General features: G+C 36.1%; 53 protein-coding genes and 1 riboswitch (2 of these 54 cut by a window edge). Of the genes, 49 read left to right on the forward strand and 4 right to left on the reverse strand.

Translation table 11 applies throughout. From position 1 onward, the window contains the following. From LY60_RS12435 to rbsK, 3 genes are all read left to right on the forward strand, one after another. Positions 1–153: the 3' portion of an ABC transporter permease gene (locus LY60_RS12435; RefSeq protein WP_246145443.1), read on the forward strand. 768 nt of this gene lie to the left of the window's left edge; the window shows 153 of its 921 coding nt (coding positions 769–921); the start codon falls outside the window, past its left edge; its stop codon occupies positions 151–153. 97 nt (positions 154–250) lie between these two features. Beyond that, entirely contained in the window at positions 251–1,195 is a 945-nt protein-coding gene (locus LY60_RS12440) for a nucleoside hydrolase (protein WP_145084288.1), read from the forward strand. Between the two features lie 15 nt (positions 1,196–1,210). Then, positions 1,211–2,098, forward strand: coding sequence for a ribokinase (gene rbsK, locus LY60_RS12445; protein ID WP_145084291.1), 888 nt, complete (start codon positions 1,211–1,213; stop codon positions 2,096–2,098). A gap of 41 nt (positions 2,099–2,139) precedes the next feature. Here rbsK and LY60_RS12450 read toward each other — a convergent pair whose 3' ends face one another. Beyond that, entirely contained in the window at positions 2,140–2,343 is a 204-nt protein-coding gene (locus LY60_RS12450) for a cold-shock protein (RefSeq protein ID WP_145084294.1), read from the reverse strand. Between the two features lie 143 nt (positions 2,344–2,486). After that, the gene (locus LY60_RS12455; RefSeq protein WP_019230445.1) at positions 2,487–2,687 is read right to left on the reverse strand and encodes a cold-shock protein; all 201 of its coding nucleotides are present in this window, start codon (positions 2,685–2,687) and stop codon (positions 2,487–2,489) included. Positions 2,688–2,987: 300 nt separating this feature from the next. Here LY60_RS12455 and LY60_RS12460 point away from each other — a divergent pair, with 300 nt between their 5' ends. The 14 genes from LY60_RS12460 to LY60_RS12525 all read left to right on the forward strand — a co-directional run bounded on the left by LY60_RS12460 (position 2,988) and on the right by LY60_RS12525 (position 17,885). Continuing rightward, positions 2,988–3,992: an LCP family protein gene (locus tag LY60_RS12460; RefSeq protein ID WP_145084297.1), complete on the forward strand. Its 1,005-nt coding sequence runs from the start codon at positions 2,988–2,990 to the stop codon at positions 3,990–3,992. Positions 3,993–4,021: 29 nt separating this feature from the next. Continuing rightward, positions 4,022–5,023, forward strand: a complete 1,002-nt coding sequence (locus LY60_RS12465; RefSeq protein WP_145084299.1) for an LCP family protein — start codon at positions 4,022–4,024, stop codon at positions 5,021–5,023. A gap of 77 nt (positions 5,024–5,100) precedes the next feature. Beyond that, positions 5,101–6,060, forward strand: a complete 960-nt coding sequence (locus LY60_RS12470) for a S66 peptidase family protein (RefSeq protein ID WP_145084302.1) — start codon at positions 5,101–5,103, stop codon at positions 6,058–6,060. A 140-nt stretch (positions 6,061–6,200) separates the two neighbouring features. Next, on the forward strand, positions 6,201–7,355 hold the full coding sequence (gene alr, locus LY60_RS12475) for an alanine racemase (protein WP_145084305.1): 1,155 nt from the start codon (positions 6,201–6,203) through the stop codon (positions 7,353–7,355). A 2-nt stretch (positions 7,356–7,357) separates the two neighbouring features. Further along, entirely contained in the window at positions 7,358–8,539 is a 1,182-nt protein-coding gene (locus LY60_RS12480) for a M20 metallopeptidase family protein (protein WP_145084308.1), read from the forward strand. Positions 8,540–8,585: 46 nt separating this feature from the next. After that, complete coding sequence (locus tag LY60_RS12485) at positions 8,586–9,380, forward strand: M55 family metallopeptidase (RefSeq protein ID WP_145084312.1); 795 nt, start codon at positions 8,586–8,588, stop codon at positions 9,378–9,380. A gap of 91 nt (positions 9,381–9,471) precedes the next feature. Further along, positions 9,472–10,833: a 23S rRNA (uracil(1939)-C(5))-methyltransferase RlmD gene (gene rlmD, locus LY60_RS12490; protein WP_145084316.1), complete on the forward strand. Its 1,362-nt coding sequence runs from the start codon at positions 9,472–9,474 to the stop codon at positions 10,831–10,833. Between the two features lie 271 nt (positions 10,834–11,104). Then, positions 11,105–12,112 carry a DUF2971 domain-containing protein gene (locus LY60_RS12495; protein ID WP_145084319.1) on the forward strand — a complete coding sequence of 336 codons (1,008 nt, stop codon included), beginning with the start codon at positions 11,105–11,107 and terminating at the stop codon, positions 12,110–12,112. 146 nt (positions 12,113–12,258) lie between these two features. Further along, positions 12,259–13,119 carry a hypothetical protein gene (locus LY60_RS12500; RefSeq protein ID WP_145084321.1) on the forward strand — a complete coding sequence of 287 codons (861 nt, stop codon included), beginning with the start codon at positions 12,259–12,261 and terminating at the stop codon, positions 13,117–13,119. Positions 13,120–13,223: 104 nt separating this feature from the next. Further along, positions 13,224–13,982, forward strand: a complete 759-nt coding sequence (locus LY60_RS12505) for an HNH endonuclease (protein WP_145084324.1) — start codon at positions 13,224–13,226, stop codon at positions 13,980–13,982. Between the two features lie 203 nt (positions 13,983–14,185). Further along, the gene (locus tag LY60_RS12510) at positions 14,186–14,788 is read left to right on the forward strand and encodes a hypothetical protein (RefSeq protein ID WP_145084325.1); all 603 of its coding nucleotides are present in this window, start codon (positions 14,186–14,188) and stop codon (positions 14,786–14,788) included. Positions 14,789–15,034: 246 nt separating this feature from the next. Further along, positions 15,035–15,952: a homocysteine S-methyltransferase family protein gene (locus tag LY60_RS12515; protein WP_145084328.1), complete on the forward strand. Its 918-nt coding sequence runs from the start codon at positions 15,035–15,037 to the stop codon at positions 15,950–15,952. 63 nt (positions 15,953–16,015) lie between these two features. After that, positions 16,016–17,359: a magnesium transporter gene (gene mgtE, locus LY60_RS12520; protein ID WP_145084330.1), complete on the forward strand. Its 1,344-nt coding sequence runs from the start codon at positions 16,016–16,018 to the stop codon at positions 17,357–17,359. A gap of 115 nt (positions 17,360–17,474) precedes the next feature. Further along, a complete protein-coding gene (locus tag LY60_RS12525) occupies positions 17,475–17,885 on the forward strand; it encodes an iron chaperone (RefSeq protein WP_145084333.1) in 411 nt (136 codons plus the stop codon). Positions 17,886–18,127: 242 nt separating this feature from the next. On the opposite strand, the gene LY60_RS12530 is transcribed toward LY60_RS12525, so the two are convergent. Beyond that, positions 18,128–18,799, reverse strand: a complete 672-nt coding sequence (locus LY60_RS12530) for a class I SAM-dependent methyltransferase (RefSeq protein WP_145084336.1) — start codon at positions 18,797–18,799, stop codon at positions 18,128–18,130. Positions 18,800–19,097: 298 nt separating this feature from the next. On the opposite strand from LY60_RS12530, the gene LY60_RS12535 reads away from it, so the two are divergent. After that, positions 19,098–19,640 carry a GNAT family N-acetyltransferase gene (locus tag LY60_RS12535; RefSeq protein WP_170226212.1) on the forward strand — a complete coding sequence of 181 codons (543 nt, stop codon included), beginning with the start codon at positions 19,098–19,100 and terminating at the stop codon, positions 19,638–19,640. A 16-nt stretch (positions 19,641–19,656) separates the two neighbouring features. Here the strand turns inward: LY60_RS12535 and LY60_RS12540 are convergent, their stop codons facing one another. Next, on the reverse strand, positions 19,657–20,283 hold the full coding sequence (locus LY60_RS12540; RefSeq protein WP_145084342.1) for a YczE/YyaS/YitT family protein: 627 nt from the start codon (positions 20,281–20,283) through the stop codon (positions 19,657–19,659). 95 nt (positions 20,284–20,378) lie between these two features. Between LY60_RS12540 and LY60_RS12545 the strand changes: the two genes are divergently transcribed. The 31 genes from LY60_RS12545 to amrS form a co-directional block, all read left to right on the forward strand. Beyond that, complete coding sequence (locus LY60_RS12545; RefSeq protein ID WP_145084344.1) at positions 20,379–20,993, forward strand: cyclic nucleotide-binding domain-containing protein; 615 nt, start codon at positions 20,379–20,381, stop codon at positions 20,991–20,993. Positions 20,994–21,101: 108 nt separating this feature from the next. Then, a complete protein-coding gene (locus LY60_RS12550; RefSeq protein ID WP_145084347.1) occupies positions 21,102–21,743 on the forward strand; it encodes a lactate utilization protein in 642 nt (213 codons plus the stop codon). Positions 21,744–21,799: 56 nt separating this feature from the next. After that, positions 21,800–22,345 (forward strand): CDP-alcohol phosphatidyltransferase family protein, encoded by a 546-nt coding sequence (locus tag LY60_RS12555; protein WP_145084350.1) that lies wholly within the window; start codon positions 21,800–21,802, stop codon positions 22,343–22,345. Positions 22,346–22,393: 48 nt separating this feature from the next. Further along, positions 22,394–22,816 carry a GNAT family N-acetyltransferase gene (locus tag LY60_RS12560; protein ID WP_145084353.1) on the forward strand — a complete coding sequence of 141 codons (423 nt, stop codon included), beginning with the start codon at positions 22,394–22,396 and terminating at the stop codon, positions 22,814–22,816. 361 nt (positions 22,817–23,177) lie between these two features. Continuing rightward, positions 23,178–23,504, forward strand: a complete 327-nt coding sequence (locus LY60_RS12565) for a PadR family transcriptional regulator (RefSeq protein ID WP_246145446.1) — start codon at positions 23,178–23,180, stop codon at positions 23,502–23,504. A 3-nt stretch (positions 23,505–23,507) separates the two neighbouring features. Continuing rightward, entirely contained in the window at positions 23,508–24,161 is a 654-nt protein-coding gene (locus tag LY60_RS12570) for a DUF2812 domain-containing protein (protein ID WP_246145448.1), read from the forward strand. Positions 24,162–24,514: 353 nt separating this feature from the next. Next, positions 24,515–26,674 (forward strand): S-layer homology domain-containing protein, encoded by a 2,160-nt coding sequence (locus LY60_RS12575; RefSeq protein WP_145084356.1) that lies wholly within the window; start codon positions 24,515–24,517, stop codon positions 26,672–26,674. A gap of 161 nt (positions 26,675–26,835) precedes the next feature. Beyond that, positions 26,836–28,062: an NAD/NADP octopine/nopaline dehydrogenase family protein gene (locus LY60_RS12580; RefSeq protein ID WP_145084359.1), complete on the forward strand. Its 1,227-nt coding sequence runs from the start codon at positions 26,836–26,838 to the stop codon at positions 28,060–28,062. A 9-nt stretch (positions 28,063–28,071) separates the two neighbouring features. Next, positions 28,072–28,833, forward strand: a complete 762-nt coding sequence (locus LY60_RS12585; protein ID WP_145084362.1) for an aspartate/glutamate racemase family protein — start codon at positions 28,072–28,074, stop codon at positions 28,831–28,833. 154 nt (positions 28,834–28,987) lie between these two features. Beyond that, positions 28,988–29,896 carry a LysR family transcriptional regulator gene (locus LY60_RS12590; protein ID WP_145084365.1) on the forward strand — a complete coding sequence of 303 codons (909 nt, stop codon included), beginning with the start codon at positions 28,988–28,990 and terminating at the stop codon, positions 29,894–29,896. 389 nt (positions 29,897–30,285) lie between these two features. Beyond that, positions 30,286–31,329 (forward strand): methionine ABC transporter ATP-binding protein, encoded by a 1,044-nt coding sequence (locus tag LY60_RS12595; RefSeq protein WP_145084368.1) that lies wholly within the window; start codon positions 30,286–30,288, stop codon positions 31,327–31,329. Next, positions 31,313–31,993: a methionine ABC transporter permease gene (locus LY60_RS12600; protein WP_145084371.1), complete on the forward strand. Its 681-nt coding sequence runs from the start codon at positions 31,313–31,315 to the stop codon at positions 31,991–31,993. The genes LY60_RS12595 and LY60_RS12600 overlap by 17 nt, the downstream gene beginning before the upstream one ends. A 15-nt stretch (positions 31,994–32,008) precedes the next feature. Then, positions 32,009–32,968, forward strand: coding sequence for an L-lactate dehydrogenase (locus LY60_RS12605; RefSeq protein ID WP_145084374.1), 960 nt, complete (start codon positions 32,009–32,011; stop codon positions 32,966–32,968). A 222-nt stretch (positions 32,969–33,190) separates the two neighbouring features. Next, positions 33,191–34,024: a MetQ/NlpA family ABC transporter substrate-binding protein gene (locus LY60_RS12610; protein WP_145084377.1), complete on the forward strand. Its 834-nt coding sequence runs from the start codon at positions 33,191–33,193 to the stop codon at positions 34,022–34,024. A 17-nt stretch (positions 34,025–34,041) separates the two neighbouring features. Continuing rightward, positions 34,042–35,208 (forward strand): pyridoxal phosphate-dependent aminotransferase, encoded by a 1,167-nt coding sequence (locus LY60_RS12615; RefSeq protein ID WP_145084380.1) that lies wholly within the window; start codon positions 34,042–34,044, stop codon positions 35,206–35,208. Between the two features lie 275 nt (positions 35,209–35,483). Further along, positions 35,484–36,254 (forward strand): glutamate racemase, encoded by a 771-nt coding sequence (murI, locus tag LY60_RS12620; RefSeq protein WP_145084383.1) that lies wholly within the window; start codon positions 35,484–35,486, stop codon positions 36,252–36,254. A gap of 166 nt (positions 36,255–36,420) precedes the next feature. Then, positions 36,421–36,504: riboswitch (cyclic di-GMP riboswitch) on the forward strand. 137 nt (positions 36,505–36,641) lie between these two features. Beyond that, a complete protein-coding gene (locus LY60_RS12625) occupies positions 36,642–37,625 on the forward strand; it encodes a pilus assembly protein TadG-related protein (protein WP_145084385.1) in 984 nt (327 codons plus the stop codon). A 183-nt stretch (positions 37,626–37,808) separates the two neighbouring features. Beyond that, the gene (locus LY60_RS12630) at positions 37,809–38,105 is read left to right on the forward strand and encodes a CC/Se motif family (seleno)protein (protein ID WP_145084388.1); all 297 of its coding nucleotides are present in this window, start codon (positions 37,809–37,811) and stop codon (positions 38,103–38,105) included. A 279-nt stretch (positions 38,106–38,384) separates the two neighbouring features. Continuing rightward, positions 38,385–38,789, forward strand: coding sequence for a response regulator (locus LY60_RS12635; RefSeq protein ID WP_145084391.1), 405 nt, complete (start codon positions 38,385–38,387; stop codon positions 38,787–38,789). A gap of 417 nt (positions 38,790–39,206) precedes the next feature. Further along, positions 39,207–43,811 (forward strand): glutamate synthase large subunit, encoded by a 4,605-nt coding sequence (gene gltB / locus LY60_RS12640; RefSeq protein WP_145084394.1) that lies wholly within the window; start codon positions 39,207–39,209, stop codon positions 43,809–43,811. 11 nt (positions 43,812–43,822) lie between these two features. Beyond that, the gene (locus tag LY60_RS12645) at positions 43,823–45,307 is read left to right on the forward strand and encodes a glutamate synthase subunit beta (RefSeq protein WP_145084396.1); all 1,485 of its coding nucleotides are present in this window, start codon (positions 43,823–43,825) and stop codon (positions 45,305–45,307) included. A gap of 156 nt (positions 45,308–45,463) precedes the next feature. Continuing rightward, positions 45,464–46,672 (forward strand): NAD(P)-dependent oxidoreductase, encoded by a 1,209-nt coding sequence (locus LY60_RS12650; protein WP_145084399.1) that lies wholly within the window; start codon positions 45,464–45,466, stop codon positions 46,670–46,672. Between the two features lie 40 nt (positions 46,673–46,712). Beyond that, the gene (gene ade / locus LY60_RS12655) at positions 46,713–48,470 is read left to right on the forward strand and encodes an adenine deaminase (RefSeq protein ID WP_145084402.1); all 1,758 of its coding nucleotides are present in this window, start codon (positions 46,713–46,715) and stop codon (positions 48,468–48,470) included. Between the two features lie 440 nt (positions 48,471–48,910). Then, positions 48,911–49,921: a sensor histidine kinase gene (locus LY60_RS12660; protein ID WP_145084404.1), complete on the forward strand. Its 1,011-nt coding sequence runs from the start codon at positions 48,911–48,913 to the stop codon at positions 49,919–49,921. 85 nt (positions 49,922–50,006) lie between these two features. Beyond that, positions 50,007–50,582, forward strand: a complete 576-nt coding sequence (locus LY60_RS12665) for a xanthine phosphoribosyltransferase (protein ID WP_145084407.1) — start codon at positions 50,007–50,009, stop codon at positions 50,580–50,582. A 6-nt stretch (positions 50,583–50,588) separates the two neighbouring features. Beyond that, a complete protein-coding gene (locus LY60_RS12670) occupies positions 50,589–51,053 on the forward strand; it encodes a methylated-DNA--[protein]-cysteine S-methyltransferase (protein WP_145084410.1) in 465 nt (154 codons plus the stop codon). A gap of 163 nt (positions 51,054–51,216) precedes the next feature. Further along, a complete protein-coding gene (locus LY60_RS12675) occupies positions 51,217–53,655 on the forward strand; it encodes an ABC transporter substrate binding protein (protein WP_145084413.1) in 2,439 nt (812 codons plus the stop codon). A gap of 3 nt (positions 53,656–53,658) precedes the next feature. Further along, positions 53,659–54,444, forward strand: coding sequence for a zinc dependent phospholipase C family protein (locus LY60_RS12680; protein WP_145084416.1), 786 nt, complete (start codon positions 53,659–53,661; stop codon positions 54,442–54,444). A 215-nt stretch (positions 54,445–54,659) separates the two neighbouring features. Then, positions 54,660–55,907, forward strand: coding sequence for an MFS transporter (locus LY60_RS12685; protein WP_145084418.1), 1,248 nt, complete (start codon positions 54,660–54,662; stop codon positions 55,905–55,907). A 351-nt stretch (positions 55,908–56,258) separates the two neighbouring features. Continuing rightward, entirely contained in the window at positions 56,259–57,644 is a 1,386-nt protein-coding gene (amrA, locus tag LY60_RS12690; protein ID WP_145084421.1) for an AmmeMemoRadiSam system protein A, read from the forward strand. Next, on the forward strand, positions 57,641–57,671 hold the start of the coding sequence (gene amrS, locus LY60_RS12695) for an AmmeMemoRadiSam system radical SAM enzyme (RefSeq protein WP_145084424.1). It continues 797 nt past the right edge of the window; the window shows 31 of its 828 coding nt (coding positions 1–31); it begins with the start codon at positions 57,641–57,643; the stop codon falls past the right edge of the window. Before amrA ends, amrS begins: the two co-directional genes overlap by 4 nt.

Consider the following 57,671-nt stretch of genomic DNA (forward strand, 5'->3'; position numbering starts at 1 on the left):
TTCGGAGCTGCACAGGCTTTTGCAAACATTCTGCAGCTAGGGTCATGGCCTTATGAACTCATACAAATGCTTCCATATTTCGCAACATTGCTGGGACTTGGAATTTACAGCTATATAAGAATGAAGAAAAGACAAAGACTCACAGGAAAGTAATTTCAATTAAGAGTTAAGAATGAAGAATTAAGAATTATTGAAGATTTGTGCTTAAGCACAAATCTTTAAATTTAGTTTATGTACAATCGGAGGAATAATGAAAAAGAGAAATATTATAATAGACTGCGATCCGGGAATCGATGATGTGGTAGCTCTTTGCTTTGCAGCAGCAAACACTGACAAATTTAATATCCTTGGAATAACAACCGTGGCAGGAAATCAGACTATAGATAAGGTTACAGACAATGCACTTGGACTCATGTCATTTTTAAACAGCGACATAAAGGTTGCAAGGGGAGCAAAAGGACCTCTTATAAGAGAAAAAAGACCGGCTATTAACGTCCATGGAGAAAACGGAGTTGGAGATTATCAGTTCCCCAAATCTAAAGAACTTTATTCCAACAATGCAGTAACATTTTTAAGAGATACAATAATGGCTTCAGAAGAAAAGGTGACTTTAGTTCCTGTCGGACCGCTTACTAACATAGCTCTTCTTATAAAGACATTCCCTGAAGTAATGGACAAAATAGAAATGCTTTCAATAATGGGAGGAGCCGTTTGGGGAGGAAACACTTCAGGTACTGCAGAATTCAATGTGTGGGCTGACCCTGAGGCAGCAAGAATTGTTTTTGATTCAAAGCTTCCAATAATCATGAGCGGACTTGACGTTACACACAGCTGCGGACTTTTCAGGGAAGATGTCAACAACTTGTTGAAAAGTGAAGGCAAAGTTACTCGCATGTGTGGAGAAATTCTTAATTTTTACTTTAAAGGCGACCATGTGAAGAAAGGAACATTCACTCCCATACATGATGCTTGTGCCCTTATGTGCCTCATTTATCCTGAACTTTACAAATCAAGACATATGCCTGTTCAAGTTGATTGCTCAGAGAGTCTGAACAGAGGAAATACAGCTTGTGATGTAAGAGAATGGATTGATTACGACGAAACATACCCTGAGGTTTTGCTGGATGTTGATATGGAAAAATGCAGGGAGATTTTGCTGGAAAGTTTATATAATCTTGATAAAATGGTAAAATAACAGGGAGGAATAGTAATGGGAAAAACAGTAGTTGTGGGCAGCATAAATGTGGACCTGGTATTCACTTCTGAAATAAGACCTAAGGCCGGAGAAACTGTAATGGGCAGCACATTTTCAACCATACCGGGAGGCAAGGGTGCTAATCAGGCTGTTGCAGCTAGCAAGCTAGGGGCTTCAAGCTGCATGGTGGGCTGCATTGGAAACGATCAAAACGGTGAATTTTCAATTAATAATTTAAACCTCATGAATGTTGACACTTCCTGCATCAAAAAAACTGACAATGCTCCAACAGGAGTTGCAAACATTGTTGTTGCTGAACATGACAACAGCATTATAGTAATTGCAGGAGCTAATTATGAAATTACAAAAGAGGACATAGACAAATGCAAGGATGTTATTCTTTCTGCAGACATAGTCCTTCTGCAGCTGGAAATTCCACTGGATGTTGTTGAATATACTGCAGATATGTGCAGGAAAAACAATGTGAGAGTTTTATTAAACCCTGCTCCGGCAGTTGAGCTTCCAAAAACACTCATAGAAAATGCAACATATATAACTCCAAATGAGCATGAGCTCAACATAATTTTAGGAAAACAAAACAATGTTGATGAAACCATAAAAATGTACCCAAATAAAATTATTGTTACAATGGGTTCAAGAGGAGTTAAATATTTTGATGGAAGTGAAATGAAGATTGTTCCTTCATACAATGTTGAAGTAGTAGACACCACAGGAGCTGGAGACACATTCTGCGGAGGACTGGCTGCAGCTTTAGTACGAGGAGACAATCTTGAAGATGCTATTATGTTTGCCAACAAGGCAGCAGCAATTTCCATAACAAAGCTTGGTGCACAAAGCGGCATGCCTACACTGGAAGAATTCAATAATTTTAAATTTAAATAAAATTAAAAGCGCATACTTGTATGCGCTTTGACTTTCATAAATTATTTTATAACTGTTACGTTTGCAGCTTGTGGACCTCTTTGTCCTTCCACAACTTCAAATTGAACGCTCTGGCCTTCTTCTAAAGTTTTAAATCCGTTAGAAGCAATAGCTGAAAAATGAACAAATACATCATTTCCATCTTCACAAGAAATAAATCCGAATCCCTTTGCTGAATCAAACCATTTAACTTTACCTGTTTTCATTAAATCCTCCGTGTTTTTAAATTAAATTTAATTATTAATGAAAAAGAACTACATTGTAGTTCTTATCATGTTTCATTGAAATACCAATATTAATATAAGTAATTGCTATATCTATATTAATTATTATTTCTAAAAAACAAATACTACGCTACAGTAACGTTGCTAGCTTGTGGACCTTTTTGTCCATCAACTATATCAAAGTTTACCTTTTGTCCTTCTTCTAATGTTTTGAATCCATCAGATACGATTGCAGAGAAGTGTACGAATACATCTTTGCCGTCATCGCAAGAAATAAATCCAAAACCTTTCTTAGAATCAAACCATTTAACTGTGCCTGTTTTCATTAAAAAAATCCTCCGATATTAAAAAAGATACATGTATTATAACAATTTTTTTTGTAAATTGCAATACATATTTATGAAAAAAATCCGAAAAAATTCGACTGTGCAAAAGAACTAGAATTTAAACTATAGTAAAAATTATTGCCTGTCATGAAAATGTTTTTACATAACGAATAGAAAGTGCATATTACGCATATTTATTTATATAATTTTTGTAGAATACCAATTGAAATAAATGTAAAGCTTTGATATAATTATTTGGTATAATAAATCACAGATACCGTAAAAATATAAGGTGAACTAATGATAAGACATTTCTTAAAGATTTTTTTTGCTTCACTTGTTTTAATTGCAGTAATTTTAAGTGTAACAGCTTTGGGATATATAATTATAATCGACAAGGACATGGTTATAGGTTCAATTAAGGGCGCAGAATCATCTGGCAAAGAAGAAGCAGCAGCTTTTTATGAGTCAAGCACATTTAATTATGAAAGCGAAATAGGAAGGGCTGCAAGAAACAGCAAAAGATTCAATGTTCTTCTTGTAGGGCTTGAAAATTCAAGATCAGACACCATAATGCTTGCCAGTTATGATACAGAGAACAAGACTGCTGATTTGATTTCAATTCCAAGGGATACATACTGCCCGAGAAATGCAGATGACAGTCCTGATTTGAAAAAGATAAATGCGGTATACGGTCAGGAAGGAATAGAAGGACTTACATCAACCGTACAGGATTTATTGGGAGTACCGCTGGAAAAGTATATTATAATTGATTATGAGGCTTTAGTTGCCTGCGTGGACCTATTAGGAGGCGTAGAAGTGAATGTGCCGTTTCATATGCAATATTCCGACCCATATGATGACCCGCCGTTACACATAGACATACCTGAAGGAACACAGGTTTTAAACGGAGAACAAGCTTTAAAATATGTAAGGTTCAGAAAAGGATACAGCAATCAGGATTTAGGAAGAATTCAGGCTCAACAGGATTTTTTGAAATCCGCTTTAAAAAAAGCGCTGGGACTGAAACTCCCATCTTTAATAAAGGAAGCTTATTCATATATTGAAACAAATGTAACAGTTACGGATTTAATGAGTCTTTCTGGTGATGTAATAGGATTTTCAGCAGACAAAATAAGCATGAATACATTGCCTGGAATGGAGACACCTTTAGAAGGACTGTCATTTTACATACCTGATGAAGATGGTATAGCAAGTATGGTTAAAGATATGTACAAATCTAAAAATAATACAGATGATACATTGGAAGGCACAACGGGGGACACAGGAACAAAGACAAATTAATATGCAATCAACTGAAAGGCGGATAATAAATGAAACAATTTATAAAGATATTTTCCTTATGGCTGGTTATATTTACAGCTGTAATTTCAACCGGAATTTTTACTTACGCTAAATTTGCTTATCCCGATGGTGAAGGAGAAAATCTTCCCGGTGAAGAAGAACAAACTGCTGAAGAGGATGAAAGCACGGAATTTGATACACCGTTGGAAAAAGCAATACATGAAAGCAATCGCATAAACGTGTTGGTTGTTGGGCTTGAAGGAACAAGATCAGACACTATAATGCTTGCAAGCTTTGACAGAAAAACTAAGGAAGCTGATATTATTTCTATCCCCAGAGATACATATTATTTCAGAGAAGGATACTCAAAATATGCTGACACACAAAAAATAAATGCAGTATACGGCATGGAAGAAGAAGGCATAAAAGCACTTGTAAAAGCCATAGAAGAACTTACCGGGCTTCCCATAGACAATTATGCCACAGTTGACTATGACGGAGTAAGGGCTGCAGTAAACGCCATAGGCGGCGTGGAAGTGAACGTGCCGTTTCATATGAGATATACAGATCCTTACGCTAAACCTCCTCTTGACATCAACATAAAGCCGGGAAAACAAATAATATATGGAGACAATGCCATAGAATTTTTGAGGTTTAGAAAATCAAACTATGAAGGATATTACGGTTACGCTAACGGTGATTTGGGAAGAATTGAAGCCCAGCAGAATTTTGTGAAATCAGCCGTTAAAAAAGCCATGAGCTTGAAAATCATAAACGTGATCACTGCAGTATATCCGTATGTTGAAACAGACTTGACACTTACAAATCTTCTTGCTCTTGGAAAAGATGCCATAGGTTTTTCTATAGAAAATCTGGAAGCCACAACATTGCCGGGCACAGACAAAATGGCAGGCGGACTGTCATTTTACTTTCCTAACGGCGAAGAAATGACAAGGCTTGTATATGACCTGTACGATGTAAATTTATCTGCATATGCAGACAAAGAAAATATAGCAGATGCTAATCAATGAAAAATTTAAGGTTCCTCGCCAAAAACAGAGCGGAGAATCTTTTATCTTTTTATTGTTTTATTAAGGGGGAATAAAAATTGATAAAACCGATACATCTTAAAAGAGGCGACAAGGTTGCCGTTGTTGCTCCTTCTTCTGCAACTGATTTGAAATCAGTTCAAAATGGAGAATTAAAAGTAAGGGCGCTTGGTCTGGAGCCTGTAATGTTTCCAACATGCTATACAAATTATGGACATCTTTCGGCACGAGATGAAGAACGGGCAAGAGACATAAACAATGCTTTCAGGGATGAAGACATAAAAGGAATAATATGCTTAAGAGGCGGCTATGGAACTCCCAGAATATTAGACATGCTTGATTATGACATGATATCAGAAAACCCCAAGGTTTTCGTAGGCTTTTCAGATATTACTGCTCTTCATGTTGCATTCAATCAATTATGCGGACTGACAACGTTCCACGGCCCCATGGCAACATCAAACTATGCAAAAATTCAAGGCGAAAGAGTTGATTTTGAATCTTATACATATGAAAGTCTTGTAAAAAACCTGTTTTCTGATGAACCTATGGGAATACATAAAAATCCCAATGGAGAGCAATTAAAAAGTTATTGCAGAGGCTTGGGTGAGGGAATTCTCATTGGAGGAAACCTTACGCTTCTTACTGCCTGCATGGGAACAAAGTATGAGGTGGATACAAGAGACAAAATATTGTTCATTGAAGAAGTAAGCGAACCAATTTACAAAATAGACCGAATGCTTACTACGCTTGCCTTGGCAGGGAAGTTCAACCATTGCAGAGGAGTGATTCTCGGCACATTCACAGGGTGTGAAAGAGAGAAAAAAGCTTATGAGGGAGGATTTGACCTTCCGTTGGAAGACGTGATTGAAAACACAATTGTTCCGTTCGGCAAGCCTGTCATTTACAACTTCAAGGCAGGACACAGCTTCCCGCAGCCAACTCTTCCGCTTGGAACACAGGTTAAAATAGATGCGGATTTAAAACAGGTTGTTTTTATGGAAAGCGGAGCTATATAAATTAAGAGTTAAGAATTAAGAATTAAGAATTATTAGTCATATATGGCGTTGTCATCCTGAGCTAGCGAAGGATCTCATCATTGCGCATTAAAAATTACTTAATAACATGAATACAATATTATAGAAATACAGGGGGAAATATGGAACCATTGTTAAGGGACACTTATGTTGAAATCAACCTGGACAACATTGCGTACAACATGAGAAAAATCAAGGAAATAGTAGGAAGCGATGTTTCAATTGCTGCTGTTGTAAAGGCTGATGGTTACGGCCACGGTGCAGCTGATATTGCAGAGACGATTATGGAAAACGGCGGCGATTTTCTTGCAGTAGCCACACTCACAGAAGCGCTGCAGCTAAGAAAAAGATTTAAGGATTACAAAATATTCATCATGGGATATACTCCGGATGAATATCTTGAATATGTTGTAATAAACAACATTGTACAGACCATTTTTTCAATGAGGCAGGCAAAAATTCTCAGTGAGCTTGGAATGAAGCACAATAAAAATGCTCATGTACAAATAAAGTATGACACAGGATTTAACCGCCTTGGGTACAAGGACTGCCAGGAAAGCATCGAAGAAATTGATAACATATTTGATTTGAAAAACTTAGAAGTTGATGGAATTTTTTCACACTTTGCCCTGGCCGGAAAAAAAGAAGACGAAGAACAATATGAAAAGTTCATGAATGCTGTAGAGAAACTTGAAGCAATGGGAAGGAAATTTAAATTTAAGCACATTTGCGACAGCATTTCAGGCATTGATTATCCCCAGTACAGGCTCAACATGATAAGACCCGGAGCAATTGTCTACGGGCTTAAATCATACAAGGATGATTCAGTTAAACTTAAGCAGGCAATGACTTTCAAAACAAGAATTTATCACATTAAAACACTGGAAAAAGGGGAAGGCTTAAGCTACGACTATTTGTGGAAAGCTGAAAGAAAATCTTTGGTTGGAACTCTTCCCTTTGGATATGCAGACGGCTACCCCAGAAACCTTCGTGACAAGGGTTATGTTACAATAAACGGAAAGAAGGCACCAATAATAGGTGTTATATGCATGGATCAGTGCATGGTTGACCTGACTGACATACCGGAAGCAAAAGTTGGAGATGAAGCTGTAATATACGGGGACGGAACTTATAACACAATGGATATCAATGAAGCATCAAGACTGGCCGGAACAAACAAAAATGAAATAGTGTGCCGCATTACAAGAAGGACACCAAGGGTATACATTAAGGACAATAAATTTTATAAGTTGTCAAACTATTTGTTGCAGGAGTGATTATGGACATTCAAAACAGAATAAGTGAAATATATGAAGAAATTGTTGATATAAGAAGAGATTTTCATAAAAATCCGGAATTGAGCCAGCAGGAATTCAGGACTCAGAAAAAAATTGAGGAGTATTTAAACCTTTGGGGAATCGAAAACTTCAGATGTGCTGAAACAGGAGTTGTAGGGATAATAAGAGGACGACAGGCCGGAACAACAGTTGGGCTTCGAGGGGACATTGACGCACTTCCCATCAATGAAAAAAGCAACGCATCATACTGCTCCATAAATCCAGGAGCAATGCATGCCTGCGGACACGATGCCCACACGTCCATACTTCTTGGAGTTGGAAAAATCATGAAGGAAGTAGCAGATAGTGATGAAAGCTTCTTCGGAAATGTGAAGCTGTTCTTCCAGCCGGCTGAAGAAACAATAGGCGGCGGCAAACGCATGGTTGAGGAAGGATGCATGATTAATCCTGATGTGGACTATATGCTGGGGCTTCATGTTATGCCTTACATAGATGCAGGAAAGGTAGAACTTAAGTATGGAAAACTCAATGCATCCACAGATACAATAAAAATAAAGATAAACGGAAAATCAGCCCATGGCGCTTACCCGGACAAGGGAACAGATGCCATAGTTATTGCAGGAAACATAATTACTTCGCTTCAGACAATTGTTAGCAGAAATATTTCACCGCTTAATTCAGTTGTAATATCCCTTGGAAAAATTACCGGGGGAGTAAAAGACAATGTGATAAGTGATGAAGTTGAAATGTCAGGAACATTGAGAGCTCTTGATGATGACACAAGAAACTTTGTGAAAAAAAGAATAGAAGACATGGTTACAAACACAGCTGCCGCCTACGGGGGAACAGCATACGTCAATTTTTCAGAAGGTTACCAGGCACTCATAAACAATGATGAAGTTGTTGACGTGATTAAAGAAAATGCAGAAAAGATTCTTGGAAGAGAAAACATCGTGTTCAAGGAATTTCCAAGCCTTGGAGCAGAAGATTTTTCATATTTCTCAGATGTTGCTAAGGGTGCGTTTTTCCACCTGGGCTGCGGCGACAGCAAAAACGGCATTGATTCTCCCATTCACACTGAGTGTTTTGACATTGACGAGAAATGCCTTAAAATAGGAATACAACTTCAAGTTGAAAACATACTGACGTTATTGAACAAGTAAATATCATCCTGAAAAGGGATGAAAAATATATTTATGGAGGGGAAAGATGAAAGTATTTATAAGTGTTGATATTGAAGGAATTACCGGAGTTACAGACTGGAGCGAAACTGAGCTTGGCAACCATGATTACAAGCAGTTTGCAGAGCAAATGACAAAAGAAACTGTTGCTGCATGTGAAGGTGCAATTGCCATGGGAGCTAAGGAAATTTTCATAAAAGATGCTCATGATTCTGCAAGAAACATAGATATCACCAAGCTTCCAAGATGTGCAAAATTAAGCCGCGGCTGGACCAGCAGCCCAGATTCAATGGTTGCAGGACTTGATGAAACATTTGATGCGGCTATTTTCATAGGATATCATTCCGCTGCAGGAACAGACGGAAGCCCATTGGCTCACACCATGAATTCAGGAAACAACTACATGATGGTTAATGGAGAAAAAGCTTCAGAATTCACAATTAATTCATACCTGGCTGCCAACTATGGAGTGCCGGTTGTATTTTTAAGCGGAGACAAAGCGTTGTGCGACACAGCTAAGAAGTTTAACAAGGGAATTGAAACCGTTGCTGTAAAAGAAGGCTCGGCAGGAGCAACAATTAGCATAAATCCTGACTATGCATGTGACCTAATAAAAGAAGGTGTTAAAAACGGCCTAAAACATATAAATGAATGCAAAATTGCCATACCTGAAAAGTTTGAAGTTGAAATAAACTACAAGGAACACAAAAATGCAAGAAGAGCTTCATTTTTCCCTGGAGTTACACAGACTGGGTCACACACCATAAAATACACAGCAAACAATGTTAAGGATTTTTCTGTAACAAGGATGTTCATATTATAAGAGTTCTAAACCAAGTAAATAGTTAATTGACAAGACTCCTGTTAATAGTATAATTGTAATTAGATTATAAAATAAATTAACAGGAGTTTTTATGTTTGAAAACGGTCAGATAAAGGAAGTTGAAATAATAGACATTAATCATACAGGCCAAGGTGTTGCCAAGGTTGATAATTTTGTTGTGTTTGTTGACAATGCAGTTACAGGGGACATTGTTGAAATCGAAATAACAGAAAAGAAGAAAAACTTTGCAGTGGGAAATCTAAAAAGAATCATAAAAGAATCCCCAAAAAGGATAAAACCTCAATGCAGCTATTATTATGACTGCGGAGGATGCCAGCTCATGCACCTGGATTATGCTGCAAATCTTTTGTATAAGAAAAACAGAGTTATAAATGAATTAAGAAGGGCTTCTGTAAACATGGATGAAGTGAATATTCATGAAACCATGGGAATGGAAGAACCGTTCAGATACAGAAACAAGACTGCTTTTTCAGTTGCAGAAAAAAACAAGGAAATAATCATAGGACCATATGAACAGGGAACATACAATACAGTCAACATATCAGGCTGTCTGCTTCAGACCACTGAAGCTGACAGGGCAGTGGAGCTTTTTAAAAATCTAATGATAAAGCACAATATAAAGGCCTATGATAAAAGAACAGGAAATGGATCAGTTAAAAATGTAGTAGTGAGAAGCAGCAGAAAAAATGAATTGATGTTTATAGTAGTAACTTCATCTGAAAATTTCCCGGCTAAAGAAAAACTAGTTCAGGAGCTCACGATAGCTATAAAAGAAATAAAGACTGTTGTACAAAATATAAATCCCAAAAACACAAACCTTGTAATGGGACATAAAAACATAACATTGTATGGTAAAGGAACAATAACAGACACCATAGGAAATCTTACATTCACAATTTCTCCGGAAACATTTTTTCAAATAAATCCACAGCAAACCGAGAAACTTTATGAAAAGGCAATCCAGTATGCGGATTTAAAAAAAGATCAGGTTTGTTTTGACATTTACTGCGGCATAGGAACAATATCCCTTATGGCTGCAAGAAATGCAAAAAAAGTATACGGCGTTGAAATAGTAGAACAGTCAATAATAAATGCAAAAGAAAACGCAGCTGCAAACAACATTAATAATGCAGAGTTTTTTGCAGGAAAGGCAGAAGTTGTTCTGCCTAAGCTCTACAAAAAAAACATAAAAGCTGACGTTGTAATTGTTGACCCCCCAAGAAAGGGATGCGAAAAAGAAGTTATAGACACAATAATAAGCATGAGGTCAAACAGGGTTGTGTATGTTTCATGCAATCCTTCAACTCTTGCAAGAGACATAAAGCTGCTTGAAGAAGGCGGCTATAGATTGTTAGAAGTACAGCCCGTAGACCAGTTCCCATGGACACATCACGTGGAGACGGTCGTGTTGCTGGAGAGGAAAGTTCAGTAAATCAATGGTTTTAGGGTTTTGCAAGTGATATGTAAGTGTCCTTTTGTGGGTATTTGGCGTGAAATATGTTTCCAGTTACCGTGGAGGGGCAAGGAAAATGAACATTTTGGCAAAAGGCAATTTAGAAAAAAATGAGACGCTTTATTTCGACATCCCATATCGCTATTTGCGCAACTAGATTCAAAGAAATATTCAGGGCAGTATCTTATTTGCCTGAGATAAAGTAGCTAAATTTACTTAAGAAAATACTTAACTATATAGGGAGATACATATGCCGGTACTTACAAATGAGTATTTAAATTTTTATCCAGAATTACCATTAGTTTTTTATCACTACTGTTCAGTAAATACTTTTTTAAGCATTATTGAAAATAATAATATCTGGCTTTCGGATGCTGAAAAAACAAATGATTATACTGAAATGAAGTGGCTATTTTCAAAAATACATGAAGTAATTGAAAAATCATTATTGTCATATGGACAAATTTATAGTGAAGATGTGATACTAAAAAGTAAAAGGTTTATATATCAAATGGCTGAAAATTTATTAAATAAAAAGGCTCCAATAATACAGAATTCAAAAAGTTTTTTAGCTTGCTTTTCAGAAGCAGAGGATTTGCTTAGTCAATGGCGTGCATACGGGAATGATGGGAATGGCATTGCTATTGGTTTCAATCCAGTTATATTTGAAAAATTTGCAGATGAATCGTATTATATTATGACCAAAGTTATATATTCTGATGATGATATTTCTGAATTTTTGCATGCTGCTATTGATGAGCCGCTTAAATGGGCTATTGAAAGTAGTATTAACTCGGAAAATGAAGAATTAGATGAAACGAAACTAGCAATGAATATTTCTATGTTAGTTTATTCTCTATGGCAAGAAGGACCTATATATAAACATAATTCATTTATTGAGGAACAGGAATGGCGGTTGTTTCGTAGATTGCAATCAAGTAATTTTGATGATTGTGATGGGGTAGATGATTATGGTTACGCACATTTTCTTGAGGGCTTTTTTAGTGATAACGAGAAATTCCTTGGTGATTTTATCCGAGGACCTTTAAAGTTTAGAAGTGTAAACAATGATATTCGGCTATATTTTGAACTTGGGTTTGACAAGTGTAAAAAAGAAATTATAAAAGAAATTATTATTGGACCAAAATGTAAAATCGAGCCTCTTGATTTGAAGCTGCTATTAGCAAAGAATAAATATATAGATGATATATACTCTAATTCAATAAAAATTAAAAAGTCTAATTGTCCATATATATAGTAAGTAAAACAAAATGTTGAAATTAAGGTTTTATTCGTCCTAGAAGGGTGGATAGTATAATTTTTGTATTATTTTATTAAGATAATGCTTATGCGGGGTAATCTGGCAAGTGATGAGTGTACCCTTAAGATCAGATGGTGTTTGACATGCCAGAGGATAGAGGATATCTGTTTTGGGAAAAATATTGTAAAGCACAAGGGAAAAATATGATATTAGTATTTGAATTATTAATTAAACTGTTACTTGTACTTGTTATATTGGTTTATCTGGTAGGGATATTGTTTATTTCATTGGTTTCAGTTGTGTATTTTGTAGGATATGCATATGATGCGATTTTTGGAAATTCCTTACTAAATATGGGATATTATATAGGATGTAAAATTCCTAAACTTAAGGAAGTCTTTTGGTTGAAGAATTTATGGAAAAAAATTCAACTGAAGGAAATGTATTTGAGATATGAAACACCGTTGTTCACATATTGTTTTTCGTATACAGCGATATCGTTTATTGCAATAGCATTACCTATTCAAAATAGATTTGGAATCATATTTGCATCAGCTTTGTATTTGGTGTTTTATTTTGCTGGAATGTCAAGAAAGTGTGGAAATGATGAACAGTATTATGAAAAGGTATTGACAAATAATATGGATTTTTTGAAACTATCATTTTTACCGTTGGGCTTTGTTATTACTGTTTTAGGTTTTTGTTTTACTATTACAGGAATGAAGGTGCAAGAAATACCTATTGATTTTTCAATAATACAAAGTATATTTACAAATTTGATGAACTATAATGATGAGACAAATATATTGTTGTTATTGTTTAAAATGATAATTGTTGGTCTTATGTTATTAATGGTATTTTATATAATAAGCTTACCAATTCAAGTAATATCATATTTTATTATTTCTGTAATTAATTATTTTAGAAAACATAAGAAGGCGTATGTGGATTTGTTTAAAAAGTACTTAGGTATTGTAATTTATTTATTTAGAAGCATAAAGTAAGGTGTTTCACAAAGAGAATTTCATCAGACCTTCAAAGATAACTGGCAAGCATTTCACTCTTTGGAAATCGAAGAATCTGAACAGGATATCTAAGAGAGGCTGCTATGCTACGAAAGAGTAAGAATAAATTTGATATACATGGTGATACAATTTCAATAATGCGTGAGGGTTGGGAACAGATGGCTTTCGCAACGTATCGTGAGGATTATTATGAGGAGCTATTCACCCATACTTGGACATTATCAAAAGGTTATCCAACTAATGTCGCACTTGGTGGAAGTCTTCACCGATATATGATGGCTAAGTGGTATGGAGACGATGTTCTTAGAGACTTGACAGAAAAAGGTTATGTTGTTGACCATATGAATAATAACCACATGGATTGTAGGATATCTAATTTGGAATTCTTAAAGCACAACCGTAATGTCGCAAAAGGACAGTATTTGGATAAAGAAGCTAAAAGAATGCGTTATAGGCTTGCGTTGAGCCTTTTTAAAGACTTCTCCACTGGATGTTATCAGATTACAATCGGCTGTAATGACCACATTATATCGATGGACAGCAAGGGACAAGAATACCATATAAATGCAATAAAGCTCTTATATAATTGTGACTATTCGCTAGTGGTACTTGATGCAGAAGCTATCCTTACAGAATATGAAGCTGCCGGAAAGTTCTCTATTGCAAATTTACATTGTTGCGACAGACGAATCGAAGAAGCGGTTGATATTAAGCTAACGGACGAAGAGAAAAATCAAGCTGTCGTAATACGTGGTGGTGTGCATTATTTGGTTATTGGAAATGGGAAGACCTTCCTAAATTCAATACACTACGAAAAAGGATGGCTTCCACCAGAAAAATAGTAAGTGGTGTTGATATGTTCCTACAAACGAAAAGCAATACTGGATATATTCACTATAACAACAGGGGTTGAAACGGCAGTTTTGATAGCTATACCCTCATCTCAAAACATGTTGAGACAGTTGTCTTGATGTCACGATTAGCTGGTGTTGATTAAAAGTGCAGTAATAAAAGGAATAAAGTTTTAAGTTGTTGGAGGTAATTTGTGAAAAGGGAAAGGATATTTGTTGCACTTTTATTAGCTGTGGTATGTTTAACATCCTGTAGCCAAAATAATACAGCATCTGAATCGGTTCAACAGCGAGAACATGTTAAAGAAACCGAGATGCCCGAAGAGATTGCTTCTGAAAAGCAAGAGGAAGATTCAACTGAGAATCTGGCAATAAAATGGGATGAAATTACTGAGGATGGTGTTAATGAAGATCTTTTATACGAAAATATGGACACAGATACCTTAGAATATGTTGCTGCAGAATTGCAGACTCTCATTGAAGAAGAAGCTGAGGCAGAAAAAGAAAATCCGGACATAGTATTAACAGAAGGCTGGGTGCGAGTATTTGAATCTGAACATTACGCAAATGTATTAAAACTTGGCAATCAGGCAATGAAGCCGTTATATTGGATTATTTATAAAAGTTCCAATGCAGGTCAGTATGAATATATCTGTGCATATGCATTATATGAGATATCGGGATATGATTTTACTGATGAAAATGGATGTCTTACATGGTCAGATTCTAAAGAATTTCTCAACGTATTTAATGAGCAGGTTATATTGAAAGAGTATAATTTAAATAGACAGAATTAAATAATACCATCCAATATGTCATTGGATGGTATTATATTTCTCAGCAGTAAGCAGGTAAAGTTGATTAATGAAAAATATGGATTGAAAACACAAAATGTGTGGAATATAATGAAGATGGCCATGCTAATTTTATGTAACTGTTTAGGAGTGATCGAAAGTGTCTTGACTAGGCGGCAAGGCAAATGAAATTGCTCAAACTATCTAGAGTGAAGGTACACAAGGATAAACAAATTAAAGGAGAAAATAATGAGTTTTATTGATTGTGTGAATAATAGAAACAGTATTTTGATGGAAGGTGCACTAGGGGAAAGATTAAAAAGAGAATATAGACTGGTTTTTGATGAAGATGTGGTCATGGCTGGTTTGGTATATTCAGATAACGGAAGAAGAGCTCTCAAGGAACTTTGGAGTGAATACGCCAAAATTGCCGGAATCTATCATTTGCCATTTTTGGCAACTACACCAACAAGAAGGACTAATCAAGAGAGAGTCGGAAGGTCTAAGTTTGATTCCACCATTATTCATGAAAATGTAAAATTTTTGCGTGAAGTACAAGAATTGCAGGATGTCGAAATGTATATTGGAGGTCTTGTAGGTTGTAAGGGGGATGCTTTTACCGGAGAAGATGCATTGGATTTAGAATCATCTAAGGATTTTCATGAGTGGGAGGTCAGACTTTTCGCTGAGGCCGGAGTTGATTTCTTATATGCAGCACTATTTCCAAATGTTGAAGAAGCTGCTGGCATGGCATTGGCAATAGAAAAATACAAGATACCTTACATAATAAGTTTTACAATAAAAAAGGATGGTTGCCTCATTGATGGAACCAGGATTTCTGATGCGATAAAGTATATTGATTCATTAACAGCGAACAAACCTGTGTGCTATATGACAAACTGTGTTCATCCCAGAATAGTATATGAAGCTCTATTGCAACCATTTAATAACAATGAAATGGTTCATAATAGATTTAAAGGTATTCAAGTCAATACTTCGGCGCTATCATATGCTGAATTAGATAATTCCAAGGATTTAAAAGTGGCTGAGCCCACTGAAATTGCAGTAGATACGGTGAAACTTCGGGAAATCAGTCCATTCCAGATTTTTGGCGGCTGTTGCGGAACAGATGGCAGGCATATGAGTGAGATCGCAAAGAGAATATAATAAAATTGAAAATGATATTCAATGTTAAATGTTTAAGTTGATTTACGAAAGAGGTTTATAAATATGTTGGAGGAAAGACAAGAAGAATTAATAAATAGTGTATTAGAAGATGATAAAGAAAAAATACATGAAATAATTGATAATATGTATCCCATAGATATAGCTATTATCATAGAAGAACTTGATGACGAAAGTTTAATGAAATTTAATGAACATATAGATAATGAACTAATGGCTGAGATTATAGAACAGGCTAGTGAAGAATTACAGGTTAGAATTATAAAGCTGTTTGAATTCAAATCAATAGTACATTTGTTTTCTTATATGTCCAATGATGATATAGCTGATATTTTAGGCAATCTCCCTATTAAAATGAGAAAAGATTTATTGAAGTTGATGAAGACGGGAGACACCAGACAATTGCAAGAGCTGCTGGGCTATGATGAAGATAGTGCCGGTGGTATTATGACAACAGAGTATATTGCCTTAAGAGGAGACTTGTTAATTGGAGAATCCTTAAAAAAAATCAAAGAAATTGGACCTAAAACAGAAGTAATTGAAACCATATTTGTGTTGAATAATAACAAGGAATTGATAGGTACGGCGGATTTAAGGGATATATTAGTAGCACCTGAAGATGAAAAACTGTTAAACATTATGAATGATAATATAATCTCTGTTTATCCGGAAGAGGACCAGGAAAAAGTATCCTTGCTTGTTTCTAAATACGATTTAAAGGCTATTCCGGTAATAAATCATAAAAATTCTCTGCTTGGCATAATAACTGTAGATGATATTATTGATGTTATAGTAGAAGAGCAAACAGAAGATATATTAATGATGGGGGGCGTAAGCAAGGAAGAGAGAGTAGATAGTTCTCTTGGAACTTCTATTAAAAGGAGGCTGCCCTGGTTATTTATAAATCTTGGAACTGCATTCTTAGCTGCATTTACTGTAGGTTTATTTGAAGATGTTATTGCACAAGTTGTTGCTTTGGCAGCTGCCATGCCTATTGTAGCAGGAATGGGAGGGAATGCAGGAACCCAAACATTATCAGTTGTTATAAGAAGTATTGCTCTTGGAGAAGTAAGTTTAAAAAAGAATTGGAGACTTGTGTTTAAAGAAGTGGGGCTTGGTATAATTAATGGAGCAGCTACAGGAGTTGTTACGGGAATAATACTTTATATGAAATATAACAATCCTTATCTTGGACTCATTATCTTCGCTGCAATGATTGGAAATTTAGTAATAGCAGGTTTCTTTGGATTTATAATCCCTTTGTTATTGAAGGTGTTTGGTGTAGATCCTGCTTTAGCTTCAGCAATATTTTTAACAACAGCAACTGATGTTTTTGGATTTTTCTTATTTTTGGGATTAGCAAAAATGTTTTTACCATATTTATTATAAGATTAATAACTATGGATATAGCCACAATTACAAAATACACAAAAAAAGCATTTAAAATATATGATGAAATGGACATGGAGAACCGTCATTATTATCAAAAAAGGAGCGTAAAAAAATGTGGAAATGCCCGAAATGCGGACGAACATTTAAGAATCAAAATCAAGACCACTTCTGCGGAGAATCGCCAAAAACAATTGACGAATATATTGCTGCACAGACTGAAAGTGTACAGCCACTGTTGAATCAAGTGCGGGATACAATCCGTGATGTGCTGCCTGATGCAGAGGAACGAATATCATGGAGAATGCCAACATTTTGGCAAAAACATAATATCATTCATTTTGCTGCATTTAAAATGCACTTGGGGCTGTATCCAGGTGATAAGGCAATGGAACATTTTGCAGACATATTAACAGAGTACAAGACAAGCAAGGGTGCATTGCAGTTGCCATACAACAAGCCTCTTCCGCTGGAGTTAGTCGCTGAGATTGCAAAATGGTGTTATGAAACAGGAAATCACCATTAACTTTAGGTAAACTTAGGGGACGGTTCTCACCGGTCACTTATTCCAATGCGACTGTGGTCATATCGAACCGATCGGGACTACTAAAAAAGTCTATTTTGTCATCCTGAACGTTAGTGAAGGATCTCATCTTTTGTTGAAAAAATGAGATTCTTCGAGCAAGCTCTCAGAATGACAGCGAATAAATGTATAGTTTTTCAGTGATCTCGAACTGTCCCCTGTGACTATTCCACTTACATTACAATTTAATTAGGTTTATGGACGATTAGAAACATGCTAGAATCATCCACCTCTTGCACCTCGTAGGGGTATCCTAATTCTTCACCAATTTTTTCAAAATCCTCTGATGAATGGAACGTCGCCTTAAAACCCCCATTGCAGACAATCACACCGTCTTTGGTTTTCGCGTAGTCAATTTCACCTAAAAGCCCTTTTGAGGCCTGTTCCTCAAACCATTTCAGACGAGTATCCCAGAATTTAGTGCTGTAACTGCTGAAATAAGCTGTTCCGCCTGGTGCAACATTATCAAGAATTTTGTGAATGACAGCCGAATCAGCACGCATGGCAGACAATCCGTTTTGCATGCACAAAATAACATTAAAGGGCTTAGAAAAATGTATGTGTTGAACATCCATCTCAACTATGCTGGCATTGGGGCAGTCCTTGAGATAATCCTTGCTTAACTCAACGCTTTCAGTCGAGATATCTATCCCGACAATTGATCTGCAGCAGGGAGCCAATTCCTTAATAATTCTGCCGTATCCTGCTCCAAGCTCCAGAACACTCTGTGTGTTTAATAGATTTTTCTTGACAAAATCTATCTCTGCTTTTAAATATTGCCTGACACGTGGAATTTGAGTTTCATATACCTTAAAAAGCATTTGCGAATTTAATTTTTCTGCATAGTAATTGTCCATAATTCGTATCCTTTCTCCTCATAATATTAGAAGCAGATTATTCTTTGCAAAATTAACTATGTCACAGATAAATTTGGTACTATTTTAATTGCCTATCAGTATAATTATATAAATACTTTACAAATATTACAATATTTGTTTATATATGGTGGACGGTTTTGCCCGTTGAATACTGTGCATACTATATTTTTATGTATGATTTACTGGAATTTTGTTATATAATTGATATTGTTTCCCAATGACTAACCAAAGGAGACGAACTGTCCCCTTTGACTATTTTAATTTAACGAGGAAAGATATGGCTGTAAATGTTAAAAAGGTGCGAAGGTACAATGGTGATTATAAAATGATTAAAGAATTGTACTGTCACGCCTTTCCTGATATAGAGAGATTGCCCCTTTTGTTGCTGAGATTAATGGCTTTAAAACCTAATATTGAATTTTATTCAGTTTATGATGATGAAGAGTTTTGTGGCCTCTTGTACATTGTGAATTATAAAGCCATGTCACTGGTTTATTATTTTGCAGTTAGAAGCGATATAAGATCTATGGGATATGGAACTAAAGTATTGGAATGGCTAAAAAAAGAAAAGAATTCCATTTCAATAATCATGGAAACTGTCCATGAAAAATGTGATAATGCAGGGCAGCGTCAACAAAGAAAAAATTTCTATCTAAAAAATGGATTTAAAGATACTGGCTATTATATGAAGGATTACAGCGGAACATTTGATATTTTGAGCACAGAGTCAGACATTAATCCAAAAGAGTTCAAGAAGCTTATTAAACAATTTACTTTTTGGATGAGTGACCTAAAAGTTGGGAAATTTTTATCCGCTTAAAGTTGGGCGACCATTGTTATAAACGGTTTTTGAGGAAATTATATGTCAATCCCATCAAACGGGAAAGCAAGAGAAAACTAATAACTGTTCCTTCTCTTATAAACAAGGTATTACCGGACATAAATGTGATAATTAATGTGCTGAACAGAAATAATATATCAAATCCCATACGAACGGACATTAAATTCTTTTTTAGTCTTTCGCATAATACTACGCATAGACTCTCCAGTGGAAACTTTATGATTGCAATAGCCATAATTGCACCTAGACTAACAGAAGCCAGACACAATCCCACAAGGAAAGTTAATGCCTTTAATAAATATGATTCAATAACAAAGCCTTGAAATACATAATAAACAAAAAAGTTAATTATATAGCCATTGGCCATAGTTGCTAATATCTGAATAACATCTCTGGAGTCAAAGCTGGTTTTCCGAATGAGAACATAAGTTGCAAAAAACAGAATATTTAATATATTTAGCATTGTTCCTACTTCAAGATGAAATAGTTCTGCCATAGTCAATGCAAAGGCATTTAACATGCTTTGACCAATTCCTGCTTTTATCTGGAGAGAAATGCCTAAGCCAAGCATTAAAAATGCTAATATGGAGTATACAGTGTATTTCATATATTTTGTTTTCATAATTTTACCTCTTCATATATTATTTTTAATTTATGATTATGTTATAATAAAACGAAACAATTTAATATGAGAAATATCACATATGGGGTGAAAAAATGAATCAATTTATAGATCAAATACCACCGGCAGTAATTGAGAAAGGGTCTAGAAAGATATTTGTTAAACATAGCAATATTTTTAATATAAACAGCAATATAACAAGGTGCTATCTGATTCAATCCGGTATGGTAAAAATTTATATTGACCATGAAAATGGGCGCCGATCAATTCTTGATTTTGTTGGACATAACGATTGGCTGGGAGAACTTTCTTTGTTTTGTGAAGAAGCAGATATTAAAGAAAACAAAGTGCTTCACGAAGTACAATGCTTGGAATTTGATATAGCTGAATTACGACAACTGTGCAAAGAGAATGCAGAAGTTTCATTTTATTTTGCTTCATATATATCCGGTAAGCTATTGGCCAGAAGCTACCGCATGAGCGAATATCTGAATTATTCTCTGGAAAAAAGACTGGCCTCATTCATTATTAAGCATCAAAATAACGGTATATATAACATTCCTCACACTGATGTTTCTGAGTACATGAATGTCAGTTACCGACACGTCTTGCATGTAATTAAGCATTTTTGCGAATTAGGTATACTGACAAAAGGAAAAGCATATGTAATTTCAGATTTTGATAAGTTAACTCAAATTAAAAACAAGTGAATGCTCATGAAATTATGTCTTTCTGCTTTTTGAGTGTTATTTCTTTTGTAGAACAGTTAAAGAATTAAAGCATATTATCATATTAAATTAAAAATTGATGAGGTACATATGGAAAAGAACATTTCTTGGTTTATTCATAAACAAGTTGAAAATTTAATAAACAATTTAGAAAAACACAATATGAAAAGTATCTTTGTAAGAAATGAAGAAGAATTAATCAAGGTATTAACAGATTTAATTCTAGAAGGTTCTGTTGTTGGAGTAGGTGATAGTGTTACTCTTCAGGAAACAGGCGTTTTGGATTTTCTGCGTTTAGGAAATTATAACTTTCTGGACAAGTACAGAGAAGGAATAACCAGCGAAGAGAAGAAGCAAATCTATATTCAAAACTTCTCAGCTGATACTTTTATGTGCAGCACAAATGCCATTACTGAGGAGGGAGTTCTTTATAATATTGATGGTAACGGAAGCAGAGTAGCTCCAATGTTATATGGACCTAAACAAGTAATAATTGTTGCAGGAATTAATAAGCTGGTTCGTAATCTTGAGGATGCTGAAAATAGAGTCAGAAATTATGTTGCTCCTATAGATGCAAGAAGATTAGGTAAAGATACTCCATGTACTAAACTTGGGCATTGTATGGATTGTAAAAGCCCAAATAGAATATGCAATGATTTTGTAACCATTACCGGGCAATTTATCAAAGACAGAATAAAAGTAATCATTGTGGATAAATCACTTGGATATTAAAAACAGAGGAATTATTATGCCTCATGAACTGTGTATGAAATATTAATAATAAAGGGATGATATGTATTAAATATTTAGCTAATGGAATAACAATAAGCAGAATTATATCTTCAGCTTTTATGTTTTTTACAGAACCATTGTCGCTTGAATTTTACTTTCTATATACTTTTAGCGGTATTACAGACATGGTTGATGGAACAATTGCCAGAAAAATGCATACAGAGAGTAAAGCTGGAGCTGTTCTGGACAGCGTTGCAGACTTAATTTTTCTATTGGTTGCATTTATTAAATTATTTCCAACCTTAAGTCATGCATTTCCACCGTGGATTTTAAGTGCTGTCATTTTAATAGGAGTTGTAAGGCTTAGCGCATATGCAGTTGGTGCATTGAAGTTTCATAAATTCATTGCATTGCACACAATTGCTAATAAAATTACCGGATTTGTTCTTTTCTGTGTTCCATTTATTTTTTTAAGGATAGATATTCATCTTGTAAGTATAATTCTGTGCATTATAGCAGGTATATCTGCTGTTGAGGAATTGCTGATCAATATTAAGATGGTGCAGTATAACCCTGATGTCAGAAGTATTTTTGAAATATAAACAAGAGCGGGCCTTAAGTAAAAACTATTAAATTTCAAGGAGAAAACCATGAATTTGAAAATTATAAATAGTACAGAAAATATTAATTGGGAAATGGTAAGTTTTATTTTGGCAAAAGCAGGATTAAGCAGCTCAGAACCTGAAATTTGCAAAAGGGCTTTTCAAGGAAGTCAAGTAACCATATTTGCATTTGATGATGAAAATATGATTGGAACAGCTAGGGCAATATCAGATGGCGTGAAGCAGGCAGCCATATATGATGTTGCCATACTTCCTGAGTATCAGGGAAAAGGAATCGGTAAAATTATGATGGAAAATATAATGGATAAATTGCCCGGATGTAATTTCATATTGTATGCCAATGTTGGAAAAGAAGCTTTTTACGAAAAATTAGGTTTCAGACGTCTTAAGACAGGCATGGCAAAATTCGTTAAGAAAGAAATAATGACAAGCAGAGGATTTACAGAATAATATTTCTTATGATCTCTGAATGTTACTGAACAATGGACAGCCAGAAAATTAATATAAAAACTAAATAATTTACTGCTATCATAAGACCAAGATATGGTCACAAGTTTGATGACAAAGTTGTTTCAATAATGTAGTGGAGAACCTCGCGTCCTCCCGCAGATAAAAAATTAATGATATAAAACACGGGCTGGCAGTAACCAGCCCTACAGTTTGTCTAATTTATGTTTGTCAATAACCTGAAGACCATAATATGGTCTTTTTATTTTACTACTTGACACGTACTACGTTACGCGATATAATGAGTTATACTACGTAATACGTAATAAAATGATTTAAAAAAGGGAACTCAAGGAGGAATATATTGAAAGATAAAATGCAAGAAACTCCGCTTACGGAAACAGCGCTGCTCATATTGTTAGCCATGTACAAACCAAATCATGGTTATGGAGTAATGCAATTTGTAGAAGAGAAAACAAAAGGCAGGGTTGTTTTTGGACCTGGAACTTTATATGGAGCAATCAACAATCTTGAAAAGAAAAAGTGGATTACTCTTCATGCTGTCATTGAAGGGGAAAGAAAAAAAGAGTATGTTATCACTGATTTAGGAAAAGAACAGGTAAAGTCAGAGCTTTTGAGAATGCAGGAAGTTTATATTATAGGTATGGAAATAACAAGACTGGGGGAATGATGTATGATTAAAAAGTTTAGGATTTTTTTAAATCCAATCGAAGGACAGGAAAAATGGCTGAATGAAAAAGCAGCAGAAGGGCTTAGGTTATTAAAAGTAGGAAGATTTTTTTATGAATTTGAACAATGCAAAAACAATCAATACCAATATGCTGTTGATTATATAGGAAATAATTCAAACGCTCAGAGAAAGGAATATGAAAGTTTTCTGGAAGAAGTAGGAATAAACTATTTTGAAAAGCCACTGAATATTGGTCAGTTATCCTTTGGCAAAGTGAAATATCGCCCATATGCAAACAAGGGAGGAAAGCTGGCTACCTCATGGGGAATGATAAACAGAGAACTTCTCATTTTAGAAAAAGAATGTAACGGAAAGCCCTTTAACATTTATAGCAATGCCGAAGATAAAATTCAGGCACTAAAGGAAAGAAGGAAACCTCACATTTATCTGTTTATATTGATTCTTCTCATGGGAGGATACTTCACCTTTGCTAAAAGATATATGCTTGATGCTGCTTTCATGAATAGCCAGAACAGTTTTTCAAATAGTGTTGTAACATTATTGCTTGGAGTTATGGGAACAATCACAATAGCAAGAATGGTTCAATTATCACTATCCATTAAATCACTAAAAGAAATTGGAAATATACAAGAGTAAGATTTGTTGCAGAAAAATGCGCTGGTCAAATTTTTTTGCTTCGGTCATCGGGGACGGTTCTTACTGTCTTATTATCACATAGTTAAAATTCATTTAATGTACCCCTCATATTATTGAGGGGAATTTTTAGTTATAATAAATATAATAATTAGAAGTTGAAATAACGGTAAAAAGTTGTATACTTAAAGTAGGTGTAATCATATGCAAGTTTTAATGCTTGTGTTAACGATTTCCGAAAGAGGGCGATATGATAAATTATTGGGATTAGAAATTAGAAATCAGGGGGAGTTATTTAACTATGTTTCATTTTATTGTATTAAAAGCTTTAAAAACCTTAGAAAAGGAGTTTTATTATGACCAGAAAAATAAATGTAAAAAGTACTGTTTATAAATTATATTTTAAAAAAACAGTGGCAATTGTTCTTTCAATTCTTATGTCTGTCATAGCGCTGCCCTTTAATTCTGCATCGGCATTTGCTGCTGATGGTACAAATGGTACAGGAGAGAAAAGTATTGTTCTTGATCACTCAAATGTTATTACTTATGCTCAGACAGTAACCGGGTCATCAATTACATACAATGGTACGGAAGATACAAAAGTTGCATTTTATTCCTCAGACTTTGTTTCCGAATGTCAAAAAACTGTGGCAGGAATATTTAAGTCCATAAAAATTCCATCACTTCCTAACTCTTCATACGGCAAGCTTTACATAGGATATGTATCTTCATCAAGTTATAGCTCAACAGTAACTGCCGGTACAGAATATGATGCAACTAACATTGGAAAAATGTCTTTTGTACCATATCCAGGATTTTATGGGACAGTTGACATTCCATTCTATGGATATAATACAAATGGAGATATTTTTGAAGGAACAATCAAGATTGCTATTGCAGAGAGAAAAGTAGATGCTGACACCATAAAATATACAACCTATGAAGAAATGCCGGTGGATTTTGAAGCAGATGATTTTAATGATGAGTGCGTTGACACGACCAGAGACAATATAAATTATGTGAAATTTACATTGCCGCCTTCAAGCAGCGGCAGACTATATGTTGGATATGTATCTTCTAGTTCATATAGTTCTAAAGTTGCTGAAGGAACGAAGTATTATGAAAATGATCTTGATAATATTACATTTGTTCCATATCAGGACTATCACGGCAAAGTGATTATTTCATACATAGGATACAGCGATGATGGAAAATCATATACCGGAGAAGTTGAAATAACTGTCAATCAATATGATTGGGATGCAGATCCCATACTTTATAGTACAGGCTCCTTTACGCCCTTAAGTTTCGACTCTGACGATTTCGCAGACGCCTGTGATGATGCCAACAATGAAGGACTCGACTACGTTAAGTTTACTCTTCCTTCATCAACATATGGAATATTGTATTATAACTATACATCATCAACAAAATATGATTCAAAAGTTTCAGCCAGTACCAAGTATTACAAAAATGATCTGGATGATGTAGTCTTTGTGCCGAAATCTAATTATAAAGGAACGTTTTTTATTAGTTATACAGGATATGATGATGACGGAAACTCTTTTACCGGAATAGTTAAAATAACAGTTAAAGAAGAAAGTGCTGTTGCTGATACAATCAATGTTTCAACAAAAGAAGACACAGTCCTTTATTTTGATGATGATGATTTTAACGATGTATGCGAAGATGCTACCAATGAAGAACTTGATTACATAAAATTTACATTGCCTTCTTCAAGCTACGGAAAACTCTACTATAACTATTCATCACCAAGCAGTTACAGCTCTCTTGTTTCAGAAGGTACAAAATATTATTATGATGATTCACCATCATTATCAAAGGTAGCATTTGTACCTTATAAAGACTATAACGGTACTGTAACGGTAAAATATACAGGATGGAACACAGAAGGAGTTAACTTTACCGGAACAGTCAAAATAACAGTTACAGCCGTTGCTGATTCAGCTGCTTCATCTTACTTCAATGATGTTACATCGAGCTACAGCTGGGCATCAGCTTCAATTGATTATTTGTTTGAGAAAGGTGTAGTAACCGGTACAGGAGGCAACAATTACAGCCCTGCTCAAAACATGATACGTGGAGATTTTATGCTGATGCTTTATAGAGCGTTAGATTTAAGTGCTTCTTCAAAAAGCAATTTTTCCGATGTACCGGCTGGCAGCTATTATTATACTGCCATAGCTACAGCCAAAGCTCTTGGCATTGCCAAGGGTTATGATGATCTTTTCATGCCTAATGCACCAATTACAAGAGAAGATGCCATGGTTCTTGTTGCAAGGGCGTTGAAAGTTGATGGAAAGACATTAACTACAGGAAGTATCAGTGATTTGAACAATTTTAAGGATAAAGGTTCTGTATCTGATTATGCAGTTTCTTCAGTAGCAACTCTGGTTAAGGCAGGCATCGTTACAGGCAGCAACTCATATCTTAATCCTAAATCATATGTAACCCGCGCAGAAATGGCAGTTATACTTTATCGTGTTTTGAAGTAAGTTCGGTCAGAGAGAACCGTCCCCAATGACCGCCCTATGACCAGTTAGAATAATCAGCTATAGATTTAATCTATAGCTGATTATTATTTTTTGGTATTAATACTTTATTTTTTTAGCTGATATAATAGCAAAACAAATGGTAGTTAAAGAGGAGAAAAAATATGTACAATTTTAATGGAATTAAGGATGTGCCGGTGGCAATACTTGGTGGAGGAGCTGTTGGGAAAGCAGTTGGAGCAGATTGTGTATTGGGAGGCAACAAGGTAAGAATTTGTGACCTGGAACCTTATGCTTCCGCAACTCTTGCCAATTTACAAAAGACAGGCATTACACTGAAGGGAAATGAAAAAAACAAATACGGCTTTAAGCGTACCGGTACCGCTCATTTTCATATGATTACAACTGATGTGGAGGAATGTGTAAAGGGTGCTAAAATTGTTATTGTGGCAGTGCCTTCAGTAGCACATGATACTTTCTTTGAGAAACTGGTTCCTGTATTGGAGGATGATATGATAATACATATTATTCCCGATAATTATGGGTCTTTAAAGTTGAGAAAGAAAATGAGAGAGCTAGGCTGCAAGAAAAAAGTGATAATTGGAGGATGGTCCAGTGCACCTTATGGAGCACGTGTTGTTACTGAAGGCGGTGTTATGACTTCAGAGGTTTTTTTGGTATACCGTGCCATTACTTTGCGTGGAGCAGCTCTTCCTTCAACAGACCAGGCAGATTTCCTCGAAAGTTCAAAGTATCTTGGATGTTTTGACTCAATTACACAAGGAGATGGGCCAACAGGCGGTAATACTGTACTGGATATTGGATTTAGCAATGTAAATCCGGTGCTTCATTGTCCGGGGACATTGCTTGGTGTGGGTGTTATGGAAAACTGGGGAAAAATATTTGGAGGCAATGATAAATACACGTATTCCATTTACAGCCATGCATATTGTCCTTCAATTGCAGAAGTTCAATATGCTTTTTATCTGGAAGAACTGGAGCTTGCAAAGGCAATTGGCGTGAGTGTTCAGGAATATCCAAAGAAAAATTTCTTATCCCGCACAAGCATACTAGGACCTGAGTACATGGGAGATGACTGCATCGTTCCATTTGATGAACAGTACGAAACAGCATATGGCACAGGCCCGTTTACAATTCAGAACCGTTATATTACAGAAGACATACCTGTTGGCTGTCATATTTATCATGAGCTTGGCAAGAAATATGGGGTAAAGACCAAGGTGATTGACAGCATGATCACATTGGCATCTGTAATGACCGGCCATGATTTTTACAGTGAAGGCATGACACTGGATGATCTGGGAATCGGACATTTAGACAAGGAACAGCTTCTTAGATATTTGAATGAAGACATTTATGTGGAGAAATAAGGAGGACATATGAGCTGGCAGGGGATTTTACAGACAACAGGAGATATCTACAAGACACATGCAGTTCCTGCAACTTATACGGCAGGACATCCCATTGGAATTATTGCAGTAGATCTGGTATATCCTAAACTACCCGGAAATGTGGCTAATGCAACAACATATGATTTTCCGGTACTATATAAAAAAGTGAGTTTTGATATAGAGCTTTTGTTTGCTGGCGCTCCTGAAATAGAAGCTCAGATAGTTGCTGCAGCAAAAGAGCTGGAAGCTGAAGGAGTACGGGCAATTATAGGGGCCTGCGGTTATTTTGCTCATTTTCAAAATCAGGTGTCAGAATCAGTAAATGTTCCCGTGTTCCTATCAAGTCTTTGTCAGATTCCTATCATCAAGCTTGGGTTAAAATCTTCTCAGAAAATTGCTGTCTTTGCAGCAAGCAAAGAAAATTTAACCGACGAACTGCTTAAGAAAGTTGGTGCTGACATAAATGACTGTTTGATTCAAGATATAGGTAACTTAGAAAGTTTTGCGCCCATCAGATGGGGCAAAACAAAGCTGGACAATGACCGTCTTACAAAGGATCTTGCAGAAGTGGCAAAGAAACTCATTAGCGAAAGATCAGATATTGGGGCAATATTGTTGGAGTGCAGCGACCTTCCTCCCTATGCCAGTGACATTCAACGTGCAACCGGACTTCCTGTTTTTGATTTTATTACACTGATAAACTGGGTTGAACAGGCAGTAGTGCAGAAGAGGTATTTTGGATATTTTTAAATACCTTAATTTAAAATATTGCAAGTGTATAAAAAAATGTTGAAAAAAAAGCAATATTAATATAAAATAAAAAGTTATAAACATATGTTTCCTCAAGCTAATAGTTTGAGGAATTTTTTTAAAATTATCTATAGCATAAATGATAGGAGGAATTATGACGTTACAACAACTAAGATATGCCATTGCAATAGCAGACTGCAATTCTATGAATAAGGCAGCTCAATCATTATTTATATCGCAGCCAAGTCTATCAGCTTCTATCAGAGACTTAGAAAATGAAATTGGTATTACTATATATAAAAGAACTAACAGGGGAATAACAATTACACCGGAAGGTGATGAGTTTCTGGGGTATGCCAGACAGGTAGCAGAACAATATGAACTTATTAATCAAAGATATGTTGATAAAAAAAGCGTAAAAAAGAAATTCAGTGTATCAACACAGCATTATTCATTTGCAGTAAAAGCATTTGTGGAAATGGTAAAGCAATTCGGTATGGATGAATACGAATTTGCAGTTCATGAAACCAAGACCTATGAAGTTATTGAAAATGTAAAGAACTTTAAAAGCGAATTAGGTATTTTGTACTTGAATGATTTCAATAGGAAGGTAATAACAAAAATATTGAAAGAAAATAATCTGGTGTTTAAAGAATTATTTCAGTGCAAGACATATGTTTATTTATGGAAAGGGAATCCTTTAGCCGAAAAGGATTTGATTACCATGGAGGACTTAGAAGAATATCCTTGCCTTTCCTTTGACCAGGGTATGAACAATTCATTTTATTTTGCAGAAGAAGTGCTCAGTGCCAACGTGTATAAAAAGATTATAAAGGCAAATGACAGAGCTACACTGCTAAATCTTATGGTGGGATTGAATGCATATACATTGTGTTCCGGAATTATATGCGAGGAACTGAATGGAAATGATTATAAGGCCATACCATTGGATTCAGATGAAGTCATGAGCATTGGCTATATTACCAGGAAAAATACAACCATGAGCCAGCTGGGACACAAATATGTGGACGAGTTGATTAAATTTAAAGAAAATGTGTTATAGTTTTTACCTATAACGAGTTGTCGGTTTTATGTATTAACACTAATCCTGCAGATTATGTATAATACAAAACATGGACGACGTGGTTACAAAAAAATAAAACAGAAAATAAGGAGAGCAAAATGCATACTGAAAAATCAATGTTGAAAGTAAATATGTTTATGACCAGCTATACCATGCGAATGCAGATGCATATGAAAATGGATGTATTTAGTGTGCCTTATGTTACCTGATTATAATTTTCTTTTAGAAAATGTAGATAAAGCAGGTACTTACGGTACCTGCTTTTTGTATGCCCTACTGAATGAATTCCAAATTTGTAAGAGCGATAGTGAGCAAATAAATTTGTGAACGAGGTTGCGAATTAAAATACCGGAAATGGAGGAAAAGTATTGATTATATTTGAAAATGTCAGCAAGAGTTTTGAATCATATGGAAAAACAGTTGAAGCAGTAAAAAATGTCAACCTGCAAATGGAAGAAGGAAAAATACATGGAATTATTGGATTTTCAGGAGCAGGAAAATCAACATTGGTCAGGATGATCAATCTTCTTGAAAGACCAACAGAAGGTAAAGTTATTTTAGGAGATACGGAAATCACTTTGCTCTCGGAGAAAAGTCTCAGAGAGGAACGAAAAAAAATCGGCATGATTTTTCAACAGTTTAATTTATTTTCATCCCGAAATGTTTATGAAAATGTTGCTTATCCGTTAAAACACAGCAAGATGAAAAAGAAAGAAATCCAGGATAAAGTTAATTATTTGCTGGAATTAGTTGATCTTCAAGATAAATCTCATGCTTATCCATCACAGTTAAGCGGAGGTCAGAAACAGAGGGTGGCAATTGCAAGGGCATTGGCCTATGATCCTAAAATTTTGTTAAGCGATGAATCCACAAGCGCACTAGATCCACAGACCACAAAATCAATTTTAAAGCTATTAAAGCAATTGAATGAAAAACTGGGGATTACCATAGTAGTTATTACACATGAAATGCAGGTAGTAAAAGAAATATGTGAAAATGTAGTTGTTATGGAAAACGGTGAAGTGGTTGAGCAAGGAGATGTGTTTAATGTATTTGCTAATCCCGTAAAGCAAATTACAAAAGATTTTGTGGACAGCACATCAAATTTATCAAAGATACATGAATTAATCGAAGAAAAGGTGTCAATTACAAAACTCAAGGAAGGTGAATGCATATTAAAGTTTACTTATCTGGAACGAAATGCTTCAGAAGCATTGGTGTCACAAATCTCCAGGAAGTTTAACCTCGATGTGAACATTATCTTTGGAAATATTGAACTGATCGGAGAGCATCCCATCGGCGGTCTAGTATCAATTGTAAGTGGCGAGGCGAAAAATATTACGGAAGCAATTGAATATCTGCGAAATAAGAATGTAGGTGTGGAGGTGATTTTAGATGCAAGGGTTTCTTAGCAGTCTTTTTCCAAATGTATTGTCGAAACTGCCGGATTTTTATGAAAGCATTAATGATACTTTAATTATGGTTGGATGGTCAGGTTCTATTTCATTTATTCTTGGATTAGTTTTAGGAATTGTTCTGACCGTTACAAAAAAGGGAGGAATTCTTCAAAACCAGGCACTTTTTCAGATACTGGATAAAATAATTAATTTTTTTAGATCAATACCATTTATCATATTGCTGGCAAGTCTGATTCCATTGACAAGATTAATTTCAGGAACTGCAATTGGAGTTGACGGAGCAATAGTTCCTCTGGTCTTCGGTACGGTTCCATTCTTTTCAAGACAAATAGAGTCTGCTTTGGCCGAATTGGACAGTGGGTTGATTGAAGCGGCACAGTCCATGGGTTCCGGACCTTTAGAAATTATATTCAGGGTTTATCTTAAGGAATGTATTCCTGGTATTGCAAGGGGAACAACAATTACAGCCATAAGTCTCATTGGACTTACTGCTATGGCAGGTGCCGTTGGGGCAGGTGGCCTGGGGGATTTTGCCATACGCTTTGGATATCAGAGAAATCAGATTGACGTCACATATGCTTCGGTTATTGTGCTGGTTGGAATGGTTAGCATCATTCAAATTGTAGGAAATACCATAGTAAAGAAAAATAGTCACTAATAAGGAGAGATCAAAATGGCATTAACACCAAGAAAAGTTGTAATTATAGGAGCAGGACACGTGGGTTCTCATGCAGGATATGCGCTTGTATCTCAGGGACTTGCAGAACAAATTGTATACATTGATATTGATGAGGAAAAAGCAAAGGCACAGGCACTCGATATTTTTGATTCAACAGTCTATCTGCCCCACCATGTGAATGTAAAAGCAGGAAATTATTCAGATGCAGCGGATGCAGATTTAATGGTTATTGCAGCAGGTCCTCTGCCTGATATCAGCAAATTCCAGACAAGAATGGATACTCTTGCTGAAACAGTAGCAATCATGAAAAATGTTGTGGAAAACATAAAAAATTCCGGTTTTAAAGGCATTATTATAAGTATTTCAAATCCTGCGGATGTAGTAGCACATTATATACAAAATCAATTAAATTACCCGCCATCAAGACTGATTTCCACCAGCACAACTCTGGATTCTGCAAGGCTTCGAAGGGCCTTGTCTGAAGCAACAGGCATTGATCAGAAATCAATATATGCCTACGCACTTGGTGAGCACGGTGAAAGTCAAATGGTTCCATGGTCGGTTGTAACTATTGCCGGCAAGCCAATTTTAGAATTAATAAAAGAAAAACCGGAGAAGTATGGAAATCTTGACTTAAAGGCAATTGCTGCAGAAGGAAAAGCAGGAGGATGGCATGTTCTTAAGGGTAAAGGATCTACGGAGTTTGGAATAGGGGCATCCATTGCAGAAGTAACAAGAGCAATTTTTGCTGATGAGAAAAGGGTTCTTCCGGTATCTGTTCTTTTAAATGGTGAATATGGGCAGTATGACGTGTATGCTTCTGTACCAGCTGTGCTTGGAATTAACGGAGTGGAAGAAATAATTGAACTTCATATGAAAGCTGAAGAAAAAGAAGAATTTGATAAATCATGTAAAACAATGAAAGAAAATTACGAAATAGCATTAACATTATAACAGCTTTAATATATGCAATTTTAAATTGCTCAGTATGATGAAAAAGTATATGTTTAGATGTTTTCATTCTGAGGCGCAGCCGAAGAATCTCATGTTTTCAATAAAGATGAGATTCTTCACTACCGTTCAGGATGACAGTGTTGGGCTTGGTCAATAGTCTAAGCAATATTAAATTGTTTAAAAAGTAAGAATTAATATTAGACAAAAAAGAGGAGAAGAACTATGAAGAATAAGAAAATATTATCAATTTTATTAGCATTAACAATTACTGCAACATTTACTGCATGCGGGAAATCAAATGCAGATGTGAAAGAGGATACATCAACAACTACTGTAAAAGTAGGAGTTGTAGGAGAATCAAATGAAATGTGGACACCGGTCATTGAAGAAATGGCAAAAGAAGGAATTAATGTTGAGTTGATCAGCTTTACAGACTATGCTACACCAAACAGGGCTTTGTCAGATGGTGAGACGGATCTGAATGCATTTCAGCATTATGCATATTTAAATAAAGAAATTGAGAATAATGGATATGAAATTACAGCCATAGGCGATACTTTTATTTCAGCCATGAACATTTATTCTGACAAAGTGTCCAGTGTAAGCGAAATTGCTGAAGGAGCAAAAATAGCTGTTCCAAATGATGCAACAAACGAAGGACGTGCACTTAAAATATTAGAGGCAGCAAAGCTCATTGAAATAGATGCGAACGCTGGTGACAGCCCTGAACTGGGAGATATCACTCAAAACCCATTGAATATTGAATTTGTAGAAGTTGATGCAGCAAATGTATACGCACTTCTTCCGGATGTTACAGCAGCAGTGATAAATTGCAACTATGCCTTGGATAACGGATTAAATCCAGGAGAAGATTCTATATTTCAGGATAATGTAAGCTACTATTCAGGAAATAGTTATGTGAACCTGATTGCAGCAAGAACAGAAGACGCCAATAATGAAACATATTTAAAAATAGTAGAAGCTTACCAGTCAGATGCAGTAAAAGCGATTTATGCAGATACATTTAAAGGTGCATACATCCCGGCTTGGAAATAACATTAAGGAGAACAAAAGTGAAAGAATTAAGTAAACGTACCTCAGTTTTCACTGATTCAGTCATACGCAGGATGACCAGAATTTCAAATGAATATAATGCAGTGAATTTATCACAGGGCTACCCGGATTTCGAACCACCTGTAGAAATTACAAACAGACTTGCTCAAGTGGCAGCTGAAGGACCTCATCAATATGCAACCACATGGGGTGCTCAAAATTTTCGTGAAGCTCTTGCAAGAAAACAAGAACATTTTTCAGGAATGAAAGTAGATCCCAACAAAGAAATTGTAGTTACCTGCGGAAGTACAGAAGCCATGATGGCGGCCATGATGGCTGTGACCAATCCTGGAGATAAAGTAATAATTTTCTCTCCATTTTATGAAAATTATGGGGCAGATACAATTCTTTCAGGCGCAGAACCAATCTATGTGCCGTTAAATCCGCCAAACTTTAATTTTGATGCTGATTTGTTGGAGGAGGCGTTTAAGCAGGACGCCAAGGCACTAATTTTATGCAACCCTTCAAATCCCTGCGGAAAGGTGTTTACGAAGCATGAATTACAGGTAATAGCAGATTTGGCTATTAAATATGATACTTATGTGATTGCAGATGAGGTGTACGAACATATAATTTATGCACCACATAAACATACCTATATGGCTTCTCTTCCGGGAATGAGGGAAAGAACAATTTCATGCAGTTCCTTGTCTAAGACGTATTCCATAACCGGATGGCGTCTGGGATATGTAATTGCTGATGAAAGAATCATCGACAGGGTAAAAAAAGTACATGACTTTTTAACTGTTGGTGCTGCAGCACCTCTTATGGAAGCAGCAGTTGTCGGCTTGAATTTCAAAGATGATTATTACCTTGAACTGCAAAGACACTACACTCATATGAAAAATTTATTTATAAATGGATTAAATCAAATAGGGCTTAAATATACAGAACCTCAGGGAGCTTATTATGTATTGGTGGATATAAGTGAATTCCATTATAACAGTGATATAGAGTTTTGTGAGTGGCTGGCAAGGGAAGTTGGAGTGGGAGCAGTTCCGGGGTCAAGTTTCTTTCAGGAAAATGTGAATCAGTATATTAGATTTCATTATGCAAAAAAGGATGAAACATTGAACATGGCACTTGAGAAATTATCTCACATATATTCAAAGGCAAGAGTGTTGTAATACTATTAATTTAATGCAGCTCATTTAGAAAATGGCTGACAAAGCAAAACTTTGTTGGCCGTTTTTATTTTTGTCAATGATAACTATAATGAATATAATATTATAAACAATTGATTTTATATGGACAAAATACTGAAGAAGTGGTATATTTGGTACCGAAAATTATAATTTAAACATATGCATTTCATGGTTTTATGATATAATTTAAAAGAAATTAATTTTAAGTTAATTATTAATAAAAATATCGCAATCTTTGTAAGGCAACAGGAGGAAAAATGAAAATAGGTGTTTTTGATTCAGGCATAGGAGGAATTACCGTACTGCATGATGCAGTGAAAATGCTTCCTAATGAAGATTATATATATTATGCTGACACCATGAATGTTCCTTACGGAACAAAGCCAAAAGAAGAAGTGAAAAAATACATTTTTTATGCCATAGATTTTATAGTAAGTCAGGGAGTGAAGGCAATAGTAGTTGCCTGCAACACCGCAACAAGCGTTGCAATAGAAGAGTTAAGAAACAGATACAGCATTCCCATAATAGGAATGGAACCTGCCGTTAAGCCTGCTGTTGAAAAAAATAAAAATGCAGACAAGAGAATTTTGGTTACTGCAACAGAACTGACACTTAAGCAGGATAAGCTTCAAAATCTTATTGCAAAGCTTGACAATGAACATATAGTTGATCTTTTGTCACTTCAGGAACTGGTACGCTTTGCAGAGAAATTTGATTTTTCTGAAGAAACAGTCCTTCCTTACCTTAAGGAGCGATTGTCTAATTTTGATTTGAGCAATTATGGAACTGTTGTTCTGGGCTGCACTCATTTTACGTTCTTCAAGGACATGATACAGAAACTTCTACCTGAGGATGTGGATATAATCGATGGAAACATGGGAACCGTGAACAACTTAAGAAGAATTCTTGAGGAAATGAATTTGCTAAATGAAGGAAACGGCAGTATTGATTTCTACAATTCAGGCGTAAGAGTTGAAGATCAGGAAAAACTAAGACAGTACAAAGATTTGCTTAAACAGCTTGACTAATGATTTCTGCAATTGAATGTCAGCAGGAAACGGCTGTTTTTTGTCTGTTGCAGAACAAAGTGGTTAAATTCTACAGAGTAGAATTCTGTGACAGAAAGCATGTCTACAAAAAAATATTCCATATTCTTTAATTTGTGTTATAATATAAATGTTAAAAACTACCAATGATATAAATGGGCAAAACTGATGAAAATTAGTGACGCAAAGCTTTGAAGTCTAAGGCACACGCTATGATTGTTCGGCTGCAAAATTTTTATTTTGCAGCTTTTTTAATGCAGTATTAAATGTTTTGCTGCATCAACTATTGTGTGAAAGGAGGGAATGGAATCGGAGAGAAATATGCTGCAGTAAAAAGTTAATAATTTTGAAGTTTAAGGGGGGCTTTAAATGGAGAAAATAGAGAAATGTTTAAAACATGAAGGCGGACAAGTATTGGTGCTGGCAGCGCTTTTGATGACGGTGCTGATTGGCATTGCCGCCCTGGCAGTGGACATAGGAATGGTTGCTGTAACAAAATCGAAACTGCAAAACGATGCCGATGCTGCAGCATTGGCAGGAGCAATGGAAATATCATCAGGAAAGACAAAGGCTGAGGAAGCTGCAAAATTATATGCCAAAGCCAATGACAGTAAGCTGGAAGATTCAAACATAAAGGCAAAAGCTGATACCGGTGCCCGCACCATAGAAGTTGTTTGTACAAAAAAGGTTTCTTATACATTTGCAAAAGTCTTAGGGTTTAGCAATACAGAAGTGTCTGCAATTGCTGTTGCAGAACTTCCTGCAGTACAGTGGACCGGTGATGCGTTGCCTTTTATAAACATTACATTCGATTACTTAAATACAGATCCTATGGCATGGACAAACGCAGGAAAGGGACTAAAAGGAACAGTGACTGATTTTTACACAAGAAACAGCGGAACAGACAATGCTTATTTTGAATTGGAATATGCAGATGGATTAACCATTAAGGAAGGATTTTCTAATGGAGAGAAGGGGCTGGATGGCAGTAAGTTAAGTGATGGGTTAGATTATGTTTTGACCGATGAAGACAAAAATATCAAAAAAGTATATATTTTCAGTCTGAGTTCAAAAGTCATACAAAGCGGAGAGGTTACTGTAAATAATAGAAAGAAAACCATACCGCTTAATAAATTAAATCAGCTTAAAAATAATGACGTCATAGACCCATATCAGCTTGTTCTTATTGAATGTCTGCTTATTGACTATAAAGATTCCAATAAGCATGATATTGAGCTTAAATATCTGGGAAAAACATATGATTTGGGAAATAACGATCCCAGCAACCCTCTGCCTGATTATCCCACAGATTATGTACGGCCCGGAGGTGGCTCTACAAGACTCATAAAATAAAATCAAGCAAATGAATTTAATTAAAGTACTGTTGAAATTCCTCTGGATTATAATTCAGAGGAATTTTTTGTCACTTGTATAATTTGATTTTAACCCTGTTAATTTCATGTAATAGTTTTGATATTAGAGAAAATTGTGATATAATATATCACATAGAGTATGAAGTTGGCAAAGGAGTATGACATGATTGTAATAACAGAAAAAGCAATAAATTTCCTGAATAAAAAAGGCAGGCGTGAAGTAATAATCGAATATCCGGAATATAGAGCCAGCTGTGAGTGCGCGTTTGTTCAGGTTCCTGAAATTTTCGCCAAAAAGCCGAAGACTGAAGAAAACTACTGCAAGACTGTTGTTGATGGTGTTGAGGTTTTTCTGTCAAAACAGGTTGCTCTCCCTGCAGAAAATGATGTAACAATTGATCTTGATTCATTTTTGGGTATAAAAAGCCTGACAGTATCCGGATTTAAATCTGAAGACTAAATAATACAAAAGCTCCGGCAATGACGGAGCTTTAATGTTATCAGGAGCTAAGGGAGAACTTGCTTTGATGACAATTTTTTTATTTATGTTCCAGAAATCGACAAATTACTCAAACTAAAACTGATAAAATAAAATGAATTATGTTTTAGTAAATGTATAAACAATTCCAGGTGATCAATTAATATCAGATTAGAGAAGCGAAATTGAAGTAGTGAAGATATCATTTTGAAAAACCAATAAATCAACTTGGACTAAAAAAATACATCAAAGGAGATAATTATGGATAATGGATATAATAACAAAACTCTAAAGGTGCTCATCATTGATGATAATAAGGATTTAACAGAAATAATGTGCGACCTGATTGGTTTTTTAGGACATAAAACCATTTGCTCACAGGACGGAAAAGATGGTATTGCAATGGCTAAGGAACACCATCCGGATGTTATCATATGCGATATAGGTCTTCCGGTTATGGATGGATATGAGGTGGCACAGCAATTGAGAAAAGACGATGAGATAAAGGAAACATTTTTAATAGCTTTATCAGGATATGCAGGAGCCGAAGACAGGAAAAGGTCCAGAGAAGCGGGATTTGACAGACATCTGGCAAAACCTGCTGACATATCAGCAATAGAAAGGGTCATTGCAGAAGCGGCTATGAGAATTAAACAAACAGTATAAGCTTATAACAAAACAAGGAATATTTCATTATGAATATCCTTGTTTTTATTTTGCTGTAAATTAGAAAATACATTTATATAAGTATGATAAATCTTTATTTTAAAGATAAAAATTTATAATTAATGAAATTAACAAAAATGCAAAAAATTACTTTTTAAATAATTTATAAGATAGCAATAAAAAATCAGTATAATGAAAAATGATTTTATGCCAATATTGTTACAAATTATTAACAAAAAGCAAAATTACTGCTTTAACATTTAAAAATAATTTAAAATATTTTTAATAAAAATGACATTGATAAAAAATATCAAAAATATATTACATAATATTAAAATAATGCTTGTATGATTATAAAAAATCTAATATAATAGTAAAAAATTTATATTAAAGATTAAAATGACAGGGGAGAGCATTATGAAAAATTATGGAGTACCTAATAAACAAGGTCTTTATGACCCGGCATTTGAACACGATGCATGCGGAATGGGTTTTGTTGTTAATATAAATGGCGAAAAATCTTACGACATCGTAGACGATGCTTTAACAGTTCTTGAAAATATGAGTCACAGAGGAGCAAGCGGTTCGGATGAATCAGGAGACGGCGCAGGTATAACTGTGCAGATACCTCATGATTTTTTCAAACGTGAATGCGAGGTCTTGGACTTTGAGCTTCCTGAAGAAGGAAGTTACGGTGTAGGAATGATATTTGCCCACAAGTATGACAAATTCAGAAATATTCAAATGAAAACATTTACGGATATTGCTGAAGAAGAAGGTCAGCATGTCTTAGGATGGAGGGATGTTCCCGTAGATGGAACTATTATAGGTGAGAAGGCTAAGGCTTCTATGCCTAGAATTATTCAGGTGTTCATCGAGAAAAACAATTCTATTGCAGATTCCATGGCTTTTGAAAGAAAGCTATATGTAATAAGGAAAAGAGCAGAAAAGACAATTGGTCCCATGAGTGAGCAAAACGGAGGAATATTTTATTTTGCAAGCCTTTCATCAAAGACTATTGTATATAAGGGAATGCTTACATCTGAACAACTGAGAAATTTCTATCTTGACTTGTCAGACCTGGAATTTAAATCTTGTCTTGCAATGATACATTCAAGATTCAGCACAAACACATTTCCAAGCTGGGAAAGAGCACACCCTAACAGATATCTTGTTCACAATGGTGAAATAAATACAATCAGAGGAAATGTCAACTGGATGAATGCAAGACAAAAAAGAATGACATCTCCTTATTTTGAAAACATTCACAAGGTTTTTCCTATTATAGATGAAACAGGAAGCGACTCCTCCATGTTTGACAACTGTCTGGAGTTTTTATATCTCACAGGAAGATCACTGCAGGAATCAATCATGATGATGATACCGGAGCCTTGGGAAAAGAACAAGACCATGTCCAAGGAAAAGAGAGAATTTTACAAGTTCAACAACTTCCTCATGGAAGCCTGGGACGGTCCTGCAGCCATGGCTTTCACAGACGGTGACATAATCGGAGGAATTCTTGACAGAAACGGACTCAGGCCTTCAAGATATTATGTAACAAAGGATGACAGGGTTATACTTGCATCTGAAGTTGGAGTTATTGACATAGATAATGACAACGTAAAATCAAAGGGAAGACTTGAACCTGGAAAAATGCTTTTGATTGATACAAGGGCAAAGAGAATTATAACAGACCATGAGCTGAAAAAATATGTTTCTACTCTTCATCCATATGCTGAATGGAACAAGAAACATATTATAAATCTCAGCGACCTGCCGGTTGCATTGGAAAAGGATGTAAAGATGAAAGACCTGCTGCAGCAGCAGAAAGCTTTCGGATACACATATGAAGATATAGCTAAAGGCATACAGCCTACAGCCATAGAAGGCGAAGAACCTGTTGGTTCCATGGGGATTGATTCTCCGCTGGCAGTTTTGTCAGAAAAGCCTCAGATGCTTTACCTGTACTTCAAGCAGCTTTTTGCTCAGGTTACAAATCCTCCTATAGATGCCATAAGGGAAGAAATCATCACATCAACAAGCGTAAGCCTGGGTGACAGCGGAAACCTAATAAATCCTGACGGAGACAATTCTGCAAGCTTGTTTTTGGAAAACCCCATACTTACAAATGAACAGCTTAATACCATAAAGCACCTGAACAACGATCACTTGAGAGTTGCTACGGTTTCCATACTTTACAAGGTATCTGAAGGACCTGCTGCCATGGAAAAAGCACTGGAACGCATTTTTGCAGAATCAGATACGGCTATTACAAGAGGAGCAAACATAATCTTGTTGTCAGACAGAGGCGTTAACAAGGACTTTGCTGCAGTTCCGGCGCTCTTAGCTTCATCCGGACTTCATCAGTACCTTACAAGAATGGAAAAAAGAACAAATATAGGCATAGTTCTTGAATCCGGAGAACCTAGAGAAGTTCATCATTTCTGCACTCTCATAGGCTACGGTGTAACTGCCATAAATCCTTACCTTGCTTTTGAAACAATAAAGGATTTAGCTGACAGTAAATCCCTTAACACAATTACATTTGAAGAAGGAAAGAAAAATTATATCAAGGCAATGGTTAAGGGTATACTCAAGGTTATTTCAAAGATGGGTATTTCAACAATCAGAAGCTACCACGGAGCGCAGATATTTGAAGCAGTTGGAATCAAGAAGGACGTTGTGGACAAGTACTTCACAAAGACACCATCAAGAATAGAAGGATTAGGTCTTGAAGATATAGCTCTTGAAAATCAAATGAGACATGAAAGTGCCTATGATGAAAACTCTCCATACACGGACACTCTTGAAGTCGGAGGATATTTCCAGTGCCTGGACGACGGAGAAGTTCACATGTACAATCCTGAAACCATATACATGCTTCAGAAAGCCTGCAGGGAAGGGAATTACAATCTTTACAAAAAATATTCGGAAAAAATAAATGAAGAAAAAGTTTATACCCTGAGAAACCTCCTTGATTTCAATTACAACCACAAGGAAGCAATACCGGTAGAGGAAGTTGAATCTGTTGAATCCATAGTAAAGAAATTCAAAACAGGTGCAATGTCCTACGGCTCACTGAGCAAGGAAGCCCATGAAACTCTGGCCATAGCAATGAACAGGCTGGGAGGAAAGAGCAACACCGGCGAAGGCGGCGAGGATCCTGAAAGATTTAAAATACTGGAAAACGGTGATTCCAAAAACAGTGCTGTAAAACAGGTAGCATCAGGACGTTTTGGAGTAACAAGCAACTATCTTGTAAATGCAAGAGAAATTCAAATAAAAATGGCTCAGGGTGCAAAACCCGGCGAAGGTGGACAGCTTCCGGGACTCAAGGTTTATCCGGAAATTGCAAAGGTAAGACATTCAACACCGGGTGTTACGCTTATTTCACCTCCTCCTCACCACGATATTTATTCAATTGAAGATATTGGTGAACTCATTCATGACCTTAAAAATGCAAACCGTTATGCAAGAATAAATGTTAAGCTGGTATCGGAATCAGGAGTAGGAACAGTTGCAGCCGGTCTTGCCAAGGGTAAGGCTGATGTAATCCTCATAAGCGGTTATGACGGAGGTACAGGAGCTGCACCAAGAACAAGCATAAGAAATACAGGACTTCCATGGGAGTTAGGTCTTGCTGAAGCTCACCAGACACTTGTTCTTAACAATTTAAGAGACAGGGTTGCTCTTGAAACAGACGGAAAGCTTTTATCAGGAAGAGACATAGCAATTGCAGCAATGCTCGGAGCTGAAGAATTCGGTTTTGCCACAACTCCACTTGTAGTACTGGGCTGCGTTATGATGAGAGTGTGCAACTTAAACACATGTCCAATAGGAATTGCAACTCAGGATGAAAATTTAAGGAAAAACTTCGCCGGAAAACCGGAACACATAGAAAACTTCATGAGGTTCATGGCAAGAGAACTGAGAGAAATAATGGCTCAGCTTGGTTTCAGAACATTGAAGGAAATGGTTGGAAGGACCGATAAGCTTAAACAAAGAGAAAACATAACAAACTGGAAAGCCAAAAAAATAGATATGACACAAATATTGTACCAGCCTTTCTCGGGGGCTGATGTGGGTAGGTACAACATTCAACCGCAAAATCATATGCTTGATAAATCTATGGATATGAAAAAGCTTTTGAAAATGGTTAAACCTGCTCTTGAAAACCAGAAGCCTATCCGGGCCAAACTCAAAATAAGCAACACAGACAGGGTTGTTGGGACAATCATAGGAAGTGAAATATCAAAACAATATGGAGAAGCAGGACTTGCAGACGATACTATACATTTGTCATTTGTTGGAACTGCAGGACAAAGTTTTGGAGCGTTTATTCCAAAAGGAATGACGCTGGAGCTTGAGGGAGATTCAAACGACTATATAGGCAAGGGACTTTCAGGAGGAAAAATAATAGTATATCCTCCAAAGAATTCAGATTTCGTACCTGAAAATAATATTATCATAGGAAATGCTGCATTCTATGGAGCAACTTCAGGGGAAGCTTACATCTGTGGAAAAGCAGGAGAAAGATTCCTCATAAGAAACAGCGGAATGAAGGCTGTTATTGAAGGTGTGGGAGACCATGGCTGCGAATACATGACAGGCGGAAAAGTAATCATACTTGGAAAGACAGGCAGGAATTTTGCAGCAGGTATGTCCGGAGGAACGGTATATGTCCTTGATTTTGAAGAAGATTGCCTCAACAGTTCAATAAGCAATGTTGAAACAATAACAAGCCAGAAGGAAATGGACGAAATAAAAGAAATGATACAAAAGCACGTTGACTACACAGGCAGCACTCAGGGCAAAAGGATTATTCATGACTGGGAAAGTTATTCTCACAGATTCACAAAAATAATTCCTTCTGAATACAAGCATATGATGGAAAGCATAGAAAAAGCATACAGTCTGGGACTCACAGGACATGAAGCTTTAAGCTATGCATACAGAGAAAGGTACTCAACTGCCGAAAACAAAGAAGTAAAAAGTGAAACTGTTGAAAATATTGCTAAATGATAGGAGATACTATGGGAAAATCTACGGGTTTTTTAGAATATAAAAGAGTTGAACATAAAAAGCGAAATCCAAAAGAAAGAATAAAGGACTGGAATGAAATAAAGCTTCCTATGGAAGCAGAAGAACTTCAAATGCAGGGAGCAAGATGCATGAACTGCGGAACTCCCTTCTGCCAGGGAGGCATCATATTAAACGGCATGGTGGCAGGATGCCCCATGCACAACCTAGTACCTGAATGGAATGACCTTGTTTACAAGGGACAGTGGGAGCTTGCATACAAAAGGCTTGTAAGGACAAATCCATTTCCGGAATTCACAGGGAGGGTTTGCCCCTCCCCTTGTGAGGGTTCCTGTACCGAAGGCCACATTGGAGATCCTGTTGCAATTCATGACATTGAATTTGAAATTATTGAAAAGGCATACAAAGAAGGCTGGGTAAAACCAAGAAAGACAAAGGAAACGGGAAAGAAGGTTGTTGTTGTTGGCTCAGGGCCGTCAGGTCTGTCTGCAGCATATTATTTAAATGCCGTTGGCCACGATGTAACCGTGTATGAAAGAGAAGATAAGCCTGGCGGACTTTTGATGTACGGAATTCCTAACATGAAGCTTGATAAGAAAGTTGTGGATAGGCGAATAGAGCTCATGAAAAAATCAGGCATAAAGTTTGTTTTCAATGTTGAAGTTGGTACAGACATTACAACAAATGAACTGTTGGACAGAAACGATGCAGTTGTTTTGTGCGGAGGAGCCAAGAAAGCAAGAGGACTTGAAGTTGAAGGCAAAGATTTAAAGGGCGTTTGCGGGGCCATAGAATTTCTTACTAACAGCACAAAGAATGTTTTGAAGATAAACAAAGAACACAACGAAGTTTTAAGTGCCAAAGGAAAAAATGTCATTGTCGTGGGAGGAGGCGACACAGGAACAGACTGTGTAGGCTCATCAATCAGGCAAGGCTGCAGCAGCGTGTTCCAGTTTGAAATAATGCCTGAACCACCAAAGGAAAGGGATGACAATACAAATCCATGGCCGGAATGGCCTAAAAAGCTTAAGGTTGATTACGGTCAGGAAGAAGCCATAAGTCTTTACAAAAAAGATCCGAGAAACTACAACATTTCTACAAAAAAAATCGTAGGAAATGAAAAAGGCGAAGTAAAGGAAATCCATACAGTGGAGGTAATCTGGACAAAGGATGAGACAGGAAGAGTCATTCCAAAGGAAATTCCGGGTTCAGAAAAAGTGTGGAAGGCAGACATTGTGATAATAGCCATGGGCTTTTTAGGACCGGAAGACACTGTAATAGATGAGCTAAAGCTTGAAAGAGACAACAGAAGCAATGTTAAGGCTGAATACGGAATTTTTAAAACAAATGTGGAAAAACTGTTTGCAGCAGGAGATATGAGAAGAGGACAAAGCCTTGTTGTATGGGCTATTCAGGAAGGAAAACTTGCTGCAAGAGAAATTGATAAATATTTAATGGGAAAAAGTGTAATAAAGTAGTAAGTATTGTTATGTGATGAGTGTAGAAAAATAAAACAATGGGTGGATAAATTTCCCCATTGTTTTGTTTTTAACCATGTTTTTGTTTGACTTCAACGAAAACATGGTATATAGTAAACAAAATTATTTCATTACAGATTGTTGACGGAGGAATTTATGATAAACAATATTTGGGAAGAAAACAAGAGATGTTTGCAGTGCAAAAATCCTGCTTGCAAAAAAGGATGCCCTGTTTCAACTCCTATGAATGAAGTCATAGGTCTTTTAAAAGAAAACAAAATAAAGGAAGCAGGCAAGCTTTTGTTTGAAAACAATCCTTTGTCTGTTATAACAGGACTCATATGTCCCCACGAGGAATTCTGCATGGGACACTGTGTTTTGAATTTTAAGGGAAGCCCCATACAAACAGGCTCAATTGAACATTATACATCGGATTATTATTTGAATTCAGTGGATTTTAAACCGGAAATAAACCCTGAAAAAAAGGTTGGCATAATAGGTTCAGGTCCTGCGGGCCTTACCATGGCTATTCTTCTTGCCAGAAAAGGATATGACATAACAATATTTGAATCCCACGAGCAAATTGGAGGTGTCTTAAGATACGGCATACCTGAATTCCGCCTTCCAAAATCAATTTTGGACAAATATCATGACATACTCATAAAAATGGGAGTAAAAATAAGGCCCAACACTTTGGTGGGAACCGTAATAACGCTTGATGACATGTTCAGGGACGGCTACAAGGCAGTATTTGTTTCAACAGGAACATGGAAGCCCAGAAAACTCAATATTCCAGGTGAAAGCCTGGGTCATGTGTACTATGCCATTGATTACCTTAGAAGCCCAAGCACCCACTATCTTGGAAAAAAAGTGTGTGTGATCGGAGGGGGCAATGTTGCTCTGGACTGCGCAAGAACAGCCATAAGAAAAGGCGCCAAGGAAGTAACTGTATATTACAGAAAAGGAGAAGCCGACATGCCTTCAAGCAAGGTTGAAATTAATTATGCAAGACTTGACGGCGTTAACTTTGAATTTTACCGCTCTCCTTTGGAGATCAATGACAAATCAATCAAGTTTCAAAAAACTGACAACAATGATGAGGAAATAAGCTATGATGCAGATTCTGTTATTATTTCCATAAGCCAGGGACCAAGATCTTTGATTGCTGATTCAACCAGAGGTCTTAAACTTGACAGACTGGGGCTTGTTGTAATAGATGAAACGGGAAGAACTACTAAGGAAGGTGTCTTTGCCTCCGGAGACGTGGTTACAGGAGCAAAGACTGTTGTGGAGGCAGTTGCATCAACTAAAGTAGCTGCAAAATGTCTCGATGAGTATGTAACACAAAAGTACAATTTGAAATAATATAAGAAAAATGCCGTTTGATAAAGCATAGGAGGTGTCTATGGAAAAAATCATAAGAGCTGCCAGAGGTCTTGAAAAAGCAGATTTAGTTCTTAAAAACGGAGAAATAGTTAATGTGTTTACTATGAAATTGGAAAAGGCTGATGTTGCCATATGTGAAGGGAAAATTTGCGGAATCGGAACGTATGAAGGTTTTGAAGAAGTGGATATTAGCGGAAAAATTGTAGCTCCCGGATTCATGGACGGCCACATTCACATAGAAAGCTCCCTTATGCTGCCGGCAGAATTTTCAAGGGCTGTTACAGTTCATGGCACTACAGCAGTCATGACTGACCCTCATGAAATTGCAAATGTGTGCGGAACTTCAGGCATTGATTTCATGATGGAAGAATCTCTGGGACTTCCCCTTGATATATATTTTCTCATTCCATCATGCGTTCCGTCTTCTTCTTTTGACGAAGGGGGAGCTGTTCTTGAAGCTTCTGATTTAAGTCCATATTATTCATATGAAAATGTGCTTGGACTTGCTGAACTAATGAATTACCCAGGAACAATTTCAGCTGACGAAAAAATAATTGCTAAAATTAATGATGCATATAGTAAAACAATAGACGGCCATGCTCCTGGACTTAGCGGTAAAAATCTTTGCGCATACATTGCAGCAGGAGTCATGTCAGATCATGAATGCACAAGTATGGATGAAGCATTGGAGCGCATCAAGCTAGGTATGACAGTGATGATCAGGGAAGGAACAGCTGCTAAAAATTTAAGTTCTCTTATTAAGCTGTTTGAAAAACCTTACTGCGATTGCTGCATACTGGCAACAGATGACAAACATCCCGAAAGTCTCATAAACGAAGGTCACATTGATCACATAATAAGAAAAGCTGTAAGTCTTGGAGCAGATCCGATTATTGCTGTTAAAATGGCCACATACAACACTGCTAAGTATTTCGGACTAAAAAGAAAGGGAGCAGTCGCACCGGGATATGATGCCGATTTGGTTGTTTTGTCCGATTTAAGCAATGTTATTGTAGATATGGTGTATAAAAACGGAAATTTGATTGCTGAAAAAGGAAAAGAAGTTGTAAGTGCAAATGATAAATACAACCGGCATTTTGAGGACGATAAAATAGCTTTAGATCAAAAATATCAAAAATATTATAAAATTTTTAATTCATTCAACATGAGGATGTTACAGGAAGAAGACTTTTTTATTAAGTCACCGGATGTCAACGCAAGTAAAATCAGAACTATTTCTCTGGTGCCTGGTGAAATAGCCACAAAAATAGAAATGATGGAATATGATTGGGAATATAATGGCATTTCAGTTGAAAGGGATGTGCTGAAACTGGCAGTAATTGAAAGACATAAAAATACCGGGCACATTGGTCTTGGATATATACACGGTTACGGACTTAAAAGAGGAGCCATAGCATCTTCTGTATCTCATGATGCACACAATTTGATTGTAGTAGGTACCAATGAACACGATATGTGTGCTGCAGCAAATATGGTCAGAAATATGCAGGGAGGTTTTGCTGTTGTAGACGGAAACTTTTCAGAAATTCTTTCGCTGCCTGCTGCCGGTATCATGAGCAGATTAAGTGCTGGAGAACTTTCAGAACACATGACTAAAATAAGGCGTGCTGCCTTGAAATCTGGATCAGCAGAAGGAATAGATCCTTTCATGACTTTAGCTTTTGTCAGTCTACCTGTAATACCTGAAGTAAGGCTTACAAGTTTAGGACTGGTTCATGTTGACAGCCAGTCGCTGATTTCGCCTTTTGAACAGTAAATAAAAATATCAATAGTAGGGAGGACTGCTGTCGAGGCCACTGAAGAACTATACATTTATTCACTGCCATTCTGAGGCATAGCCGAAGAATCTCATATTTTCAACAAATATGAGATCCTTCACTATCGTTCAGGATGACAGGAAGGACTTTTTCAGTGACGTCCTGCTGTCCTCCCAAGATAACAAAATTGCTGAATTAATAATGCGGGCTGTCAGCAAAGCCACTAGTATAAATAATCTGGTTTTGTCAATATTCTGAATGGTAATGTCCATTCTTATTTTTTTATTTTTAGCAATATTTCGACACTATGCAACCTTTTTCAGCGAAAAGTGACACAAGTTATAGATATTTAATGAATAATTTTAAATTTTTTTGTTTTAACACTTCAATAAATGGTATATAAGAAACAATCAAAAGATTAAATGAAGGGGGATGCAATATGGGGAATAATAAAAAAGGTGTTATCATACCATTTACTGGAAAATCAAACAACGAATCTATTAACACCAGTATGACCGTAGCTTCGGGACAAGGATCATTCGAAGAAAGTGCCGCCCGCGATAAATTAAATGTTGAACGTGATTTGTACAATGAAGAAAAAATCATGTACAGTGGATTTTCAGCAAAAGGATTTGATGACAGCAAAAATATGTTTTTAAATATTTACAGTGAGCTAAAAGTCCCTATGGACATTATATATGGGGCTTCGCAGCTGCTTGAACAGCATCTGAAAAACAATTATGAAAATTCTTACGATGATAAAACAACAAAAAGTATGAATTCCATAAAGCAAAATTTTTTCAGACTCACAAAAATGATTAATAATTTGTTGGATTTATCAATAATATCTGCAGGACAGTACGATTTGAACTGCTGCAACGCAAATATTGTTTCAATAACTGAAAATGTTGTTGTAAATGTGGTAAAAGCTGTTGAAGCAATCAGGGACAAACAGCTTGAAATATTATTTGATACAGATTCAGAAGAAAAAATGATATTGTTTGATCCTAAAAAAATGGAAAGAGTTATTCTGAACATTCTTTCAAATGCCGTGAGGAGCTCAACTACCGGAGGGAAAATTTTTGTGAATTTTAGGACTGCTGAGTCAAGTGTTGAAATATCAGTTGATTATGAAGAGATGAAAACCGACAGCATTAACCATAAAAACGTAATGGATATTTTGGGAATGAAAAACCAGCAGTTTGGGGACTACAATAAAGAAGAGTCAATAGAACTGATTTTGTCCAGATCCATAACTAATTTACACGGAGGAAATCTATTGGTTGAACATTCACAAGGAGACAGAATCAAATTTGTGCTTTCTCTGCCCTGCAAGAAAAATGACTCTATTTACTACCTTTACAGCAAGGAATGTCCTATTGCTGCTGACAACCTTCTTACAATGATAAATATTGAATTTTCTGATTTGATTAATTCAGGATGGAATTAATATGTTAGTCTATCGAATTTACACGTTGATTTTTGTCGCTTTATAGTATATTATATATAAAAATATAATATGGATAGGAATTGACATGGATAAGCTAAAGCAAATGATAATTGAAAAAGGAGAGATTAGGGAAGGAAATATTTTAAAGGTTGACAGTTTTCTAAACCATCAGCTTGATGCTGATTTTCTATATGAAATGGGAGAAGAGCTCCACAGACTTTTTAAGGATCAGGGGATTACAAAAATTCTTACCATCGAAGTGAGCGGCATAGCAATTGCCATTATGGCTGCGCTTGTTTTTAAAGTGCCTGTAGTTTTTGCAAAAAAAACTGAAAGCTTGAATCTTGATAAGGATGTCTATGTTGGACAGGTGCATTCATACACTAAAAACAAAGATTACAAAATAATGATAAGCAAAAAATATTTAAATGAAAATGATAAACTTCTTATAATAGATGATTTCCTGGCTGAAGGTAGTGCAATGAGAGGTCTGTTAGATATGGCAGGTCAATGTAATGCTGAAGTTAAGGGAATTGGTATCGCCATAGAAAAAGGCTTTCAAAAAGGCGGAGAGATTTTAAGGAGTGAGGGCTATAATTTAAAAAGTCTTGCAATTATAGATGACATGAAGGATGGCAAAATAACTTTCAGGGATGAGTAGGTAAACATGAAAAATGTATTTGTTTTCCAAACTAAAATAGGTCTTGTGGCCATTGAAGACAACGGAACGGAAATAACTGATGTAAATGTAATCTCGGAAAACCATAGTATTGAAGTGAATGAAACAAGTCTTTTGAAAAATGCAGCGCTTCAGTTAAATGAATATCTTGAAGGAAAAAGAAATTCTTTTGATTTGCCGCTGAACCCCAATGGAACAGAATTCCAAAAGAAAGTATGGGCAGCTCTTTGTGACATTCCTTACGGAGAGACCAGATCTTACAAGCAAATTGCTGAATATATTGGTAATCCAAAGGCATGCAGGGCTGTGGGCATGGCAAACAATAAAAACCCAATCATGATCTTCATACCATGCCATAGGGTGGTTGGTTCCGACGGAAGCTTAACGGGATATGCCGGCGGACTGGACATGAAGGAAAAACTTCTGTCGCTGGAAAAAGGAAAAGCTATTTAAAAAACAAATAATTGCGAATGATGTAAAACCCGGAAAAATTCCGGGTTTTCTGTTACTAGACACTCCTGTGTCGCGCAATTTTTAACTAAATAATTATTGCTTTTAATATGTTGATAATATATAGTAAATTATAAAAATGCATAATTAAACTAGTGAGGTTCCGGTGAAAAATAATATTATGTTAAGAGGCATGTGGGGGAAAGTTCTTTTATTAATAATTATGTTTTTTTCTCTAAATATTAGTGATGCTCTTGCAGAAAATGAAGTCAGGAATGTATTGTTTATAAGTTCTTACAATGAAAATTTTATTACGGTGCCCTATCAGATAGAAGGCATTAAATCAGTCCTGCTTAAAAATAATGTCCAGCTTGATGTTGAGTACATGGATAGTAAACGCTTCTACGACGAAGAGAGCAGGAGGATTTTTCATGACTTGCTAAAATACAAAATGAGTAAGCTTGCTGCTTATGACGCAATTATTGTAGGAGATGACAATGCTTTACAGTTTGCTATGGATTTTCAGGAGGATTTGTTCAATGGAATTCCTGTAGTATTCCTGGGCATCAATGATTTTAAAAGAGCTGGACTTGCCAATAAAAATAAATATATGACAGGAATCATCGAAGAGACATCATTGAAGGAAAATATTGAAATTGCATATAAATTCAACTCTAAAGCAACAAGGGCGGTTGCAATAGTGGACAATACATTAACAGGAATCGGAGATATGGAACAGTTTTATTCCATAAAAGACGAGTTTAAAGAATTGTCATTTGAGCACATAAATACTTCTGAATATACATTCGAGGAACTGGAAAGTGTGCTGGAGAATGTTGGAGATGACACAATTTTATTGTATTTAAGCATGTTTAAGGACAAAACAGGTAAGAATATAACAATTGATGAGGCTGTTGAAATTTTAAAAAAACATACAAAAGTTCCGGTTTACCGTGCTTCAATAGGAGGAGTCGGCAATGGATTATTGGGCGGCAAGATGGTTTCTTATTTTGATTCCGGCGAAATAGCAGCTCAGATGGTTATGAAAATATTAAACGGGTCTTCTGTAGAATCAGTTGAAATGGTCACTGACAGCCCGAACAGGTACATTTTTGATTACAATATAATAAAAAAGTACAACATAGATGAAAAATTAATACCTGAAGAATCGGTGCTTATTAACAATAAAGTTGATATTTTTGAACAATACAGGGAGTATATAATCATTACATTGCTTATTATTTTTTTTCTGGTTGTTTTGTTGATGGTTTTGGCATATGATGCAATAAAGCAAAGAAAAATTGAAAAGGAACTTATGGAAAGCCATGAGAAACTTGACAAAATTGCTCACTTTGATTTCTTGACAAACCTTCCAAACAGGATTAAATTTAAGGAGTGCCTGAAAGAAGAAATAGATAAAGGCATTTCCGGTGCTGTAATCATGATCGGGTTGGATAATTTTAAAAAAATAAACAATACCCTGGGACATGAATACGGAAATATGATTTTGAAGAAAATAACGGACAGGTTGTCAAAGATAGCCGATGAAAAACATTTTGTTGCCCGTCACGGAGGCGATGAGTTTTTAATACTCGTGCGAAGTGAAAGCAAGCAAGAACTGTTCAGATGCATCAACTTGTTAAAAAATTTGTTTCACGAAGGCTTTGTAGTTGATAACAGGGAAAACCATATGAAGGCAAGCATAGGAGTTGCGTTGTTTCCGGATGATGGTACAGAAGCAGAAAAAATAATTGCAAATGCAGATACTGCAATGTACAAGGCTAAGCGGTCAGGAAAAAGCAACTGTTTGTTTTATACAATTCAGATGAAGGAAGAACTGTTAGCAAGAAACAACATAGAAACTGTATTGAGAGAAGCCTTGAAAAATGATGGCTTTAAACTTGTGTATCAGCCATACATGAGCTCCCAGACAGGGGAAGCAGCAGGCTATGAAGCACTTATAAGGCTCAAGAACCATAACATTCCGCCCAGTGTTTTCATACCCGTGGCTGAAGAGTGTGGTTTAATTATCAACATAGGAAGATATGTTACTTATGAAGCAGTGAGCCAGCTTAGAAAATGGAAGCAACAGGGCTATGAGCCAAAACCCATTTCCTTGAATTTTTCATGCAAGCAGCTTAAGGACACTCAATATGTGGAATGTCTGAAAAAGATACTTAAGGACAATGAAATTGAGCCTGAATATATAGAAATAGAAATAACAGAAAGCATTTTGCTTGAAAAAGCTGAAAGTACCATGGATTTTTTGTACAATTTAAAAAATATGGGAATAAAAATAGCGCTGGATGATTTCGGCACAGGTTTTTCATCTTTGAATTATCTAACATACATACCAATGAACAAGGTTAAGCTGGATAAGTCATTGATTGATAAGTTCTTTGAACTGAATAACCTAAGTGCGGTGGAAAATATTATTTCTCTTGCTCACAGTCTTAATTTTCAGATAACAGCAGAAGGAATAGAAGAACTCAAGCAGTATGAAAGCCTCAGAAACATAGATTGTGATTATTTCCAGGGATATTATTTCAGCAAACCATTGGAAGTAATTGAAATAGAAAAAATATATTTTAATAAGCAGGAGTGAAAAATGCCTACTACGTATGCTCATTATAAATTTGGCATGGAAGTGCTTAAAAAATTGAACGGTAACATCAGAGAAGTTATTAATGATAACATAGAGCTTTACCACATAGGACTCCATGGACCTGATATATTGTTTTATTTTAAGCCTCTGAAGTCCAATGACATAAGTGCCATGGGACATGCAATTCACAAAGAACAGGCTAAAGGTTTTTTTGAAAAAGCCAGGAACACAATAAACTTGAGCAACTATTATGACGCTTCTCTTTCATATACAGCAGGTTTCATATGCCACTTCATGCTTGATAGCCAGTGCCATCCGTATATCAGGCAAAATGAAAATAAGTTTTCACACAGCGAAATAGAGGTTGAACTTGACAGGTCACTTATGATTGAAAGCAATTTAGAACCTTTATCCTTCAAGCCAACAGCCCACATTAACCCCAGCTGTCAAAACTCCATGATTATTTCTTCGTTTTTTACGGGTGTTACAGCAGAAAAAGTTGAAAAAGCATTGAAATCCATGAAGTTTTATTTGAATCTTCTTGTTGCACCGGGAAAAATAAAGCGGTCTTTGATTTCAGGAGCGCTGAAGGCTACAGGAAATTACGACAGCATGATAGACCTTATGATGAAGTATGAACGAGATGATAACATTAATGAAATCAATGAAAATCTGCTGTACTTGCTCAGTGAAGCGATAGAACCAACAGCAAGATTGATTGAAGAATATTGTTCTAATATAAAAAACAGCGATGATATTAATCAGCGCTTTAACAGAAACTTTGATTAAAAAACAAGACCCTCGGGGGTCTTGTTTTTTTAGGGGACATAAATTGTAAAAGATTAACAATCTAGATCAAATCAATCTTACAAAAAAGTTGTGAAGATTTTATGAAGATTGTAAATTTTATTGTAGATACTATGGGTGACTTTTATATTTCTTGTAATTATGGCGGAATTAATATAAAATTATATATAATTAAATACCGATTTTAAGAGGTGGTTATGATAAAATCTAGAAGCAATTTGTCAAGTCTTGAAAAGTATTGGATTTTGTACGACGTTGGAAATTCCGCTTTCATAATGCTTGTATCAACAATTATACCCATTTATTTTAAAAATATTGCTGCAGCAAATGGTGTATCCCAGGCAAACTCAACAGCATACTGGGGATATGCAATTTCAATTTCTACTTTGATTGTGGCAATTTTAGCGCCTACTCTTGGTACTCTGGCTGATACAAAGGGATACAAGAAACCATTGTTCACATTGTTCCTCATGATGGGAGTGCTAGGGTGTGCAGCCCTTTCCGTCCCTATGATGTGGATTATATTTCTTGTTGTTTTCATAATTGCCAAAGTCGGTGTGTCTGCAAGTTTAGTTTTTTATGATGCCATGCTTCCTGATGTTACAACTGATGAAAGAATGGATGTGCTGTCCTCTCTTGGTTATGCCTGGGGCTATATTGGTTCATGTATTCCGTTTGTAATAAGCCTCGTGCTCATATTGTCAGCCGAAAAGTTCAATATAACTTCGGCAGAAGCAACGGGAATTGCTTTTCTGATAAACGCAGTATGGTGGTTTTTAGTGACAGTTCCTCTTCTTAAAAACTACAAGCAAGTTCATTATGTAGAAGTCGAAAAGCACGCATTTGCCAATGCCTTCAAAAGACTAGGAAATACATTTAAGGATATAAAGCATCAAAAAGAAATCTTCACGTTTCTTCTGGCATTCTTTTTCTATATTGACGGAGTGTATACCATAATTGAAATGGCAACATCATACGGAAAGGATGTTGGCATAAGCGACAACAATCTTTTGCTTGCACTGCTCTTAACACAGGTGGTTGCTTTTCCCTTTGCTATATTGTTCGGTAAGCTTTCAAAGAAGTACAAGACAAAAGATTTAATAGGATTTTGCATTGGAGGATATTTTTTCATAGCCTTGTTTGCTCTGCAGCTGGACAAAGCCTGGGAATTCTGGTTCCTAGCTGTATGTGTGGCTATGTTTCAGGGAGCAATTCAAGCACTGTCACGTTCATATTATGCAAAAATAATTCCAAAGGAAAAATCCAGCGAATATTTCGGATTTTTTGACATTTTTGGAAAAGGAGCATCATTTACAGGTACAATGCTAATGGGAATTACAACACAAATAAGCGGCAGCTCCAAAACAGGAGTTGCGTTTATAAGCCTCATGTTTGTGGTGGGATATCTCATATTTAAAAAAGCAGCGGGAATGCAGAAATCTTAATCCGAAGATAACAAAATTATTGTCTTAATAACACGGGCGGACACGAGGTCCGCCCCTACGTGTTGAGTATTGAAGTGTTACGTATGTTTAGAATTGTTTTCCCAATATGTAGGGGAGGATCTTGTATCCTCCCGCAGAATTTTGAATTACATGATTATGTTATTGTTGATTTAATCCTTCCGGGCGGACACGAGGTCCGTCCCTACGATTTGTGGAGAGACAGGTTTGTCAATGGTTTAAAGAGCGTACTAAAACGCTCTTTTTTAAATTGAAATGAATTTTCTGAGCTTATTGTTTAAATTACTGAAAATAGGTATAATAATATAAAAAACTCTAACAAGGAGTGATAAAATGCCAATAAAAGAAGCATTCATCTTGCCACATCCGCCTCTTATAATACCTGCAATCGGCGGAGGACAGGAAATTAAAATCAAAAAGACAGTTGAGGCTTATGAAAAAGTTGCCCATAGAATAGCAGAAATAAAACCAGATACTATTGTATTGACAACTCCACATTCCATTATGTATTCAGACTACATCCATATTTCACCGGGAAGAGGAGCAAGCGGAAGTTTCAAGGAATTTGGTCATGGACAGATAAGTATGCATGTTGAATATGATGTTGATTTTGTGCAGCAATTATCCCTATTGGCTGAACAAAGCAATATTCCGGCAGGAACACTGGGAGAAAAAAACAAAAATCTCGATCATGGAGCAATGGTTCCATTGTATTTTGTAAATAAATACTTCAATGATTACAAGCTTGTGCGCATTTCCATATCAGGACTTACATACATAGACCACTACTCATTCGGAAAATTAATAAGCAAGGTTTCTGACGAAAGCAGTAAGAATGTCGTGTTTATAGCAAGCGGAGATCTGTCTCACATGCTTAAGGATGAAGGGCCTTATGGTTACAGGGAAGAAGGTCCCATATTTGACCGTGAAGTTACACAGGCCATGAGAAACGGTGACTTTTTAAAATTTATGAAATTTGATGAAGAGTTCTGTGAATCTGCTGCAGAATGCGGGCTAAGGTCATTTATAACCATGGCAGGTTCACTTGACGGCAAGGAATTAAAATCAGAGCTTTTGTCATATGAAGGACCTTTTGGCGTGGGATATGCTGTTGCAGCTTATGAGGTAACAGGCAATGACAGTGAAAGACATTTTGATGAAGTTTATAAAAAAGAAGAACAGTCAAAAATTGATAACCTCAAAAAAGAAGAAGACAGCTATGTGAACCTTGCAAGGAAGACACTTGAAAGCTATGTCTCCAATCACAAAAAAATTAAAAAAACAAATGACCTGGATGACGAACTTTTAAAAAATAAAGCTGGAGTATTCGTTTCATTGAAACTTGACGGACAATTGAGAGGCTGTATCGGAACAATTGCTCCCACAACAAGCTGCATCGCCGAGGAAATCATTCAAAATGCCATAAGTGCCGGTACGGAAGATCCAAGGTTTTATCCTGTAAGTGAAGAAGAACTTCCGCGTATTATTTACAGCGTTGATGTTCTTGGAGAACCTGAAGCAATCCAGTCAATGGAAGAACTTGACCCTGAGCGTTACGGAGTTATTGTAACAAAGGGGACAAGAAGAGGGCTTCTCCTGCCTAATCTTGAAGGGATAAACACACCTTTGGAGCAAGTTGGTATTGCACTTAAAAAAGCAGGAATATCAGAACATGAAAGTTATTCCATGGAACGGTTTGAGGTGGTGAGGCACAAATGAAAATAACGTGCAGCACATGCCCGCACC

Source organism: Sedimentibacter saalensis, from assembly GCF_007830175.1.
GTDB classification, from domain to species: domain Bacteria; phylum Bacillota; class Clostridia; order Tissierellales; family Sedimentibacteraceae; genus Sedimentibacter; species Sedimentibacter saalensis.

Coding starts and splice junctions, on each gene's coding strand:
- LY60_RS12455 (WP_019230445.1), bottom strand. CDS start 2,687: ATGAAAACAGGCACAGTTAAATGGTTTGATTCTAAGAAAGGTTTTGGA.
- LY60_RS12530 (WP_145084336.1), bottom strand. CDS start 18,799: ATGGACAATTACTATGCAGAAAAATTAAATTCGCAAATGCTTTTTAAG.
- LY60_RS12630 (WP_145084388.1), top strand. CDS start 37,809: ATGATTGTAATAACAGAAAAAGCAATAAATTTCCTGAATAAAAAAGGC.
- LY60_RS12465 (WP_145084299.1), top strand. CDS start 4,022: ATGAAACAATTTATAAAGATATTTTCCTTATGGCTGGTTATATTTACA.
- LY60_RS12515 (WP_145084328.1), top strand. CDS start 15,035: ATGAGTTTTATTGATTGTGTGAATAATAGAAACAGTATTTTGATGGAA.
- LY60_RS12575 (WP_145084356.1), top strand. CDS start 24,515: ATGACCAGAAAAATAAATGTAAAAAGTACTGTTTATAAATTATATTTT.
- amrA (WP_145084421.1), top strand. CDS start 56,259: ATGCCAATAAAAGAAGCATTCATCTTGCCACATCCGCCTCTTATAATA.
- LY60_RS12480 (WP_145084308.1), top strand. CDS start 7,358: ATGGACATTCAAAACAGAATAAGTGAAATATATGAAGAAATTGTTGAT.
- LY60_RS12525 (WP_145084333.1), top strand. CDS start 17,475: ATGTGGAAATGCCCGAAATGCGGACGAACATTTAAGAATCAAAATCAA.
- LY60_RS12590 (WP_145084365.1), top strand. CDS start 28,988: ATGACGTTACAACAACTAAGATATGCCATTGCAATAGCAGACTGCAAT.
- LY60_RS12600 (WP_145084371.1), top strand. CDS start 31,313: ATGCAAGGGTTTCTTAGCAGTCTTTTTCCAAATGTATTGTCGAAACTG.
- LY60_RS12485 (WP_145084312.1), top strand. CDS start 8,586: ATGAAAGTATTTATAAGTGTTGATATTGAAGGAATTACCGGAGTTACA.
- LY60_RS12580 (WP_145084359.1), top strand. CDS start 26,836: ATGTACAATTTTAATGGAATTAAGGATGTGCCGGTGGCAATACTTGGT.
- rbsK (WP_145084291.1), top strand. CDS start 1,211: ATGGGAAAAACAGTAGTTGTGGGCAGCATAAATGTGGACCTGGTATTC.
- LY60_RS12550 (WP_145084347.1), top strand. CDS start 21,102: ATGGAAAAGAACATTTCTTGGTTTATTCATAAACAAGTTGAAAATTTA.
- LY60_RS12535 (WP_170226212.1), top strand. CDS start 19,098: ATGGCTGTAAATGTTAAAAAGGTGCGAAGGTACAATGGTGATTATAAA.
- murI (WP_145084383.1), top strand. CDS start 35,484: ATGAAAATAGGTGTTTTTGATTCAGGCATAGGAGGAATTACCGTACTG.
- LY60_RS12545 (WP_145084344.1), top strand. CDS start 20,379: ATGAATCAATTTATAGATCAAATACCACCGGCAGTAATTGAGAAAGGG.
- mgtE (WP_145084330.1), top strand. CDS start 16,016: ATGTTGGAGGAAAGACAAGAAGAATTAATAAATAGTGTATTAGAAGAT.
- LY60_RS12635 (WP_145084391.1), top strand. CDS start 38,385: ATGGATAATGGATATAATAACAAAACTCTAAAGGTGCTCATCATTGAT.
- alr (WP_145084305.1), top strand. CDS start 6,201: ATGGAACCATTGTTAAGGGACACTTATGTTGAAATCAACCTGGACAAC.
- LY60_RS12670 (WP_145084410.1), top strand. CDS start 50,589: ATGAAAAATGTATTTGTTTTCCAAACTAAAATAGGTCTTGTGGCCATT.
- rlmD (WP_145084316.1), top strand. CDS start 9,472: ATGTTTGAAAACGGTCAGATAAAGGAAGTTGAAATAATAGACATTAAT.
- LY60_RS12585 (WP_145084362.1), top strand. CDS start 28,072: ATGAGCTGGCAGGGGATTTTACAGACAACAGGAGATATCTACAAGACA.
- gltB (WP_145084394.1), top strand. CDS start 39,207: ATGAAAAATTATGGAGTACCTAATAAACAAGGTCTTTATGACCCGGCA.
- LY60_RS12570 (WP_246145448.1), top strand. CDS start 23,508: ATGATTAAAAAGTTTAGGATTTTTTTAAATCCAATCGAAGGACAGGAA.
- LY60_RS12685 (WP_145084418.1), top strand. CDS start 54,660: ATGATAAAATCTAGAAGCAATTTGTCAAGTCTTGAAAAGTATTGGATT.
- LY60_RS12680 (WP_145084416.1), top strand. CDS start 53,659: ATGCCTACTACGTATGCTCATTATAAATTTGGCATGGAAGTGCTTAAA.
- LY60_RS12660 (WP_145084404.1), top strand. CDS start 48,911: ATGGGGAATAATAAAAAAGGTGTTATCATACCATTTACTGGAAAATCA.
- LY60_RS12650 (WP_145084399.1), top strand. CDS start 45,464: ATGATAAACAATATTTGGGAAGAAAACAAGAGATGTTTGCAGTGCAAA.
- LY60_RS12665 (WP_145084407.1), top strand. CDS start 50,007: ATGGATAAGCTAAAGCAAATGATAATTGAAAAAGGAGAGATTAGGGAA.
- LY60_RS12500 (WP_145084321.1), top strand. CDS start 12,259: ATGCCAGAGGATAGAGGATATCTGTTTTGGGAAAAATATTGTAAAGCA.
- LY60_RS12605 (WP_145084374.1), top strand. CDS start 32,009: ATGGCATTAACACCAAGAAAAGTTGTAATTATAGGAGCAGGACACGTG.
- LY60_RS12450 (WP_145084294.1), bottom strand. CDS start 2,343: ATGAAAACAGGTAAAGTTAAATGGTTTGATTCAGCAAAGGGATTCGGA.
- ade (WP_145084402.1), top strand. CDS start 46,713: ATGGAAAAAATCATAAGAGCTGCCAGAGGTCTTGAAAAAGCAGATTTA.
- LY60_RS12560 (WP_145084353.1), top strand. CDS start 22,394: ATGAATTTGAAAATTATAAATAGTACAGAAAATATTAATTGGGAAATG.
- LY60_RS12505 (WP_145084324.1), top strand. CDS start 13,224: ATGCTACGAAAGAGTAAGAATAAATTTGATATACATGGTGATACAATT.
- LY60_RS12540 (WP_145084342.1), bottom strand. CDS start 20,283: ATGAAAACAAAATATATGAAATACACTGTATACTCCATATTAGCATTT.
- LY60_RS12645 (WP_145084396.1), top strand. CDS start 43,823: ATGGGAAAATCTACGGGTTTTTTAGAATATAAAAGAGTTGAACATAAA.
- LY60_RS12610 (WP_145084377.1), top strand. CDS start 33,191: ATGAAGAATAAGAAAATATTATCAATTTTATTAGCATTAACAATTACT.
- LY60_RS12495 (WP_145084319.1), top strand. CDS start 11,105: ATGCCGGTACTTACAAATGAGTATTTAAATTTTTATCCAGAATTACCA.
- LY60_RS12555 (WP_145084350.1), top strand. CDS start 21,800: ATGATATGTATTAAATATTTAGCTAATGGAATAACAATAAGCAGAATT.
- LY60_RS12460 (WP_145084297.1), top strand. CDS start 2,988: ATGATAAGACATTTCTTAAAGATTTTTTTTGCTTCACTTGTTTTAATT.
- LY60_RS12440 (WP_145084288.1), top strand. CDS start 251: ATGAAAAAGAGAAATATTATAATAGACTGCGATCCGGGAATCGATGAT.
- LY60_RS12625 (WP_145084385.1), top strand. CDS start 36,642: ATGGAGAAAATAGAGAAATGTTTAAAACATGAAGGCGGACAAGTATTG.